The 50,336-nt window shown below is 65.1% G+C and carries 54 protein-coding genes, 3 tRNA genes and 1 pseudogene; 33 read left to right on the forward strand and 25 right to left on the reverse strand.

Annotated elements, in window-relative coordinates; all coding sequences use genetic code 11:
- Nucleotides 1–1,982 (forward strand): putative bifunctional diguanylate cyclase/phosphodiesterase (locus tag XF30_RS16425; protein WP_244608962.1); only part of this gene is annotated, 1,982 nt, incomplete at its 5' end.
- Here XF30_RS16425 and XF30_RS16430 read toward each other — a convergent pair.
- From XF30_RS16430 to thrS, 3 genes are all read right to left on the reverse strand, one after another.
- Nucleotides 1,968–3,236, reverse strand: a complete 1,269-nt coding sequence (locus XF30_RS16430; protein ID WP_109143310.1) for a serine hydrolase domain-containing protein — start codon at nt 3,234–3,236, stop codon at nt 1,968–1,970. The genes XF30_RS16425 and XF30_RS16430 overlap by 15 nt on opposite strands.
- A gap of 64 nt (nt 3,237–3,300) precedes the next feature.
- The gene (locus XF30_RS16435) at nt 3,301–3,864 is read right to left on the reverse strand and encodes a nitroreductase family protein (RefSeq protein ID WP_036010490.1); all 564 of its coding nucleotides are present in this window, start codon (nt 3,862–3,864) and stop codon (nt 3,301–3,303) included.
- 92 nt (nt 3,865–3,956) lie between these two features.
- The gene (gene thrS / locus XF30_RS16440) at nt 3,957–5,999 is read right to left on the reverse strand and encodes a threonine--tRNA ligase (RefSeq protein ID WP_050996028.1); all 2,043 of its coding nucleotides are present in this window, start codon (nt 5,997–5,999) and stop codon (nt 3,957–3,959) included.
- A gap of 187 nt (nt 6,000–6,186) precedes the next feature.
- Between thrS and XF30_RS16445 the strand changes: the two genes are divergently transcribed.
- Both XF30_RS16445 and XF30_RS16450 read left to right on the forward strand, forming a co-directional pair.
- Nucleotides 6,187–7,362 (forward strand): MFS transporter, encoded by a 1,176-nt coding sequence (locus tag XF30_RS16445; RefSeq protein WP_074448151.1) that lies wholly within the window; start codon nt 6,187–6,189, stop codon nt 7,360–7,362.
- 89 nt (nt 7,363–7,451) lie between these two features.
- On the forward strand, nt 7,452–7,817 hold the full coding sequence (locus tag XF30_RS16450) for a hypothetical protein (RefSeq protein ID WP_036027737.1): 366 nt from the start codon (nt 7,452–7,454) through the stop codon (nt 7,815–7,817).
- Nucleotides 7,818–7,838: 21 nt separating this feature from the next.
- Here the strand turns inward: XF30_RS16450 and XF30_RS16455 are convergent, their stop codons facing one another.
- Entirely contained in the window at nt 7,839–9,149 is a 1,311-nt protein-coding gene (locus XF30_RS16455; RefSeq protein WP_109143311.1) for an alpha/beta hydrolase, read from the reverse strand.
- Nucleotides 9,150–9,509: 360 nt separating this feature from the next.
- On the opposite strand from XF30_RS16455, the gene XF30_RS16460 reads away from it, so the two are divergent.
- Together XF30_RS16460 and XF30_RS16465 are read left to right on the forward strand one after the other, a co-directional pair.
- On the forward strand, nt 9,510–10,877 hold the full coding sequence (locus XF30_RS16460) for an APC family permease (RefSeq protein ID WP_109143312.1): 1,368 nt from the start codon (nt 9,510–9,512) through the stop codon (nt 10,875–10,877).
- Nucleotides 10,878–10,879: 2 nt separating this feature from the next.
- Nucleotides 10,880–12,094 carry a hypothetical protein gene (locus tag XF30_RS16465; protein ID WP_109143313.1) on the forward strand — a complete coding sequence of 405 codons (1,215 nt, stop codon included), beginning with the start codon at nt 10,880–10,882 and terminating at the stop codon, nt 12,092–12,094.
- On the opposite strand, the gene XF30_RS16470 is transcribed toward XF30_RS16465, so the two are convergent.
- Complete coding sequence (locus tag XF30_RS16470; RefSeq protein ID WP_109143314.1) at nt 12,095–12,301, reverse strand: hypothetical protein; 207 nt, start codon at nt 12,299–12,301, stop codon at nt 12,095–12,097. It lies immediately after the preceding gene.
- An 89-nt stretch (nt 12,302–12,390) separates the two neighbouring features.
- Nucleotides 12,391–12,729 carry a membrane protein insertion efficiency factor YidD gene (gene yidD / locus XF30_RS16475; RefSeq protein WP_109143315.1) on the reverse strand — a complete coding sequence of 113 codons (339 nt, stop codon included), beginning with the start codon at nt 12,727–12,729 and terminating at the stop codon, nt 12,391–12,393.
- Between the two features lie 255 nt (nt 12,730–12,984).
- Here yidD and XF30_RS16480 point away from each other — a divergent pair, with 255 nt between their 5' ends.
- The gene (locus tag XF30_RS16480; protein ID WP_036027720.1) at nt 12,985–13,881 is read left to right on the forward strand and encodes a COG3904 family protein; all 897 of its coding nucleotides are present in this window, start codon (nt 12,985–12,987) and stop codon (nt 13,879–13,881) included.
- A 107-nt stretch (nt 13,882–13,988) separates the two neighbouring features.
- On the opposite strand, the gene XF30_RS16485 is transcribed toward XF30_RS16480, so the two are convergent.
- The gene (locus XF30_RS16485) at nt 13,989–14,444 is read right to left on the reverse strand and encodes an iron-sulfur cluster assembly scaffold protein (protein ID WP_036044037.1); all 456 of its coding nucleotides are present in this window, start codon (nt 14,442–14,444) and stop codon (nt 13,989–13,991) included.
- A 251-nt stretch (nt 14,445–14,695) separates the two neighbouring features.
- Between XF30_RS16485 and folE the strand changes: the two genes are divergently transcribed.
- The 4 genes from folE (at nt 14,696) to XF30_RS16505 (ending at nt 18,573) form a co-directional block, all read left to right on the forward strand.
- On the forward strand, nt 14,696–15,388 hold the full coding sequence (folE, locus tag XF30_RS16490; protein ID WP_036027718.1) for a GTP cyclohydrolase I FolE: 693 nt from the start codon (nt 14,696–14,698) through the stop codon (nt 15,386–15,388).
- 27 nt (nt 15,389–15,415) lie between these two features.
- Nucleotides 15,416–15,838, forward strand: coding sequence for a phosphoribosyl-AMP cyclohydrolase (gene hisI, locus XF30_RS16495; protein ID WP_036010523.1), 423 nt, complete (start codon nt 15,416–15,418; stop codon nt 15,836–15,838).
- Nucleotides 15,839–16,052: 214 nt separating this feature from the next.
- Entirely contained in the window at nt 16,053–17,072 is a 1,020-nt protein-coding gene (locus XF30_RS16500) for a transglycosylase SLT domain-containing protein (protein WP_109143316.1), read from the forward strand.
- Nucleotides 17,073–17,397: 325 nt separating this feature from the next.
- Nucleotides 17,398–18,573, forward strand: a complete 1,176-nt coding sequence (locus XF30_RS16505; RefSeq protein WP_109143317.1) for a DUF2336 domain-containing protein — start codon at nt 17,398–17,400, stop codon at nt 18,571–18,573.
- A 140-nt stretch (nt 18,574–18,713) separates the two neighbouring features.
- Here the strand turns inward: XF30_RS16505 and XF30_RS16510 are convergent, their stop codons facing one another.
- The 3 genes from XF30_RS16510 to XF30_RS16520 all read right to left on the reverse strand — a co-directional run bounded on the left by XF30_RS16510 (nt 18,714) and on the right by XF30_RS16520 (nt 20,738).
- A complete protein-coding gene (locus XF30_RS16510) occupies nt 18,714–19,292 on the reverse strand; it encodes an Hpt domain-containing protein (RefSeq protein WP_036010531.1) in 579 nt (192 codons plus the stop codon).
- A gap of 28 nt (nt 19,293–19,320) precedes the next feature.
- A complete protein-coding gene (locus XF30_RS16515) occupies nt 19,321–19,866 on the reverse strand; it encodes a response regulator (RefSeq protein ID WP_011088265.1) in 546 nt (181 codons plus the stop codon).
- A gap of 92 nt (nt 19,867–19,958) precedes the next feature.
- The gene (locus tag XF30_RS16520) at nt 19,959–20,738 is read right to left on the reverse strand and encodes an NAD kinase (RefSeq protein WP_036010536.1); all 780 of its coding nucleotides are present in this window, start codon (nt 20,736–20,738) and stop codon (nt 19,959–19,961) included.
- 253 nt (nt 20,739–20,991) lie between these two features.
- Between XF30_RS16520 and XF30_RS16525 the strand changes: the two genes are divergently transcribed.
- Nucleotides 20,992–22,560, forward strand: coding sequence for a S10 family peptidase (locus tag XF30_RS16525; protein WP_109145737.1), 1,569 nt, complete (start codon nt 20,992–20,994; stop codon nt 22,558–22,560).
- Here the strand turns inward: XF30_RS16525 and XF30_RS16530 are convergent.
- Both XF30_RS16530 and XF30_RS16535 read right to left on the reverse strand, forming a co-directional pair.
- A complete protein-coding gene (locus XF30_RS16530) occupies nt 22,547–23,935 on the reverse strand; it encodes a serine hydrolase domain-containing protein (RefSeq protein ID WP_109143318.1) in 1,389 nt (462 codons plus the stop codon). The genes XF30_RS16525 and XF30_RS16530 overlap by 14 nt on opposite strands.
- Nucleotides 23,936–24,043: 108 nt before the next feature.
- Complete coding sequence (locus XF30_RS16535) at nt 24,044–24,586, reverse strand: tetratricopeptide repeat protein (protein WP_109143319.1); 543 nt, start codon at nt 24,584–24,586, stop codon at nt 24,044–24,046.
- A 248-nt stretch (nt 24,587–24,834) separates the two neighbouring features.
- Between XF30_RS16535 and XF30_RS16540 the strand changes: the two genes are divergently transcribed.
- From XF30_RS16540 to XF30_RS16555, 4 genes are all read left to right on the forward strand, one after another.
- Entirely contained in the window at nt 24,835–25,242 is a 408-nt protein-coding gene (locus tag XF30_RS16540; RefSeq protein ID WP_109143320.1) for a His-rich protein BRANT, read from the forward strand.
- A gap of 230 nt (nt 25,243–25,472) precedes the next feature.
- Entirely contained in the window at nt 25,473–25,868 is a 396-nt protein-coding gene (locus XF30_RS16545) for a hypothetical protein (protein WP_036010577.1), read from the forward strand.
- Nucleotides 25,869–26,129: 261 nt separating this feature from the next.
- Nucleotides 26,130–26,834, forward strand: coding sequence for an outer membrane protein (locus tag XF30_RS16550; protein ID WP_036010580.1), 705 nt, complete (start codon nt 26,130–26,132; stop codon nt 26,832–26,834).
- Between the two features lie 313 nt (nt 26,835–27,147).
- Entirely contained in the window at nt 27,148–27,390 is a 243-nt protein-coding gene (locus XF30_RS16555) for a DUF6719 family protein (RefSeq protein WP_036010549.1), read from the forward strand.
- 27 nt (nt 27,391–27,417) lie between these two features.
- Here the strand turns inward: XF30_RS16555 and XF30_RS16560 are convergent, their stop codons facing one another.
- A complete protein-coding gene (locus XF30_RS16560; RefSeq protein WP_036010552.1) occupies nt 27,418–27,672 on the reverse strand; it encodes a hypothetical protein in 255 nt (84 codons plus the stop codon).
- A 312-nt stretch (nt 27,673–27,984) separates the two neighbouring features.
- Nucleotides 27,985–28,353, reverse strand: coding sequence for a hypothetical protein (locus tag XF30_RS16565; protein WP_109145738.1), 369 nt, complete (start codon nt 28,351–28,353; stop codon nt 27,985–27,987).
- A 99-nt stretch (nt 28,354–28,452) separates the two neighbouring features.
- Here XF30_RS16565 and XF30_RS38525 point away from each other — a divergent pair, with 99 nt between their 5' ends.
- Nucleotides 28,453–28,617: a hypothetical protein gene (locus XF30_RS38525; RefSeq protein WP_167361680.1), complete on the forward strand. Its 165-nt coding sequence runs from the start codon at nt 28,453–28,455 to the stop codon at nt 28,615–28,617.
- Between the two features lie 43 nt (nt 28,618–28,660).
- Here XF30_RS38525 and XF30_RS16570 read toward each other — a convergent pair whose 3' ends face one another.
- Entirely contained in the window at nt 28,661–28,864 is a 204-nt protein-coding gene (locus XF30_RS16570) for a hypothetical protein (protein WP_192893169.1), read from the reverse strand.
- 312 nt (nt 28,865–29,176) lie between these two features.
- Between XF30_RS16570 and XF30_RS16580 the strand changes: the two genes are divergently transcribed.
- Nucleotides 29,177–29,896, forward strand: a complete 720-nt coding sequence (locus XF30_RS16580) for a class I SAM-dependent methyltransferase (RefSeq protein WP_109143323.1) — start codon at nt 29,177–29,179, stop codon at nt 29,894–29,896.
- Here the strand turns inward: XF30_RS16580 and XF30_RS16585 are convergent.
- Together XF30_RS16585 and XF30_RS16590 are read right to left on the reverse strand one after the other, a co-directional pair.
- Nucleotides 29,884–29,958: transfer RNA gene (locus XF30_RS16585), tRNA-Thr, on the reverse strand. The genes XF30_RS16580 and XF30_RS16585 overlap by 13 nt on opposite strands.
- A 171-nt stretch (nt 29,959–30,129) precedes the next feature.
- Nucleotides 30,130–30,624, reverse strand: coding sequence for a hypothetical protein (locus XF30_RS16590; RefSeq protein WP_109143324.1), 495 nt, complete (start codon nt 30,622–30,624; stop codon nt 30,130–30,132).
- Nucleotides 30,625–30,905: 281 nt separating this feature from the next.
- On the opposite strand from XF30_RS16590, the gene XF30_RS16595 reads away from it, so the two are divergent.
- Both XF30_RS16595 and XF30_RS16600 read left to right on the forward strand, forming a co-directional pair.
- Nucleotides 30,906–31,388 carry a hypothetical protein gene (locus XF30_RS16595; protein ID WP_109143325.1) on the forward strand — a complete coding sequence of 161 codons (483 nt, stop codon included), beginning with the start codon at nt 30,906–30,908 and terminating at the stop codon, nt 31,386–31,388.
- 41 nt (nt 31,389–31,429) lie between these two features.
- Nucleotides 31,430–31,936 carry a hypothetical protein gene (locus tag XF30_RS16600; RefSeq protein ID WP_109143326.1) on the forward strand — a complete coding sequence of 169 codons (507 nt, stop codon included), beginning with the start codon at nt 31,430–31,432 and terminating at the stop codon, nt 31,934–31,936.
- Nucleotides 31,937–32,198: 262 nt separating this feature from the next.
- Here XF30_RS16600 and rlmB read toward each other — a convergent pair whose 3' ends face one another.
- Nucleotides 32,199–33,029, reverse strand: coding sequence for a 23S rRNA (guanosine(2251)-2'-O)-methyltransferase RlmB (gene rlmB / locus XF30_RS16605; RefSeq protein ID WP_192893170.1), 831 nt, complete (start codon nt 33,027–33,029; stop codon nt 32,199–32,201).
- Nucleotides 33,030–33,236: 207 nt separating this feature from the next.
- Here rlmB and XF30_RS16610 point away from each other — a divergent pair.
- A tRNA-Tyr gene (locus tag XF30_RS16610) sits at nt 33,237–33,322 on the forward strand.
- Between the two features lie 123 nt (nt 33,323–33,445).
- On the opposite strand, the gene XF30_RS16615 is transcribed toward XF30_RS16610, so the two are convergent.
- From XF30_RS16615 to XF30_RS16625, 3 genes are all read right to left on the reverse strand, one after another.
- On the reverse strand, nt 33,446–34,477 hold the full coding sequence (locus XF30_RS16615) for an LLM class flavin-dependent oxidoreductase (RefSeq protein ID WP_109143328.1): 1,032 nt from the start codon (nt 34,475–34,477) through the stop codon (nt 33,446–33,448).
- A gap of 95 nt (nt 34,478–34,572) precedes the next feature.
- Nucleotides 34,573–35,553 carry an NADPH:quinone oxidoreductase family protein gene (locus XF30_RS16620; RefSeq protein WP_109143329.1) on the reverse strand — a complete coding sequence of 327 codons (981 nt, stop codon included), beginning with the start codon at nt 35,551–35,553 and terminating at the stop codon, nt 34,573–34,575.
- A 56-nt stretch (nt 35,554–35,609) separates the two neighbouring features.
- On the reverse strand, nt 35,610–37,667 hold the full coding sequence (locus XF30_RS16625) for an ATP-dependent helicase (RefSeq protein ID WP_109143330.1): 2,058 nt from the start codon (nt 37,665–37,667) through the stop codon (nt 35,610–35,612).
- A 122-nt stretch (nt 37,668–37,789) separates the two neighbouring features.
- On the opposite strand from XF30_RS16625, the gene XF30_RS16630 reads away from it, so the two are divergent.
- Nucleotides 37,790–38,383, forward strand: a complete 594-nt coding sequence (locus tag XF30_RS16630) for a TMEM175 family protein (RefSeq protein WP_109143331.1) — start codon at nt 37,790–37,792, stop codon at nt 38,381–38,383.
- On the opposite strand, the gene XF30_RS16635 is transcribed toward XF30_RS16630, so the two are convergent.
- Nucleotides 38,350–38,724, reverse strand: a complete 375-nt coding sequence (locus XF30_RS16635) for a YciI family protein (RefSeq protein ID WP_036027698.1) — start codon at nt 38,722–38,724, stop codon at nt 38,350–38,352. The two genes, XF30_RS16630 and XF30_RS16635, sit on opposite strands and share 34 nt — an antisense overlap.
- 211 nt (nt 38,725–38,935) lie before the next feature.
- Here XF30_RS16635 and XF30_RS16640 point away from each other — a divergent pair, with 211 nt between their 5' ends.
- Together XF30_RS16640 and XF30_RS40150 are read left to right on the forward strand one after the other, a co-directional pair.
- Nucleotides 38,936–39,121 (forward strand): hypothetical protein, encoded by a 186-nt coding sequence (locus tag XF30_RS16640; RefSeq protein ID WP_036010865.1) that lies wholly within the window; start codon nt 38,936–38,938, stop codon nt 39,119–39,121.
- A gap of 127 nt (nt 39,122–39,248) precedes the next feature.
- The gene (locus tag XF30_RS40150; protein WP_502696105.1) at nt 39,249–39,410 is read left to right on the forward strand and encodes a hypothetical protein; all 162 of its coding nucleotides are present in this window, start codon (nt 39,249–39,251) and stop codon (nt 39,408–39,410) included.
- A gap of 11 nt (nt 39,411–39,421) precedes the next feature.
- Here the strand turns inward: XF30_RS40150 and XF30_RS40155 are convergent, their stop codons facing one another.
- Nucleotides 39,422–39,643 carry a hypothetical protein gene (locus tag XF30_RS40155; protein ID WP_502696106.1) on the reverse strand — a complete coding sequence of 74 codons (222 nt, stop codon included), beginning with the start codon at nt 39,641–39,643 and terminating at the stop codon, nt 39,422–39,424.
- A 387-nt stretch (nt 39,644–40,030) separates the two neighbouring features.
- Here XF30_RS40155 and XF30_RS16655 point away from each other — a divergent pair.
- Both XF30_RS16655 and XF30_RS16660 read left to right on the forward strand, forming a co-directional pair.
- A pseudogene (locus XF30_RS16655) lies at nt 40,031–41,776 on the forward strand (PAS domain-containing hybrid sensor histidine kinase/response regulator); the annotation flags it as partial.
- 329 nt (nt 41,777–42,105) lie between these two features.
- Nucleotides 42,106–42,179, forward strand: a tRNA-Gly gene (locus XF30_RS16660).
- A 66-nt stretch (nt 42,180–42,245) separates the two neighbouring features.
- Here the strand turns inward: XF30_RS16660 and XF30_RS16665 are convergent.
- Both XF30_RS16665 and XF30_RS16670 read right to left on the reverse strand, forming a co-directional pair.
- Nucleotides 42,246–42,449, reverse strand: coding sequence for a hypothetical protein (locus XF30_RS16665; protein WP_109143332.1), 204 nt, complete (start codon nt 42,447–42,449; stop codon nt 42,246–42,248).
- A gap of 88 nt (nt 42,450–42,537) precedes the next feature.
- On the reverse strand, nt 42,538–43,401 hold the full coding sequence (locus tag XF30_RS16670) for a formate/nitrite transporter family protein (RefSeq protein WP_109143333.1): 864 nt from the start codon (nt 43,399–43,401) through the stop codon (nt 42,538–42,540).
- Nucleotides 43,402–43,565: 164 nt separating this feature from the next.
- On the opposite strand from XF30_RS16670, the gene XF30_RS16675 reads away from it, so the two are divergent.
- The 8 genes from XF30_RS16675 to XF30_RS16705 all read left to right on the forward strand — a co-directional run bounded on the left by XF30_RS16675 (nt 43,566) and on the right by XF30_RS16705 (nt 50,224).
- A complete protein-coding gene (locus tag XF30_RS16675; protein ID WP_036010873.1) occupies nt 43,566–44,018 on the forward strand; it encodes a DUF2231 domain-containing protein in 453 nt (150 codons plus the stop codon).
- Complete coding sequence (locus tag XF30_RS16680; protein WP_109143334.1) at nt 44,015–45,349, forward strand: PQQ-dependent sugar dehydrogenase; 1,335 nt, start codon at nt 44,015–44,017, stop codon at nt 45,347–45,349. The genes XF30_RS16675 and XF30_RS16680 overlap by 4 nt, the downstream gene beginning before the upstream one ends.
- A gap of 61 nt (nt 45,350–45,410) precedes the next feature.
- Entirely contained in the window at nt 45,411–45,626 is a 216-nt protein-coding gene (locus tag XF30_RS16685; RefSeq protein WP_036010879.1) for a hypothetical protein, read from the forward strand.
- Nucleotides 45,627–45,639: 13 nt separating this feature from the next.
- The gene (locus XF30_RS38530; RefSeq protein WP_192893171.1) at nt 45,640–45,810 is read left to right on the forward strand and encodes a hypothetical protein; all 171 of its coding nucleotides are present in this window, start codon (nt 45,640–45,642) and stop codon (nt 45,808–45,810) included.
- A 287-nt stretch (nt 45,811–46,097) separates the two neighbouring features.
- Nucleotides 46,098–46,925 carry a 3-oxoadipate:acetyl-CoA acetyltransferase gene (locus tag XF30_RS16690; RefSeq protein ID WP_036027676.1) on the forward strand — a complete coding sequence of 276 codons (828 nt, stop codon included), beginning with the start codon at nt 46,098–46,100 and terminating at the stop codon, nt 46,923–46,925.
- Between the two features lie 132 nt (nt 46,926–47,057).
- A complete protein-coding gene (locus tag XF30_RS16695; protein ID WP_192893172.1) occupies nt 47,058–48,260 on the forward strand; it encodes an MFS transporter in 1,203 nt (400 codons plus the stop codon).
- A gap of 180 nt (nt 48,261–48,440) precedes the next feature.
- Nucleotides 48,441–49,670: a CaiB/BaiF CoA transferase family protein gene (locus XF30_RS16700; protein ID WP_109143336.1), complete on the forward strand. Its 1,230-nt coding sequence runs from the start codon at nt 48,441–48,443 to the stop codon at nt 49,668–49,670.
- 338 nt (nt 49,671–50,008) lie between these two features.
- Nucleotides 50,009–50,224: a hypothetical protein gene (locus XF30_RS16705; protein ID WP_036010888.1), complete on the forward strand. Its 216-nt coding sequence runs from the start codon at nt 50,009–50,011 to the stop codon at nt 50,222–50,224.
- Nucleotides 50,225–50,336 lie beyond the last annotated feature (112 nt).

Genomic DNA, 50,336 nt, shown 5'->3' on the forward strand with positions numbered 1-50,336 from the left:
CGACCGACGACGCCGTGGTCTCGCTGGCGACGCTGCGCGATGCCGCCGGCAAGCCGTTCGACCTTCAGGTCGTGCACCACAACAAGAGCGCGGGTGAGCTGCTGAAGGTTGCAGGCGCAAGCCTGTTGTGGCGGCGGATCGGCGAAGGCGGCACGCTGCTGGCTTTCCCCGAGGTGATGGAATTCCTGCTCAAGGCCGTTTCGGGCAGCCGCTGCGAGCAGCTCGAGCTGGAGAGCGAGGGACGCTACCTCAGGCTCAGCGCCACGGCCTTTGCCGACGTGGTCTCGCTGACCATCTCCGATGTCACCGTCCTGAAGCGGCGCGATGCCTCGTTCCGCCTCCTGTTCGACAACAATCCAATGCCGATGTGGGTGTTCGACGCAGAGACCAAGGAGTTCCTCAGCGTCAACGACGCCGCGGTCCTGCATTACGGCTACAGCCGCGCGACCTTCCTGCGCATGAAGCTGCACGAGATATGGCCGGAGGACGAGTGGGACAGCCACGCCGCGGCGCTGGAGCGCCTCGGCGACGCCTACCACTCCTCGCGCAATTGGCGACACTTGCGCGCCGACGGCAGCGAGATCGAGGTGCTCACCTTCGGCCGTCGCGTCGCCTTCGACGAGCGCGACGGCTATCTGGTGGCGGTGGTCGACATCACCGAACGACGCAAGGCCGAAGCGCGCATCGCCTACATGGCGCATCATGACGGGCTCACCGACCTGCCGAACCGCGAGCACTTCCAGGAGCGCCTGAAGCAGGCGCTGGACCAGGCCGCGGGAAAACGGGTCGGCGTGCTCTACATCGACCTCGACCTGTTCAAGAACATCAACGATTCTTTCGGTCATCCGGTGGGCGATCGCCTGTTGAAGCAGGTCGCCGAGCGCCTGACCATAGCGGTCCGCGGCACCAATCTCGCCGCGCGGCTCGGCGGCGATGAGTTCGCCGTCATCTTGGCTGCCGACGTCTCGCCGAACGAGGCCAGCGCCTGTGCCTCCCTGCTGATCGACATGCTCAAGGCGCCTTACGACGTCGACGGACAGGAGATGGTGATCGGCGCCAGCGTTGGCATCGCGCTGTCGCCGGGCGATGGCACCACGCCGGAAGAGTTGATGCGCAATGCCGACATGGCGCTGTACCGGGCCAAGGCCGATGGCGGCGGCGTGCACCACTTCTTCGAGCGTGAGATGGACCTCCAGGCGCAGAGGCGCCGCGACATGGAGCTGGATCTGCGCCGGGCGTTCGCCAATGGCGAGTTCGAGCTGCACTATCAGCCGCTGGTGTCGATCGCCTCTGACCGCATCTCCGGCTTCGAGTCGCTGCTGCGCTGGCGTCATCCGGACAAGGGCATGATCTCGCCCGCGGAGTTCATCCCCGTCGCCGAAGACATCGGCCTGATCACCCAGCTCGGCGAATGGGTGCTGCGCGAAGCCTGTACCGAAGCGGTGAAATGGCCCGTCGACGTCAAGGTCGCCGTCAACCTGTCGCCGGCACAATTCCGCAGCCGCAACCTGGTCCAGGTCGTGATCTCGGCCCTAGCGCAGTCCGGCCTGTCGCCGAAGCGGCTCGAGCTCGAGATCACTGAGTCGATTTTCCTGGCCGAGACCGACGCCAATGTCGCCACCTTGCACCAGTTGCGCGAGCTCGGCGTCGGCATTTCCATGGACGATTTCGGCACCGGCTATTCCAGCCTGAGCTATCTCCGCAGCTTTCCGTTCGACAAGATCAAGATCGACCGCTCCTTCGTCAAGGATCTGGCTGAGCGGCCCGACTGCGGTGCGATCGTGCGCGCGATCTCGGGTTTGGGGCGCAGCCTCAACATCACCACGACCGCGGAGGGCGTGGAGACCGAGGATCAGCTCGACTGGCTGCGCGCCGAAGGCTGCAACGAGGTGCAGGGATTTCTGTTCAGCGCCGCGCGGCCGGCGGCCGAGCTCGGAAAGCTCCTCGCCGATTTCGGCCAGCGCACCTCACGGGCGGCGTAACGCGGGCGGATAGCAATCGTAGACCAGCGCCTTGAACGCGGGGGTGATGCGCCCGCGCTCGTTCTGGGTCTGCTGCATCATGACGTAGACCATGTCGAGCTTGGGATCGACGCCGAAATAGGTGCCGCTCCCCGAGTCCCATTTCAATTCGCCGAGCGAGCCCGGCGGCGGCGGTTTTGCATTGCCGGGATCGGTGCGCACCGCAAGGCCGTAGCCATAGCCGAAGCCGTCGCCCGGAAAATAGAAATAGTCACGTCCGACGCCGGAGCCCGGCCCGATCTGATCGGTCGTCATGGCCTTGAACGCGGCGGGGCTGAGATAGCGCCTGCCCTCGAGCTCGCCGCCGTTGAGCAGCATCTGCGAGAAGCGCTGATAGTCGGTGATGGTCGAGAGCAGGCCGCCGCCGCCCGACTGCCATTCTGGATGGTCCAGGCGGTCGCGCTCGCCGGCGAGCAGGATTGAGTCGCTCGGCAGCGGCCGCGCCATCCGCGCCAGCTCGTCCTCGGTCGCGAGCGTAAATTTGGTGCTGTTCATGCCGAGTGGATCGAAGATGCGGGCCTTCAGGAAGTCGTACAGCGTCTGGCCCGAGATGATCTCGATGACGCTGCCGAGGACGTCGGTGGAATGGCCGTAGCGCCACAGCGTTCCGGGCTGCCGCGCCAGCGGCAGCTTGGCGATGCGATCGGCGAATTCCCTGTTGTCGAAATGGCCCGCGAAAATGTTGGCCATCTTGTAGGCGTGCTCGACCCATTCGCTGCCGATGTAATCGTAGCTGATGCCCGAAGTATGCCGCAGCAGATCCTCGATGTTGACGGGGCGGTCCGGTGGGTCGAGGTCCAGCTCGACCGTGCCGCTGGGCAGGGTCACCTCGCGGCCCACCTTGGTCCCGGCGAACAGCGGGACGTATTTCGAGACGGGGTCGGTCAGCGCGAGCTTGCCCTCGTCGATCAGCATCATCGCGCCAAGGCACGTGATCGGCTTGGTCATGGAGTGGATGGCGAAGATCGTATCCGACGTCATCGCAAGGCCATTCCTGGTATCGCGCACGCCGAAGCACTTCAGGTAGACCGGCTTGCCGTGCTGCTGAACGAGGATCACCGCGCCCGGAAGCCGGCCGCTTGCCACCTCGTTGTCGAAGTACGCCGTGATGCGGTCGAGGCCGTCGGGCGAGGGGGCGGGGATGTCCGCGGCCCGGCTTCGCGCCATCGTGCCGGCGAGCATCGCGGCCCCGACCAGAAATTCACGGCGTCTCATCCGCACCTTCCTCCCTCGGCGGGATCAAAGCCGCAAGAGGCTCGATGCGTCAACACAACATCGATTAAAATCGCGTCACGATGTCCGAAAGTGACGGGCGCGGACGGTCTTCGTTCGGCTTGGTCGGCGTGCCGATATGAATGAAGCCGGCGAGCTTCTCATCCGGCTTGAGGCCGAGGCCGTCGAGCACGTCGCGGTCGAAAGAGAACCAGCCGGTCAGCCAGCAGGCGCCGTAGCCGAGTGCGGTGGCGGCGGTGACGATGTTCATGGCGCTGGCGCCCGCCGACAATTCCTGCTCGAACGCCGGCACCTTCGGATGCGGCTTGGTGAAGCTGACGATGCCGATCACCAGCGGTGCGTCCATTAGGCGCTTGCGCTCGGTCTCGACGTCGGCCGCCGGCGCCCCCGGATTCTTCCTGGCGAAGACCCGCGCGATCACCTCGCCGGCACGTAGCCGGGCCTCGCCCTCGAAGATGATGAAGCGCCAGGGCGCGAGCTTGCCGTGATCGGGCACGCGCGCCCCGATGGTGAGGATGGTCTCGAGCTCGGCCGCCGACGGGCCGGGCCCCGTCATCTCGCGCGGCTTGACCGAGCGGCGAGTCTTCAGGAGTTCGATGGCATCGGGCACTGCGATATCCTCTTCAAATGGTCGGCGGGCGTGCCATGCCGAGATAAGCATGCACGCCCGCAACCGGAAGCGAATTTAGATCGATTTCAGGATCAAGCGGCGCCGCGCATTCGCTTCACATCCGGCGGCGTCGCCTCGTCGACCAGGGCGGCGATCGCCTCGGCCGTGGTCATCACCTTCTGGCCGTCGCTGCCGAGCCGGCGGACCGAGACCGAATGCGTCTCAGCCTCTTTCTTGCCGACCACGAGCAGGGCCGGGATCTTGGCCAGCGAGTGCTCACGGACCTTGTAGTTGATCTTTTCGTTGCGCAGGTCGATCTCGGCCCGAAGCCCGGCGCGCCGCGCCTGCTCCAGCACCACCTTGGCGTATTCGTCGCCTTCCGAGGTGATGGTGGTGACAACCGCCTGCACCGGCGAGAGCCAGAGCGGGAAGTTGCCGGCATAGTGCTCGATCAGGATGCCGATATAGCGCTCCATCGAGCCGCAGATCGCGCGGTGCACCATCACCGGCGGTTTCTTGCCGCCGTCATGGTCGATGTAGAAGGCGCCGAACCGCTCCGGCAGGTTGAAGTCGACCTGCGTGGTGCCGCACTGCCAGTCGCGGCCGATGGCATCGCGCAGAACGTATTCGAACTTCGGCCCATAGAACGCGCCTTCGCCCGGATTGATCTCGGTCTTGATGTGATTGTTCTGCGACTGGATCTCGCGCAGCACCGTCGCCATTACGCGCTCGGCGTGATCCCACATCGCATCGGTGCCGACGCGTTTCTCCGGCCGGGTCGAGAGCTTCACCGTGAGGTCGCCGGTGAAGCCGAAATCGGCATAGGTCGACAGGATCAGATCGTTGATCTTCAGGCACTCCTCGGCGAGCTGATCCTCGGTGCAGAAGATGTGCGCGTCGTCCTGGGTGAAGCCGCGCACGCGCATCAGGCCGTGCATGGCGCCGGAGGGCTCGTAGCGATGCACCACGCCGAACTCGGCGAGGCGCAAGGGCAGGTCCCGATAGCTCTTCAGGCCGTGCTTGAAGATCTGGACGTGACCGGGGCAGTTCATCGGCTTGAGCGCAAACCAGCGCTTGTCCTCGGCCTCGTCGCCGGCCGATTGCGCCGCGAACATGTTCTCGCGATACCAGCCCCAATGGCCCGAGGTCTCCCACAACACCTTGTCGAGGATCTGCGGCGCGTTGACTTCGCTGTAATCGCCGGTCAGGCGACGGCGCATATAGGCGATCAGCTGCTGGAAGATGGTCCAGCCCTTCGGATGCCAGAACACGACGCCCGGACCTTCCTCCTGGAAGTGGAAGAGGTCGAGCTCGCGCCCGAGCTTGCGATGGTCGCGCTTCTCGGCTTCCTCGATCTGCTTCAGGTAAGCGTCGAGGTCCTCCTGCTTGGCGAAGGCTGTGCCGTAAATGCGCGTCAGCATCGGGTTGTTGGAATCGCCGCGCCAATAAGCGCCGGCCACCTTCATCAGCTTGAAGGCGCCTCCGACCTTGCCGGTCGAGGTCATGTGCGGGCCGCGGCAGAGGTCGAACCAGTCGCCCTGGTAGTAGATCTTGATCGGCTCGGTGCCGGGAATCGCGTCGACCAGCTCGACCTTGAAGGCCTCGCCCTTGTCGCGGAACACCTGCTTGGTCTTTTCGCGGTCCCAGACTTCCTTGGTGAAAGGCTTGTCGCGCGCGATGATCTCGCGCATCTTCTTCTCGATCGCGGCAAAGTCTTCCGGCGTGAACGGCTCGTTGCGGAAGAAGTCGTAATAGAAGCCGTTCTCGATCACAGGGCCGATCGTGACCTGGGTTCCCGGCCACAGCGTCTGCACCGCTTCGGCCAGCACGTGTGCGCAGTCGTGCCGGATCAATTCGAGCGCGCGCGGGTCGTCGCGATTGACGAATTCGATTCTAGCGTCGGCCTCGATCGGATCGTTGAGATCGGCAAGCGCGCCGTCGAGCGCCATGGCGACCGTGCGCTTGGCCAGCGACGGCGAGATGCCCTTGGCGATATCGAGGCCGGTGATGCCCTTGTCGAACTGGCGCTTGGCGCCGTCGGGGAAGGTGAGGGTGACTTTGGCGGCGGGGGTCACGGGCTTCAAATTGGAGAGGCTGTACTGGAAGCCGGACTCGGATTTGGGCTGGTCGGACATTGCTTTTCTCCTGGGGCTCACTCCTGCGAACGAGCGCAGGTAAGCGGGAACGAGCGATATATCAGGCGATTCGGCCTGCGCAATCCGGCATTTCCAAGAAAGTGGCGCGCAAATCCGGGGGCGGAGCCCGCAACTATTTGACGTTGTACCCTTTAACCGGTCGCAGGCCGCCGCTACATGCGTTTGCATGAAAAGCGCCCCAGCCGCCGGCCGTTTCGCGCCAACCGCCCTGATGCTCGGCAATCTCGTGACCGGCTGCTCGGTCTTGGCACCGGCGGGCATGCTGCCGGAATTGTCGGCGGGGCTCGGGATCAGCATCCACGCGGCCGGGCTCCTGATCACCTTCGGCGCGGTGACGCTGTGCGTCGGCTCGCCGCTGACGGCGTGGCTGACCAGCCGCATCGAACGGCGGATCCTGCTCGCCACGACGCTGGCGGTGCTCGCACTCGGCAATCTCGCCTCCGCGCTTGCGCCCGATTACACCAGCCTGCTGATCATTCGGCTCGCCATGCTCGCAGTCGGCTCGCTCTATACGCCGCAGGCGGCCGGCACGGCTGCGCTGATCGTGCCGGCGGAACGGCGCGGCAGCACCATTGCGTACCTCTTCCTCGGCTGGTCGCTCGCAGCCGCCGTCGGCCTGCCGCTCATCACCTTTATCGCCAGCCGCTACGGCTGGCGCGCGGCCTATGGCGGGGTCGGCGCGCTCAGCTGCGTCAGCTTGCTGCTGTTGCTGCTGCGTCTGCCGGCGGGCCTGCAGGGCGCACCGGTCGATCTGAAGACATGGGCCGCCGTCGGCCGAAGCAGGACGATCCTGCTGCTGCTCGCGATCACGATGCTGCAAATGTCGGGGCAGTTCGTCGTGTTCACCTATATGGGCCCGCTGCTCAACAAGCTCACTGGCGCCGGCCCCGATGCGATCGGCTTGGTCTTCGCGCTGTACGGGATCTGCGGCTTCCTCGGCGTCGTCGTCGCCACCCGCATCGTCGACACTGCGGGGCCCTATCGCACCTCGTTGCTGTTCACCTGCCTGCTGCTTGCCGGGATGAGCGGGTGGGCCCTCGGCGCCGGCTCGCTCGTCATGATGGCGGGCGCGGTGACGATCTGGGGCCTTGGCTTCGCCTCGACCAATTCGATGCAGCAGGTGCGGCTGGTCGCGGCTGCGCCGCCGCTGGCGTCGGCCACCGTCGCCCTCAACACATCCGTCCTCTATATCGGCCAGGCGGTCGGCTCCGCGGTCGGCGGCTTGCTGTTCGCCCGCGAGCTCCTGCACACGCTCGGCTTCGTCGCGGTCGGTTTCGTCGTGCTGGCACTGATCCTGGTGGTCGTGACCCGGCCCAGGCGGGCGGCTGCCGCCACCGCCTGAACGCAGCAGGTCGTGCGCGCAAGGCGCTTGGCAAACCTCGCGCGGGAGCGGTAGAAGGCCGGCGTGGGGATCAAAGAGAGTTGACTGAGATGAGGATGATTCTGGCGGTTGCCGCGGTGCTCTATTCAGCCTCCGCATTTGCGCAGACCGAGAAGCCACCCATGGTGGGGGACAAGCCGCTGGTGCAGGTCAAGCCGAAAGGCGCCAAGGAGGCTGTCGCCGCTCCAAAGGGCAAGCCGCAATCGATCGCGGTCCGCCTCCAGACCTGCCTCGAAATCGACGACGGCACCAAGGATCGCCTCAACTGCTACGACGCCGTGATCCCGCCGGCGCCGAAGCCGAAGCCGGCCAAGGCCAAGGGCTATGCCGACTGCCGCTTCGTCAAGGAAGAGGACGAGCGGCTGGCCTGCTTCAACGGCTTTGCCGAGAGCATTCCGAAGCTGCCCAGGAACTGATATTGGGAACTGATATCCCGGTTAGGGATTTGTGGAGGCGACGCGCGTCAGCGCGAGCGACGGCGTCGCCGCCATCTTCACCAGCACGTCCTTGAGCGGATCGCGCGTCCAAGCGCGCGTGACGTAGTCGCGATGGGTGATGCCCTCGCCGGTCTCCACGAACACCACGCTGCCGGGTCGTAGCGGCCCGTCCATGTCCTCGGCGACGCTGATGCCCTTCTGGCGGAGCATGCTCATCAGCTCGCGGTCGCGCCGCGCGGTGTGGCGGGTGTAGGCGCTGACGAAGAAGCCGGAACGGTGGCTCTCGATCCAGGACGCGAATTTGTCCATCTCGCCATAGACCGCATCGAGCAGCACCACGCCGCGCACGCGGTCGCTGATGCCGCCGACCTCGAGGCTCCACGCCGTCGGCAGGAAGCCGCCGCTATAGCCGACGATCACGATCGGCATGTTGGCGAAGGCGCGCGCGCTGTTGGGATCGCCGGTGAGGCGCGCAAGATGGTCGGCCGATTCCGCCATGAAGCGCTTGAAGCCGCCCGGCTGCCAGAATTTTCCGGCGCTGGAATCGGCGGCGTCGACCGCCATCTGCGGCGCGAGCAGGATCGCATTGGCGCCGGAATCGGTGACCTGTTTCGGCACCATCTGCCGGTCGCGGACGTCACGCTCGAGCGTTGCGCCATTGCCGTGGAAGAACACCACGATCACGCCCGGCTTGCGCAGGTCGAAATGCTCGGGCACGTGCACCAGCACGCGGCTGTCGCTGTAGGTCTCGTCCTGCCAGTAGACGCGGCCGGAATAGCTGCGGTGGCCGCGGCGGTCGCCCTTGGAGATGTTGAGGAAGGGCGCGTCGGAGGCGGGGTTGTTGCCGAAATAGGGAAAGGCCGACGACTTCATGCTGACGAGTGTCGTCAGATCCTCGCGGGCGGGGCGCTTGTACGGCACTTGCGGCTCGAGCGAGGCCACCTTGTAGGACGCCTGCTCCGGCTGAGACTGCACGGCGCGCTTGGGCGAGAAGTCCGACATCTGCCGCTGCAGGAAGCTCTCACTCGCCGAGGGAAAGCGCTCCCTGAACTGCGGGGCAGGGAAGCGGTCCTCGAACGTGTCGCCGCTTGCCAGGCGCGCGTTCGAGCTCTGCGAATTGGTCTTGGCGACCACCTGGACATTCGCCTGGGAGTTCGCCGCCGGATCCGGCGCCTTGCCGCATTGAACCAGCGTCAGCGACAACGGCACCATGACTGAGATTAGAGCGGCCCGGAGCGCACGATCATGCCGACCGGACATTGTCCGATCGGCACGATCATCAGCTCTCAGTTTAGGAGCGGCCCCGGCCATCCACCCATGACCCCAAAGTCACGACCCAAGTCTTACGTCCCAGGTCACACGTCCAAGTCACACGTCCATCGGCAAACTTGAAACAATTGAGCCGACTGGCGTTTAGGCGACGTTAAGCGTCCGGAGAAACTTCCCCACATCCGGAACGCTCGAAAGGACCATGCAATCGTGTCCTGATTGTGGGGGAGCGGAACGGACAATCCCGGGTGCATCCAGAGACATCGTCCAAAGAAGCGCCTAGGGGGTGGTCAGGTACCTACCTCCGTTGCCTCATTTAACCCTTGTTAACCCTGCTTGAATTGACTGGGCCAAAGTGCACCATGGGCCCATTAGGCGAAGCGCCTGAGATTAAGGACCCCGATGACGGCATCAGACGCGGGTACCCCGCCCTGGACGGACCGGCTGACCGGGAGGGGGGCCGGGGTCTCCGTTCCGGTCGCCACCGCCATCGTCGTCGCCGACATGATCGGGGTCGGCGTCTTCACCAGCCTCGGCTTCCAGGTCAAGGACATCCCGTCCGGCTTCTCGATCCTGCTGCTCTGGACGGTCGGCGGCGTCGTCGCGCTGTGCGGTGTGTTCGCGTACAGCGAGTTGGGCGCGATGTTTCCGCGCTCGAGCGGCGAGTACAATTTCCTCGGCCGTGCCTATCACCCGGCCTTCGGCTTCCTCGCCGGCTGGGTGTCGGCCACGGTCGGCTTCGCGGCGCCGGTCGCGCTCGCCGCGATGGCGTTCGGGGAATATGCCAAGTCGGTCGTACCCGATCTGCCGGCGATTCCGCTCGCCATCGGCGTGGTGTGGCTGGTTTCGCTGGTGCAACTGACCGGCGTCAGGCACTCATCCACGTTCCAGTTGATCTCGACCGTCCTCAAGGTCGTGCTGATCGTCGGCTTCCTGGTCGCCGGCTTCGTCATCGCCGTGCCGCAGCCGATCAGCTTCACGCCGCAGCCCGGCGATATCGCTCACATCGTCAGCGCGCCGTTCGCCATCGGGCTCGTCTTCGTGATGTATTCGTTCTCGGGCTGGAATGCCGCCACCTACATCATCGGCGAGATGAAGACGCCGCAACGGAACCTGCCGCGCGCGCTGCTCGCGGGCACGCTGATCGTGCTCGTGCTGTATGTCGCGCTGAACGCGGTATTTCTCCATTCGGCGCCGGTCAGCGCGCTCGCCGGCCAGCTCGACGTCGCCAGTGTCGCCGGCACGGCGATCTTCGGCACCCTCGGCGGTCGGATCGTCGGCGCCATGATTTGCTTCGGTCTGATCTCTTCGATCAGCGCGATGATGTGGATCGGCCCGCGCGTGATGATGACGATGGGGGAGGACATTCCCGCCTTGCGCGTTTTCTCCAAGCGGTCCGTGAGCGGCGCGCCGGCCTATGCCATCCTGTTCCAACTGGCCATCGCCAATCTTCTGTTGTTCACGCGCAGCTTCGAGGCGGTGCTCGATTTCATCCAGTTCGCGCTGTTGTTCTGCTCGTTCTTCACGGTCGCAGGCGTCATCAAGCTGCGGATCACCGATCCCGATCTGCCGCGGCCCTATCGCGCCTGGGGATACCCGTTCACGCCGCTCGTGTTTCTGCTCGTGACCGCGTTCATGATGTACTACCTTCTGACGGAGCGGCCGCTTCAGTCGCTGTCGGGAATGCTCGTCATGCTCTCCGGCCTTTTGATTTACGCTGTTTTCCGCAGGCGGCCCGTCGTCGCTGCCGCATCACCGCATCGCGAATAGACATGCTCCGCCCCCTGAGAATTGCGGCTGTTGCTTTCGTCCTCCTGGCTGCGGCCGTCTCGTCCGCGCGTGCCGCAGACGTCACCTTCGATGACACGGCACGCTTCCTTGCGGGCATGCAGCCTTCGGCGGACTCGCCGCTGGTGCCGCTCACCAGGGACCCGGCTTGGCAGCGTCACGCCAAATTCTTCGACGGCGCCTTCGCTCAGCTCGAGCAGCGTCAGCTCTCGAAGATCCGCAGCTGGGCCGACCTCAATCTGGCCGCGCCCCGACCGACCATGTTCTATTTGTTCAGCGGCCCCGATTTCCTCTACGCCAACGCCTTCCATTCCAAGGCCAGCACCTACGTGCTCGGCGCGCTGGAGCCCGTCGGCGCGGTGCCCGATTTGACGCGGCTGCCGCGCGGTTCGGTCGGAGCTGCGCTCTATAACGTCGAACGCTCGCTTGGCTCGATCCTGAGCTTCTCGTTCTTCATCACCAAGCAGATGAAGGTCGACCTGAGCGCCAACCAGGTCAACGGCACCTTGCCGATCCTCTATGTCTTCCTCGCCCGCTCCGGCAAGACCATCCGCAACGTCGAGATGATCGCGCTCGACGACAAGGGCGGGCTACATGTCGGCGGCGACAATCCCGGACGGAACGCGACGCGCGGCGTCCGCATCAGCTTTGCCGGCAGCGACGGGGAAGCGCGTACGCTGTATTATTTCGCAACCGACCTCTCAAATTCCGGCGCACGTGCCACGGGCTTCCTGAAATTCTGCGAGACGCTCGGGCCCGGCAACAGCCTGCTCAAGAGTGCGTCCTACCTGTTGCACTCCGGCAATTTCACCGTCGCACGCGACTGGTTGCTCGCCAACAGCGCCACCATCATCCAGGACGATTCCGGCATTCCGCTTGCGAACTACAATGCGCGGCAATGGCGGTTCTTCCCGTTCGGCCGCTATCTCGGCCCCATCGACGAATTCCCCGGCCGCTACCAGGAGCGCTACGCCGAACTGTTCACGCGCGCCCAGCCGATCGATTTCGGCGTCGGCTATCGCTGGCGCATGCGTGAATCGAATTTGCTGCTGGCGGTGAAGGTGCCGGGCAGCGAGACCGCACCGGCTGCAGAGACCACTTCGGCCGCCGAGCCGGCGCCAAAGCCGCCGCGCCCGAAGCGGCTACGACCGCCGGAGTCGATCCCTCCGTCACAGGGACGGTTCTACTGGTTCCGGTGACTACCAATGCACGCTCTGGCTCGGCACGATGAACGTCGTCGTGCTCGGCTGTGTTGCAAGGCTCCTCTCAAGATACCAGCCTGAGCCGAGGACGAGCGCAAGCAAAGCGATGATGGCGAGCAGGTCGATGGTTCTTGGATCGTGTGCCCTGTGATCGAGATTCGGACCGGGCCTGACGTGAAAATGCGGGCTGATTTTCCAGCGCATTGTTGTTTCCTCCCGTGGGGAGCATCAAGACAACGCGGGCGGAAAGTCTAAGGTTCCGGTCAGGGCGGCGCTGTTCAGAGCACCGCAGGTCAGGACGCGTTAACTCCGCGCCAGCGGCCATAGCGCCAGGGGAGATACCAGCGTGCCCCTTTGGGCGCCATGAGAGGCACGTTGTCGATGCCGGACGTGCCGAAGGGATGGCAACGGAGCAGGCGCGCGAGCGTCATCCAGCCGCCGGCCCACAGCCCGAACCGTTCGATTGCCTCATCGCCATAGACGGAGCAGGTCGGCAGGTGCCGGCAATTGTAACCGACCAGAGGTGACAGCGTGTGGCGATACAGCCAGATCAGTGCACGGCCGAATCTGCGCGGCAGCCGGAGCACACCATCGACGGAACTGGAACAATGCTCGCAAGCTGAATGCTTCATGTGCGTTGTGCTGCGATGTTGAGCGAAGCTTTGCCCGGTTCCGGTGCAGGGAACCATAAGTTGTTGTTTCCACGCCATATTTTGCGTGTTTTTTGGGAGCAGTGCAGCAAGTATCTGTGGACGATCTGTATTCGCCCGGATACCATTTTTATGACGGTCGTGTGTAGAAACATACGCCTGTATGATGGACTCAGGTAGCGCCACCGGGGATTGTTTGGGGACCTTGGGGCTTTGGGGCTTGGGGAAGGAACCAGATTGAGACTTCTGAACTCCCTTAAACTTCGCGGCTGGTTGCTGGTGGGAACCGCCGTCTGCGGAGTCGCGCTGGCTGGCGCTGTCGCAACATTCGGATCGTCGGCCCGCGCCGGCGCTGCCCTCGAAGAGCGCAAGCTGCCGATGAAGTTCAGCTGGGTCGCCTGCGAGCCGAACTGCCGCGGCTGGATCAGCGCGGTCGGCATCATCACCGCCGATACGCCCAAAGAATTCGAAGAGTTTTCGCGCGGCCGCCAGCTCGGCGGCGCCACCGTAGTGCTCGATTCCAGCGGCGGCTCCGTCAATGACGCGATCACGCTCGGCCGGCGCTTCCGCAATCTCGGGCTTTTGACCACGGTCGGCGTGAGCCTCCGCGGCGGGCCGTCGACACGGCCGGCCGTCGCGCCGGAAGCCTATTGCGAATCCATGTGCGCGTTCCTGCTGCTGGCCGGCAAGAAGCGTTACGTGCCGGAAGCCGCTCATGTCCGGGTTCACCAGATCTGGATGGGCGACCGCGCCGACGATGCCAAGGCGGCGAGTTATAGCGCGCAGGACCTGATGATCGTGGAGCGCGACATCGGCCGCCTCGCCAAATACACCTTCGATATGGGTGGCGCCGGGGATCTGTTGTCGCTTGCGCTCAGCGTTCCGCCTTGGGAGGACCTGCACGAGCTCGATGCCGGCGAGCTCAAGCTCACCAATCTGGTTACGACCGATCTCGTGGCTGACGTGCTCCCGCACGTGGATATCTCGGCGCCGGCAATGGCGGAGCTTGCACCGAAGACGCAGGCGAGGTTCGGCGCGGAACCGGAGCAGGCTTCCAAGTCGACCAAGACGGCGGAAGCCCTGGTGCCGACCGGTAGTGTTGCCACACCGGCTGCTGCGGCGGCGCCGAAGTAAGCTCTTAGATCTCGGCAGTCATTCGCGGGGCGCGCGTCAGCGCGAACCTTGGTGAGCAAGTGCGCACCTGGGGTGCGCAAGTACGCCCCGGAATGACGGAGAGGGGGTCAGCCTTGCGCTGCGGCCGGTTGCTTGGTTCTGGCCTCGATCTGGCCGATGGCATCAACCACGGCATCGAAGGTGAGAAGCGTCGAGGCATGGCGCGCCTTGTAGTCGCGGACCGGCTCAAGGAACTTGATCTCCTCCCATTTGCCTTGAGGAGGCGCACCATTCTCCTTCAGCATCTTGCGAACCGTTTCGCGTAACTCACGGAGTTCGCTCGCAGTCGAGCCGACCACGTGACTTGCCATGATGGATGAAGAGGCCTGGCCCAAAGCGCAGGCCTTCACGTCATGGGCGAAGTCGGTGACGGTATCCCCGTTCATCTTGAGATCGACCTTCACGGTCGAGCCGCACAGCTTGGAATGGGCGGTGGCGGAGGCATCGGGGTCCGCCAACCGTCCGAGCCGCGGAATATTCCCGGCCAGCTCGATGATCCGCTTGTTGTAAATGTCGTTCAGCATGTGATGGAGTCCAACGCGTCACACCCGCTTCCAAGCCGGATCGGCCTTGGCGGGCGCCGCCCACGGTCCTATATAGGGGCGGAACTGGTGGAAAAACAGTCCAGCGGAGCGGTGGCGGCGATCCAGATCTGCGCTGCCGGCTTGTGACCTTGGGACTTTTGCACCGAAACTGTTCTGTTCAGGCGTCCGGCGGCTTGGCCGCCCCGTCTGCCGGTGACACTCCGGCCGTTAGGCCGTCGAACGGAGAAGATATGGACGCTGCAATCAAATCCATCCGCCCGGGCAAGCCCTCCGACCGGCAGCCCGAAAACCGCCCGGCCGAGCTTGATCCTGCCGAATTCCTCGCGGCCGCCGTCCGCGCCGACCAGCCGCGTCCCGCGCGCGCCGAGGCGGAAGCGGCGGTGAAGACGCTGCTCGCCTATATCGGCGAGAACACCGAGCGCGAGGGCCTGCTCGACACGCCGCGCCGCGTCGTCGAGGCTTTCGACGAGCTCTATCAAGGCTACCACCAGTGCCCGGCCGAGGTGCTCGACCGCACCTTCGGCGAGACGGCGGGCTATGACGATTTCGTGCTGGTTCGCGACATCGAGTTCACCTCGCAATGCGAGCACCACATGATGCCGTTCTACGGCAAGGCGCACATCGCCTATACGCCGGTGGAGCGCGTCGTCGGCCTGTCCAAGCTGGCCCGCCTGACCGACATTTTCGCCCGCCGGCTCCAGACCCAGGAGCACCTGACCGCGCAGATCGCCGCCGCGATCGACGAGGTCCTCAAGCCTCGCGGCGTTGCCGTGCTGATCGAGGCCGAGCATACCTGCATGTCGGTGCGCGGCGTCGCCAAGCATGGCGCCTCTACTTTCACCAGCCGCTTCACCGGCATGTTCCGCGACAATCCGGCGGAGCAGGCCCGTTTCCTGTCCCTGGTGCGAGGCACGACGCGCTGACCTCGCGACAAACCGGCGAGAGTTGCTGTGTCCGCTCATTCCCATGAGATCGAGGAGGGCCTCGCCTTCCTGCCCAGATTTGATGCCGCTGGCCTCGTGACGGTCGTCGCCACCGACGTCGCCACCGGCGACGTGCTGATGGTCGCGCACATGAACGAGGAGGCGCTGCGCAAGACCATTGCGACCGGCGAAGCCTGGTATTTCAGCCGCTCGCGCAATGCCTTGTGGCGAAAAGGTGAGACGTCGGGTCAGACCCAGCGCGTGGTCGAGATGCGCACCGATTGCGATCAGGATGCGGTCTGGATCCGCATCGAGCAGATCGGCGCGGCCTGCCATACCGGCCGGCGGTCGTGCTTCTACCGCAAGGTCGAGGCCGAGGGTGGGGGAGCAAGATTGGTCTTCACTGAGGCTGACCGGCTGTTCGATCCAGACGCGGTCTACAAGAAATAGCTCGCTGTCATTCCGGGGCGCGCGGAGCGCGAACCCGCAATCCATCGCAAGGTATCACGCGCAGCTCAATGGATTCCGGGCTCATCGCTTCGCGATGCCCCGGAATGACGCGTAGCATCAATTAACCCCGCATTAACCATAGCTGTCCCACGGTGAGACGACGGGCGCCGAATTGCCGGCGTCGCTCAGCGCCGCGCGGGGCGGGCCCTCCACCATGTCGATCGACAGTTTCAGTGCCACGCAGACGGCCGGCCTTGATCCGTCGCGCGCGCGTGTCGCCGGTGCGATCAAGCAGGCCTCGAACGTCACAGGCGTCAGCTTCCAGTACATGCTGACCACGGCCAAGATGGAATCGGACTTCAATCCGACGGCCGCCGCCACCACCTCGTCCGCGCAGGGGCTCTACCAGTTCATCGACCAGACCTGGCTCGGCACGGTGAAGGAAGCGGGTGCCCAGCTCGGCTATGGCAGCTACGCCGACGCCATCACCAGGACGTCATCGGGGACCTACACCGTCGACGATCCCGTCAAGAAGCGGTCGATCATGAAGCTGCGCGACGATCCCGAAGCCGCTTCCGCCATGGCCGCGGCGCTGACGCAGTCGAACAGCTTCAAGCTCACCGGCCTGCTCGGGCGCAGGCCGAGCGACAGCGAACTCTACATGGCCCATTTCATGGGCGTCCGCGGCGCGGCGAAATTGATCGCCAATGCCGAGGACAATCCGCAAGCCGTCGGCGCGCGGCTGTTTCCCAACGCGGCGGCCGCGAACCGCCCGATCTTCTACGCCAAGGACGGCCGCGCCCGCAGCGTCTCCGAGGTCTATTCGGTCCTGGACAGCCGCTATGCCAGCGCGGCCAATTCAAAGGTAACCCGCAGCGCGATGGCGATGTATGGCGCCACGCCTTCGACCACGCAGGTCGCGAGTGCCAATGCAGTGGTGCCCACTGCGCCTGTCGTGGACAACGCCGCCTATCTCCAGACCTTCCCGAATGCCCGCACAGTGACGCCCGTCAGCGCGACGTCGTCGACACATGTCGCGGACAATCCGACGGGCACGCCGGTGTTTCGTTCGATTTATCAACCCGGCGATGCCACGCAGCCGGTCTCGACCACGGTGCAGAAACTATGGGGCAACAATGCCTCGCTCACCTCGGTCGCAGCGGCGACGCCGGACGTGCGGCCGCCGCAACCGCTCGATCTCTTCAGTGATCGCAGCGGCACGTTCTCGAGCTAGCTTCGCTCTTGCTCCGGACGCCGCGTTACGTCCGTGCACAAGATCGAGACTGTGTGCGCAGCTGCGTCAACACCGTCATTGCGAGCGCAGCGAAGCAATCCAGAATCTCTCCGCGGATACAGTCCTGGATTGCTTCGCTGCGCTCGCAATGACGGAGGATCAGCGAGAGCTCGTCGCGTGCGCCGCACGTGGCGGCTTTGTCCCTTAACAAATCATCAATGAAACCAGCCGGTTATGGTGAACGCTTTGTTAAGCGTCGTGGTTTATTTTGTGTTGCAGGTGACGAGCCGTCATCATTTTCGTTTGTTGTGTAGCCCGAAGCAGCATGATTGTTCGGCAGTTCATTCATTGGATCAGGACGGCGCCCGCAGGCGAGCGGGCCGAGGCAACACGGGCGCTTGCCCGGGCCTGGCTGATCTCGGACCTTTCTGCAGACGATCGCATCGCCGCCGAAGGCGCGCTTCTGATGCTGCTCGACGATGCCTCGCCGCTGGTGCGGCAGGCGATGGCCGAAGCCTTTGCCCGCAGCCTCGATGCGCCGGCCGCAATCGTGCGGGCGCTGTCGGCCGATCAGCCGACGGTCGCGCTGCCGGTGCTCGAACATTCCCCGCTCTTGATCGACGCCGATCTCGTCGACATCGTCGCGACCGGCGGCGAGGAGGTGCAATGCGCAGTCGCGCGCCGCATCGCATTGCCGGTGTCGGTGTGCGCCGCGATCGCCGAAGTCGGCTGCGCGGCTGCCGCGCTGGAGCTGATCGAGAATCCCCATGCCGAGCTCGCCCCGTTCTCCTGGGACCGGATCGTCGAGCGTCATGGCCATCTAGCCGCGATCCGCGAGGCGATGCTGGTGCTGGAGGATCTGCCGGCTGCAACGCGTGCTGCGCTGGTGGCAAAGCTCTCCGAGACGCTGGCGCAATTCGTCGTGGCGCGGAACTGGCTGAGCGCCGAGCGCGCGGACCGCATCACCATCGAGGCGCGCGATCGCTCCACCATGAACATCGCGGCGCGCTCGCGCGGCGATGACATGCAGGGCCTGGTCCGGCATTTGCGCATCACCGGCCAGCTGACCGCGGGCCTGATCCTGCGCGCACTACTGTCCGGCAATCTGGGCTTGTTCGATGCGGCACTCGCCGAGCTCGCCGATCTGCCGCTCGCGCGCGTCTCGGCGCTGCTGCACGAGCGCGGCGGCAACAGCGTGCACGCGCTGCTCCGTCGCGCCGGGCTTCCGGAGGCGACGTTTGCGGCGTTCCAGGTCGCGCTCGATGCCTGCCACGAGCAGGGCTTCGTCGACAGCGACGACGGCGCGGCGCGGCTGCGCCGGCGCATGGTCGAGCGCGTGCTCACCCATTGCGAGTCCGATCGCGGCGCCACCGAGCCGCTGATGGTCCTGCTGCGCCGCTTCGCCACTGAATCCGCGCGCGAAGAGGCACGGCTGTTCTGCGACGAGATTGTCGCGGATGATGTGGTCGATCCGCTCTATGACGATCTGATTGCGGCGTAGTTCGAAGCTCGCGACAAGGCGGGCCGGAAGAGAGACAGGCTCCGTCATTGCGAGCGCAGCGAAGCAATCGAGAATCCCTCCGCGGGGACAGTCTGGATTGCTTCGCTGCGCTCGCAATGACGAGAGGAGAGAGTTCGGCCTTATTCCGCCGGCGCGATGCTCGGCGCCAGGATCACCTCGAGATGCTCGGGGCGGTCGCGGTTGACGTAGGCAAGATAATCATCGGCGACCTTGCGCAGGCGGCGGCTGAGCTCGGCCGAGACGCTGATCCTGTCCAGCCTGGTGTTCTCGTGCACGATGGCGAGAATGGCGTTGATGTGGTGCGTGAACAGCTCGGCCGGCACCTTTTCCAGGTCAGGCGCGTGCTCGATGACGCGGCACAGGCTTTCGGCGATGCCTGCGGCTGAAGGAAAGCCGAATGTCGCCGCATCCCCCTTGATGTCATGCGCGGCGTGAAACAGCTCGTCGCGCAGTTTCTTCGTGAAGCCGTCGTTCTGCACGGCCGTCCAGGCGGCGTACAGTCGCTGGGCCTCGATCGCCATCCAGTCCTTGAACTCGCCGGAGAGGCTCGCGAGCGCCTGCTCGGCGCGGGCGACCGGGTCGTCGAGGTCTTTTTCTTCGACGCGGCGCAGGACCTTGCGCAGCGGATTGGGCTGCGTGATGACCTGGTGCGTGGCGAAGGCCTTGACCTCGATGTCCTTTGCGCTGTTCTTCGCCATGATGCCTGCCTCGTCTGAAGCGGTTGCGCTAGATGGTGGAGCGGGCCTTGTCGAGCAGCGAGGGCTGCTGCAGCACCTCGTGCTTTTCGCCGACGCGGCGCTCCGGGCCCATATAGGCGGAGTTGGTGTTGCGGCGCCGGTCGGGGCCGAAATAGGTCTTGGTCTTGATGAAGGGGCGGGGATTGGCGACGACGTTGAGAATACGCTGATAGAGCCCCTTGGCCGAGATCGGCTTGGCCAGAAATTCGGTGACGCCGGCATCGCGCGCGACCGTGACGCGACGTTTCTCCGAATGTCCGGTCAGCATGATGATCGGTGCGTAGGGATTGCCCTTGGATTCCGGCTGCCGGATCATCTGCGCGAGCTCGAGCCCGTCGAAGATCGGCATGGCCCAGTCGGTGATGACGATGTCGGGCACGTAATGGCTGTACATTTCGAGCGCCGTGGCGCCGTCCTCGGCCTCATAGACCTCGCGCGCGCCGAACGAATGCAGCAGCGTCCGCAGGATGCGGCGCATGTGCGGATTGTCGTCGCAGACGAGGAAGCGCAGCTTGTTGAAGTCGATACGGAACATGACGCCCGGGCCAAAAGCGGGTCAACCTTCGTTAACCATATCGTGCCGGGAGTTAACGAAGGGTTGCGGCCAGGGGTGGGCCGGCAGGACACTCAGTAGCCGAACTGCTCCCGCAGGATACGCTCTTCCAGGCTGTGGCCAGGGTCGAACAGCATCCGCATCGAGATGCTCTTGTCCGAAAGCACTTCGACGCGCCGGACCCTGCGCACCTCCTCGTGGTCGGCGACCGCTGCGACGGGGCGCTTGTCGTCTTCCAGCACCTCGATCACGACATAGGCGGTATTGGGCAGGAGGGCGCCGCGCCAGCGCCGCGGCCGGAAGGCGCTGATTGGCGTCAGCGCCAGCAGGGCGGCGTTGATTGGGAGGATGGGTCCCTGGGCGGAGAGGTTATAGGCCGTCGAGCCTGCCGGCGTCGCGACGATAATGCCATCGGCGATCAGCTCCGGCATGCGTTCGCGCTCGTCGATAAGTATCCGCAAGCGCGCCGCCTGGGAGGTCTGGCGGAACAGGTAGACCTCGTTGATGGCGTGGTGCAGGTGAACGCGGTCGTTGACGTCGGTCGCGCGCATCAAGAGCGGATTGATCTCGGATTCATGCGCCGTCTCGAGCCGTTGGCGGAGATCATGCGTCGAGTACTCGTTCATCAGGAAGCCGACCGTGCCGCGGTGCATGCCGTAGATCGGCTTTCCCGTACGCATATGGTGGTGCAGCGTCTGCAGCATCAGCCCATCGCCGCCGAGTGCGACGACCACGTCGGCCTCATCGGGATCGCAATTGCCATAGTCCCTGGTCAGCTGGCCAAAGGCGGCTTGCGCCTCGTTGCTCGGGCTGGCGACGAAGGCGATCCGGTCGTATCGCGCAGGCTTGGTCATGGCTTCTCGGCAGGGCCGCTGGGTCGAGGAAGGTTCCGCCGGGCTCGTCTATACGAGGTAGGCCCGTATTGTCGAGGATGACCGCCCACCAAAGCTAATGGGGACGGTCCAACCGGACTTAAGCACAGAACCAGGCAATTTGAACCCGGCCGGCCGCTTCAGGGCCCGCACCGCCAATGATTCCCCAAACCGTCGTAATTTGGCGCTACCTTTCTGACTCCCCGGCGGTCACGGCCGGACACGGAGGATGATCATGGTCACGACTTTGCCGGCGCTCCGCCGCGCGGGCCTGGTGTTGGCGGTGTCGGCTTTCGCGTTTGCCGGCCTTGCACACGCAGATGATGCGCCGCAGCCGCGCTCCGAGGCGGCCGCGCCGGCCGGACAGAAGGGTGGGCGCGGCGGTGCCGCGCAAGGCGCGCCGCAGACGTCGTCGTCCGCGGCCGAGCCGCACCGTCTGCCGCCGGATTCGACCACGAAGCAGACGCTCGATCTGCCCGGCCGGACCCTCAACTTCACGGCCACCGCCGGGTCGATCCGCGTGTTCGATGGCAAAGGCGAGCCGTTGGCCGACATCGCCTATACGTCCTACCAGCTCGACGGTGCCGAGCGCGCCACGCGTCCGGTGACGTTCCTGTTCAACGGCGGGCCCGGTGCGTCCTCGGCCTGGCTTCAGTTCGGCGCGGCCGGGCCGTGGCGGTTGCCGCTCGATGGCGAGGCCCTGTCGCCGTCGGCCTCGCCCGAGGTGAAGCCGAACGCGGAGACCTGGCTCGACTTCACCGATCTCGTCTTCATCGACCCCGTCAGCACCGGCTACAGCCGCTTCGTGGCGAGCGGCGAGGATGCCCGCAAATCGTTCTACTCCGTCGATGGCGACGCCAACTCGATCGCGCTCGTGATCCGCCGCTGGCTCGAAAAGCACGAGCGGCTGACTTCGCCGAAATACGTCGCCGGCGAAAGCTATGGCGGCATTCGCGGCCCCAAGGTCTTGCGCCAGTTGCAGCTCCAGCACGGCGTCGGCGTCAGGGGCTTGATCCTGGTCTCGCCGCTCCTGGATTTCCGCGAGTTCACCGGCACGAGCCTCCTGCAATATGTCGCGACCTTGCCGAGCTATGTCGCGGTGGCGCGCGAAGCCAAACGTCCGGTCAAGCGCGCCGACCTCGCCGACGTCGAGGCTTACGCGCGCGGCGAATTCCTGACCGATCTCGTCAGGGGCGAGGCGGACAAGGAGGCAACGACGCGTCTGGCCGACAAGGTCGCCGAACTCACCGGCATCGACCAGGCGGTGAGCCGCCGCCTCGCCGGCCGCTTCGACGTCGGTGAATTCCGCCGCGAATTCGACCGCAAGAACGGCAAGGTGACCGGACGCTACGATGCCTCGGTGCGCGGCTTCGATCCCTATCCGGATTCGAGCAGCTCGCGCTTCGGCGATCCCTCCGGCGATGCGCTCCAGGCACCGCTGACGAGCGCCGCGGTCGACGTGCTCTCGCGCAAGCTCAACTGGCGGCCCGGCGGCTCATATGAAGTCCTGAACGGCGCCGTCGAAGGTCAATGGGATTTCGGCCGCGGCATCAACCCGCCGCAATCGGTTTCCGAACTGCGCCAGATCCTCGCCACCGATGCGAAGCTGAACGTGCTGGTCACGCACGGCCTGTTCGATCTCGCCACGCCCTATTTCGCAACGAGGCGGGTGCTCGACCAGTTGCCGGCCTTCGTGACGCAGCGCGTGAAGTTCGTGGTCTATCCCGGCGGCCACATGTTCTATTCGCGCGACGGATCGCGGCAGGCGTTCCGAAGCGAGGTCGAGGCGCTCATTCGGGAGTAGGCCGGCGCTTGCGCGGCGGATACCGGCGCGCGATCTCGCGTGCGACGACTTTTTTTGGCTTCACGTTCGCGCCGGCAATCCAGATGTCGCTGACCTTGCCGCGCTTGTCACGGACCCGGCGCACCGGCTCGCCGTGGCTGGAATAGCCGGCAGCCCAGGCGAGCTTGCCGGTGTCGCGGCCGGTCACTTCGATTTCGGCGGCATCCATGAACGGGTTGTTGAACTGCGGGTTGGCGACGAGCACGCGGTTGCCGGCGGGGACCAGATCGGTCGCGCCCCAGATCGTCCACCAGCGCCCGGTCCAGTCGCGCACGCGCCGGTCGGGCGCGCCGCGGGTCTGGAAGACGCGCAGGATCTGCATCGCGCCGTCCATCCAGAACGGCGCCGCGCCGTCGATCGAGTTGCTGAGGATGCTGATTGCAAGCTCGCAAGCGGGAATGGAGCAGGTCCGCGAGATATAGCCCTGGAAACCGCCGCCATGGCCGAACCAGTCCCAGCCGTCGGTCTTGCCGGCATTGACCCCCAAGCCGTAATAGGCCTCGACGCTCTGCGGGATGCGCCAATGATTTCGTGTCATCTCACGGCGGCTCGCGACCGACAGCACGCTCTTCTTCGCGTTGGGCGCCAGCTGCGCGAAGAAGCGTGCGGTGTCGGCGGAGGTGGCGACGAAGCCTGCGGCAGATGCCATTGCATGTGCGGGATTGTCGCCGGGGATCACGCAGCGCTCGCCAAACGGCACTCTTCGCGTGTGGCCGCGCGCGAAGGCTGCGCCCTTGGGAAGCGGTGCGTCCGGCTCGGTCTCGCGCAGGCCGGCCGGCGCAATGATCTCGCGCTTGATCCAGACGGAGTAGGGCTCCTTCGCAACAGCCTCGATCACGAGGCCGAGCAGGCCAAAGCCGTGATTAGAATATTTGAAGCGTGTGCCGGGGTCGATCGCGGTCGGCAGCTTCAATTCTGCAAGCAGCTCCTTGGCATCGAGATAGGGACGGCTGTCGATGAACTGGCCGGAATCGGCGCCGTCGCGCGTCAGCCCCGCGCTGTGCGACAGCACTTGCGCGATCGTGGTCTCGGCGACGCGCCGATCGAGGCCGCCGACATATCGGCCGACATGGTCGTCGAGCCGGAGCTTGCCCTGCTCGCGCAGCTTCATGATGCCGGCCGAGGTGAAGCTCTTGGAGTGCGAGGCGATGCGGAAGCGATGGCGCGGGGTGAGCTTCTCGCCGGTGTCGAGATTGGCGAGGCCGAACGCATGCTCAGCGACGACCTCGCCGCGATGAGCGAAAGCCACGATGACGCCCGGCTGCTGGATCGTCGTCAGCTGGTATTCGATCCAGGAGCCGATGTAGTCGATCGCGGATCGCAGCCACGTATCCATTGCGCTACCGGTTTGCGAGGGAGGTCGGTGCGAAAGCTAGCCGAGAAAGCAGAACGGGCACAACCTGAAAGGTTGTGCCCGTTCGCGCCGTTCGAAGATGCGATGCCTTCAGTAGACGAGCGTCGCGCCGGTCGGCTTGTCGAGCGCTTCGGCCAGCGAGCGATATTCCGAGCTGCCGGTGCCGGCGAGCGAGGCGATCTTGTCGAGGTGGTATTGCGCCTGCTCGCGGTTGCCCTGCTCGAGCTGCCAGAGGCCGTAATATTGCCAGGTGCGGACGTGATTCGGATCGTCCTTCAGCGCCAGCTCATAATAGACCTTCGAAGACTGGTAGTCGCCGAGCTTGCGATAGGAGTAGCCGATCAGGTTGGCGACGTCCGCGACGTCGTTGCGCTTGAGCGACTTCAGCTGGTCGATCGCGCCCCTGTAATCGTGCTTGTCGTAGATCGCGGCGTAGGCGGTGCGGTAGGCCGCGAGGAATTTGGGGTCGCTGACGGAAGAGCTCTTCTTCTTGCCCTTCTTGGTCGAGGTGTCCGATTTCGGCGGCGACGACGGGTCGTCGCCGGCGGCGGCATACGCGCTGGGCAGCACCGGCGCGGCCGCCAGTGTCATAGCGACGAGTCCCGGCACAACGAGCATTGAGAGTTTGCGCATCTAAGTTCTCCGGTATGGAACGTGGCGATCCTACACGATTGCCCGAAGACCGGAACACCTCTCGGGCAAAAACATTCCCGCGTCGCACGATCTATTCGCCCGGCCGTGGATTACAAACGTGTCATCGAGATGAACGGAAGCCTGCAAGGGGCTTCAGATTGGGTTCAGTGCACCCCGCTTATGTTCCTTCCCACGATCGATGGGGGCGAGAGGGCGCCGCCTGATGATCCTTCCAAGAGGAGACCACCATGTTGAAGACCATTTCTGCAGCCTTGCTCGCAACCTCCGTGATCGCAGCCCCGGCGTTCGCCGCCGAGGCCGGCAAGACCACCACAGCCGCGCCGGTGATCAAGGCCGACCAGAGCCAGACCAAGGCGGCGACCACTGCCGCAAAACCGGAAGCCGGCGTCAAGGCCGACGCCAAGACCGACGCCAAGACGGACGTGAAGACGACGGACGCGAAGGCTTCCGATGTCAAGACGGACGCCAAGGTGGATGGCAAGTCGAAGGCAATGGACGCCAATGCCGCGGTCACCACCGACCAGCACAAGAGCGTGAGCAAGCATCGCCATCACGACAAGCAGGTCACGGCCAAGGAGTCGCAGAAGGCGCAGCCGGATGTGACCAAGCCCGCGACGTCTGACAAGCGCAACTGACGACTGATCGCGCGCGGCGGCATCCCTGGCATTGCCCGCCGCCGCGCGCGGACGTCAGGCCTGGCCCGTTGCCACGCCTCGGGCGGAAGCCCGAGATGTCGGCGGCTGGCCGGTGCGCTGTTTGCGCCGCTGCAAGCGAATTCCCTTCATCCCGGCTTGGGGCTAGAACGTCTCCTGATCTGTTCGAGCGGAGAGCGGGGCCTGTGGGGCGATTGGCGAGATGTGCGGTGATCCTGGCGTTGCCGCTGGCGCTTGCGGCATGTTTCGGCAGCGACAGTGACCGTCCGACTTTCATGGGCGGGACCCAGGCCGGCGGGCCGCAGCCGTTTCCCGACAATTTCCGGAACGACACGGTGGCGTTGATGCGGGCCTACCTCAACAATCCGGTCGGCGTGCGCAATGCCGCCATGGCCGAGCCGGTGCAGCGCGAGGTCGGCGGCCGGCAGTTCTATGTGAGCTGCCTGCACTTCACCCCGCGCGAGACGGATGGGAGCTACAAGGGCATGCGCGAGCGGGCCGTGATCTTCGTCAACGGCCGGGCGGACCGCGTGGTCGACCAGACCAGCGATCTCTGCGCCGGTGCGGTTTACGCACCGTTTCCGGAACTGGAAAAGATGACGCGGTAGCGCAAAGGCAGCCTTTATCGCCCGGTGTTAGACAGAAGGAGCCGGAGCCGCTGGATCACATTTCGGCGAGCTTTGAACGGGGTGGTTTCGTCTTGCGACAAATCGTGGCGGCGGCCTTGCGCAGCCGAATTGACGGAACAAATTCGTGTTGTTGCCACGCCGTCACAGTCACGAACGATCAACGTTCCGGCATGGCCGCGAAGCAACCCAATTCACGCCACGTTGTTTCCCGAGTGTCGTAATGAAAGAACGGGGATGATCATGAAGTCGATCTTGCTGGGTGCAGCAGCTCTGCTGGCGCTGGTTGCGCCGGCCGCAGCGGCCGACATGCAGCCGCGCGCCTATACCAAGGCTCCGGTCACGCCGCCGCAGGTGATCTATAACTGGACCGGTTTCTATATCGGTGGCCATCTCGGCGGCGCGTTTGCCGGCGACAACAGCTTCCAGTCGAGCGACGCGCGTTTCCTGGGCGGCGTGCAGGGCGGCTTCGACTACCAGTTCGCGCCCAACTGGGTGGTGGGTATCGAGGCCCAGTATTCCTGGCTGCCGACCAACAACAATGGCGCCATCTTCCCGCTGGGCACGCAGGTGACATCCAACACCGACCAGATCGGGTCGGTGACCGGTCGCATCGGTTACACCTGGGGACCGACGCTGCTTTACGCCAAGGGCGGTTATGCCTGGCGGAATAACGGCCTTGGCGTGAACATCGCCGGGGTGCCGCAGGCCTTCACCACCACCGGCAACAACAAGGACGGCTATACGGTCGGCGCCGGCCTCGAATACATGTTCGCGCCGAATTGGTCGGCCAAGGCCGAGTATCAATATTACAATTTCGGCAGCACGACCTTCACCTCCGGCCCGGCTGACATCGTCGGCGTTCGTGGCCGGGAGGACGAGCATACCGTCAAGGCCGGGGTGAACTATCGCTTCGGCTGGGGCGGCCCGGCCGCCTCGCGGTACTGACGGTCAGCGCCGACCCAAGATCTGAAGATCGAAGACCTAAAGATCCAAGACCTGAAGATCCAAGACCTGAAGATCCAAGACCTGACAAAGGCCGGCTCCGCCGGCCTTTCGTTTGCCGGCCTGCCGCCTCCGGCGCCTGCTTTCTTTGCATTCCGTGAACCATTTGGCGCGTCATTTGCTTGCAAACGATGCTGGCGCGCCTTCTCACGCGCGTCATGGGGCTGGCGTAAAGCAAAAATAATTTTTGCGGTTTACGGAACTCGCGCTCCGGAACGCGTTATATGACAATTACCGGGCAGGTGGGACGACGGACATGCGTATCTTGGTGTCGGCAGTGGTGCTCTCGTTCTTCGGCTGCCTGCCGTGCTCTGCACAGACAATCCTCAGATCCGAGCCTCTGATGTTGGCACCGTACGAAGTTGCCTTCGTCAAGGACGCTTCATGTCCGTCGGGCAAGGTCATGAAGGTCACCGGCGCCATCCGCGGGCTGCACCGCCGCAAGGCCTGCGTGACTATGCCGGGCGAGCAAGCCTCGCTTGTGGCGGCCACCCCCTGAGCTTTCGCTCCGGCTCCGTGCCGGAACTCAGGAATTCAGCTCGAGCTCCATTCTGGACTGCCGATCGGCCTCCGCCTTGTTCTTGGCGGGGTCCTCGCCTTGAGCCGCCTGGCACGGCTCGATCTTGTAATCATTGTCGAGCACCCGGCGCGGTCCCGGCCGCTCGTCGTCCGCCGTCACGTCCACGACGAGACCACTCCGCTCGGCGAGCTTCCAGACGTCGGCCTCGCTCGGATAGGACTTGCTGATTTGGGCGTCATTGCAGAAGAGGGCGTAGGGCATGCATCCCGACTCCAGGAATGCCCGTTAACGAGCTTACGGGGGGAGGGTTCCGGCCACCCGCCCGATCACGCGCCCGTGATCGTCGTGGACGGCCCTTGAGTCCTTAACGAGTCCTGAATCCCGGAAAAAAGAATCCCTGGGACTCTTCGGCCGGAATCAGCGGATGTTTTCGGCCATGACGAGCGACCTGAACACATCCTGCGGGCACATGCTCCTGCCGCTCACGCTGGCGCTGTTCGGCGCCTGCGCGGCCAATCTCTGGCTGGTCTGGTCGTGGTTGTAGGGTCCTGGCTGTAGGGCCCTGGCCGGGCCTTATTCGGCCGGCGGACTGGAGGCGTCGCGGATGGCTGCACGCAATTTGGTCAGGGTCGCCGCACAATATTCCTCACGTTCGCGCTCGAAGCGCTCCTGGTGCTTGCGGAAATTGGCGATGCGGGCCTGCATCTCGGCACGGAATTCGCCGCTCGTCCGCGTCGGCAGAGGCGCGGGCCGCGGCGGAAAGGGGGCTTGCGGCGGTTCGATCTCGACGGTGACCGCCTCCACGGTGACGATCTCCATCGCGACGGCCGGGCCAGATGCGGGCGCCTCCGGCTGAAGGACGTCATCCTTCCTGCCGGTCACCGATTGGACGAAAGCCAGCGTCTGCGCGATCAGTGCGTCGCGCTCCCTGATCCATTTCATGATCCACCTCAGCCGCGCGTATTCCAGCAAAGCGGCTGCTTCGAATCAAGGCTGTTTGCAAGGGTTGCATATTTTTCCCGGTAGCCCGACACTGGGCAGATGGATGCATCGAAAGAAAGACCGAACGAGGCGGAGGGCCTGAGGCTCATCCGCGCGTTCCTGACGCTGCCGCCCGACAAGCGGGCGGAGGTGATCGCGTTTGTCGAGGAATTGGCGCGTGTCCACGGCCGGCCCGAGGAGGGCGCCAAGGCCTCGCCGAGGTGAGCAAGGCCTCGCCGGGGTAACCAAGGCCTCGCCGAGGTGAGCGCTACCGCTCGCGCGGATTGACGTTGGGCTCGAAGGGCGCGCCGACCACCCGAACCGGGATCTGAGCTGGCGTGCGCGGAGTGGGCTCGATCACGGCCCTATCGGCGACCAGCTTATCGGGCGTCCGTCCCGGCGCCGGCTCGAACAGCGCCAACGTCCCGGCCACGGCGCTACAGCACAGCGTCACCGTCGCCAGCAGAATCATGTTTCGGTTTTCTTCCCGGATCCGCATGCGCTGACAACGGCTGGCGCCGGAGCCGGTTCCGGGCCGGCGATTTTCGATGCGAAAACGGGAGCTCGCCTAGGGCGCCAGCACCAAGCCGAGCGCGAGCACGAACAGCATGGCCGTCATGACGACGGCCGTCACCGCGCCGGCGACGATCTTGGCCTTCTCTTTTGGGCGTGGTGGAGCGCATGGTCTCGACGAGACGAATGACGTGCGTAGGTTCGCTGCCAGGCAATTTCGAACAGTTCGGCCGGATTGTATAGTGTACCCGCGCCGCAAAAGGCTCGCCCAATGACCGCCGATCGTCCCCCCGTGCTTGCGCACGAACGCTTCGTTGCCGACCGTGACAATTTCTCAGGGCTGGATCTCGCCGCACGGTTCGCGCGGATCGAGCGCACCAACCTCTGGGGCGCAACCACTTCGGTGTCCGGCCTCGGCTCCGAGGATGTCGCCACAGCCGCGATCCAGCAGGCGCTGCCTCCATTGCTGCTACGGCTCGGCGTGCGCTCGCTGCTCGATGCGCCCTGCGGCGATGCAGGTTGGATCGGCCGGCTCAAGCTCGATGTCGATTACACCGGCATCGACATCGTACCGTCGCTGATCGATGCAAACCGCCGGCGTGTCGCAGCTGACGGTTCGTCCGGTCGGTTTCTCGTTGCTGACATCACGCGCGATGAGCTGCCGCAGGCCGACGTCATTCTCTGCCGGGATTGCCTGGTGCATTTGAGCTTTGCGAACATCTATCGCGCGCTCGCGCAATTTCGGATGAGCGGCGCGCGCTTCCTGCTCGTCACGACCTTTCCGGAGTGGGACGACAATCACGATTGCGAGGATGGCGACTGGCGCGCGCTCAACATGGAGAAAGCGCCGTTCGGCTGGCCGGCACCGCAGGCAGTGATCGACGAGCGTTGCGAGGAGGGCGGTGGCGGCTGGCGCGACAAGAGCCTCGGGCTCTGGCGGCTGGATGAGCTGCCGGAGAATAGCTTCGCGTCAGAAGCTGGTGCCGGCTGAGGGGATTGAACCCCCGACCTTCGGTTTACAAAACCGCTGCTCTACCGCTGAGCTAAGCCGGCGATGCCTCAAGAGGCAGGGCAGAGCTCGGCTCGCGCCGGGCCCCGTCTACCCGTGCGCGCCGCAATACCAGACTTGATCGGAAAGTGCCAGAACCGGGAGGTCGTCGTCGCAGGACGTGAATCGGGCGGCCGCGCGGGCCGCCCGATGTGTCGCGTTCGGCTCAAGCCGGCTTACTGGCAGAGCTGCCGGCGGCCGTCTGCGCCCTTGAAGTACGTGCCGGGCGTACAGACGAAGCCGTTGCGCTGGGCATAGGTGCGCCTGTCCCAGCTACGACTGTCCCAGCCGCGGTCCCACGAATTGTCATAGGCGTAGGAATTGTCCCAACCTCGGAATGGGGCGGTGGCAATCGCGCCGGCGGTGCCGATCGCGGCGCCCGCGACGCCGGCCGCCGTCCCGACAGCGCCCGCCGCAACGTCGGTCGGCCAGAAGCCAGTGGGGCTTCTGTTCCAGTCGTTATTCCAGTCGCGGTTGGTCTGGCGATAGGCCGCGCGGCGGTGGCGGTAGCCGCTCTCGGTGGTGGCCTGTCCCGGTCCGAAGGTCTGGCAATTGGCGTTCGGGAATTGCGCCGAGCAGCGGCCCTGATTGGTGACGACGGTCTGCGCCATGGCAGAGCCTGCCAGCATGGTCGCTGCGATCGCCGTGGCCCCGAGAAGCTTGATGGTCATGGTTGTTCGCTCCCATTTTGTTGACAGGAGCTAAACGCTGACGGCGCAGGACGTTCCGATGCAACCTTGGGATTTTTCGGATGCGAGCCGTCAAACCGATGTGAGCAGTACGCTGTTCCAGCCGCGCGGTTCCGCGCCGTTAACGCTTCACTAGCTCGCCGTGCAACATTTGAGCGGCGCGCAATCCTTGCACGTTAGGCTTACCGGAATTTGGTGAGCAGGCCTTAACTCTCTCTGCGTCGCGATCGGTTAGGTTGCGCCCGGATAACCGGGGTCTCCTCATGCGTGCCGTGGCGCTCGCCGCCTTTCTGATCGGACTGCCTGCAACCGCGTTTGCAGCCGGCTTCGAGATCGTCGTTCCCGGCCGTCCCGGCGTGCCAGTAATCATCAACAACATCGATGCGTCCTACGCCGTCGTCGAGGGCACCTGGGGCCTCGGCAAGGGCCAGCAGGTGCAGCCCACGATCTATGGCGGACGCTATATCGCCGAGCGGCAGCCCGACAACGTCGGCCATTATTATCCGACGCTGGGCCTGCGGCCAGGCTACGGCCGGCTCGAGGTCGAGCCGCCGGCGAACCGCAAATTGCCCAAGCCCGCCGAGAGCTACCACCAGAGCTGGGGTGCCTCGTCCGCGCCGCTGCCGGCGCAGATGGATCCGCCCGTCGATCCGCCGCCGGTGATCTACGCGCCCGAGATCAACGACCGTCCTCGGCCCCCGCGGCCGCGGCCGCGCACAGAGATACCCGGCAGGCCGCCGGGTTGAGAAACGTGAAAACCAAAAACGGAAATCAACAGGAGAGAGTAATGCGTCAAATGATTTCGGGACTGGTCGCGGCAACTGCCGTGATGTTCGCCGCCACCGTGCCGGCCGCGGCCTGCGGCTTCAGCACATGCGCGCCCGTTGCGCCGGTCTATGCCGGCTGCAACACCGGATGCGGCGGATATGGTTATGGCTACGGCTACGGCGCCTATGAGCGTCTCGCCGAGCCGACCACGCAGTATTATTACGTCAACCAGGGTCCGACCTATACCGGTCCGGGCGCCTTCGCGCCGTACCCGACCTATCGCGAGGACGCGGTCGTCGCGCCCGCCAATTACGGCTATGGCTATGGCTATCGTGCCGCTGCGGTTGCGCCGCCGGCCGCTTATCCCTATCGCCGCCCGTACTTCCGTCCCTATCGCTACGGCTACGGTCCCCGCTACGGCTATCTGCCGCGCGTTCACTACGGCCATGCTCACCGCTACGGCTACGCCCACCGCCATGCGCCGCGCTATTATGGCGGTCACCGCGTGCTGCGCCGCTATTACTGATCTCTGATCGGTTGAGATTTGCGAAGCGCCCGTTCGCGTGATGCGGACGGGCGTTTTGCTTTCTCTTCAAAACAACCCCATGCACAGTAGCCGGGAACAGTGAAATCAAGGACTTGAAGCGCAATGTGCCCGAGATGAGCGAGCATCGCTCATTAGCTCATTGTTCGAACCCCAAATTTCGGAAAAACAGAGACTTAGATTGATCCGTCGGGCAAAACAGGCGTAGTCTAGCATCGTCCGGATATGCGCGGCGCCTAAAGCGCTAGCGCTTCATCAGCCCCAGCCGGCTCGCGCCGACATAGAGCGAGAGTACGGCCGCATTCGAGACGTTGAGGCTCTTGATCTCGCCGGGCATGTCGAGCCGCGCCACGACGCTGCAGGTCTCGCGCGTCAATTGCCGCAAGCCTTTGCCTTCGGCGCCGAGCACCAGCGCGAGCGGCTCGCGCAGTGTGACGTTCGAGAGGTCCTCGGTACCTTCGCTGTCGAGACCGACGGTCTGGAAGCCGCGCTCGTTCAACGCCGTTAAGGCGCGGGCGAGATTTTGCACCGTGACGACAGGCACAAGCTCCAGCGCGCCGGAGGCGGCCTTGGCGAGCACGCCCGTCGCCTCGGGGCTGTGACGCGCGGTGGTCACGATCGCCTTCACCGCGAAGGCCGCTGCAGAGCGCAGAATGGCGCCGACATTGTGCGGATCGGTGATCTGGTCGAGCACCAGCACCATGCCTTCCTGCTTGAGCGTCTCGATGTCCGGCGAGGGCAGGGGATCGGCCTCGGCGAGCAGGCCCTGATGCACGGCGTCGGGCGAGAGCAGGCGGTCGATCTCCTGGGGACGGACGATCTCGGGCGCGATGCGGGTCGCGATGTTTTCGTCCGCCAGCCGCCGCGCGGCGTTCTCGGTTAGCGTCAGCTTGCGGATCCGCCGCTGCGGGTTGGCGAGGGCCATGGTGACGGTGTGCCAGCCATAGAGAATGACGGGCTCGTCGGGGTGCGAATCGCGTTCGCGCCAAGCCGGCCGGCCGGTCGATTTCCCTGGTTTGTTGAAGGGCTTAGCCCCCCTGCGGGGGCCCCTCGGGGCGAATTTTTTGTCCTTCATGGGCTCGCTTGTGTCACGGGGACCCCAATATGGCAATTTGAGTGGCTTCGAGGGCGATTTTAGCTGCTTGCCTCGGTTGACTTTGCCCCACCGCTTCGCCCATAAACGCGCCCGGTCGCGCCCCGATACGGGTTGCCGCGGCCTTCACGTTCCATGGCCGTCTTCGGTCCGCCGGCAAGGTCCGGCCCGATTGTGCTGCCGTCGAGCGGGGGAGTGTCCCGAGTGGCAAAGGGAGCTGACTGTAAATCAGCCGCCTCATGGCTTCGCAGGTTCGAGTCCTGCCTCCCCCACCAGCCTTCGCTCGCTTCGCGAGCTACGGCTCGGCAAGCCAGCACAAGTGCTCGTGGCGCGAAGTGAGCGAAGGCTGTCACGCCGTAGCCCGCAGGGCGTAGGCGGACTGACTCATCTCGAGCCCGCTACCCCATCATCTCCCGCACCATCGGCACCACCTTCCGCCCGTAGAGCTCGATGCTCCGCATCAGCTTCTCGTGCGGCAATGGCCCCGCCGAATACTTCAACTGAAACCGCGAAAGCCCGAGCGCCTTTGCGGTCTTCGCGATCTTGCGCGCCACCGTTTCCGGCGAGCCGACATAGAGCGAGCCGTGCTCGGCCTCATGGACGAACTCGTCGCGTCCCATCGGGGGCCAGCCGCGCTCCTTGCCGATGCGGTCGCGCATCGCCTTGTAATCGGGCCACAGCTCCTCGCGTGCCTGCGCGTCGGTCTCGGCGACGAAGCCCGGCGAATGCACGCCGATCGGCTGGGCCGGGCGACCGAACTCCCTGAAGGCCCGATGATAGAGCTCGACATAGGGCGCAAAGCGCGCGGGATCGCCGCCGATGATCGCCAGCATCAAGGGCAGATCGTAATGCGCGGCGCGCACCACCGATTGCGGACTGCCGCCGACGCCGATCCAGGTTTTCAGCTTGCCGTTCTCGACCGGCGGATAGACCAGTTGATCTTTCAGCGGCGGGCGCAGCTTGCCTTGCCAGGTGACCGGCTGCTGCGACAAGAGCGCGGCGAACAGATCGAGCTTCTCCTCGAACAGCTCTTCATATTTGCGCAGGTCGAAGCCGAACAGCGGGAAGGATTCGGTGAACGAGCCGCGGCCGAGGATCACCTCGGCGCGTCCGTTCGAGACCGCATCCAGCGTGGCAAAGCGCTGGAACACGCGGATGGGATCGTCCGAAGACAGCACCGTCACGGCCGAGCCGAGATGGATGCGCCTGGTGCGCGATGCGATCGCCGCGAGCACGGTCTCCGGCGAGGAGATCGCGAAATCGGCGCGGTGATGCTCGCCGAGACCGATGAAATCGAGACCGAGCTCGTCCGCCAGCACCGCTTCGTCGACCACGTTGCGGATCACCTGCGCATGCGGAATCATGTCGCCGGACGCATCTCTTGTGACGTCGCCAAAGGTATCCAGTCCGAATTCGAGCGGTGGGGTCATCGATCAGGTCTCTGTGGGAGGATCGGCCACATCTAAGGGACCGCAGCCCGGTCACAAGCGCACGTGCGGAAATGCTCGGTTTCCGTTTGTGGATCTTATCGCCCGATGCGCACCACCATCTTGCCGAGCGCAGCGCGCGTCTGCATCGTCTTGAATGCCGCGCGGAAATCCTCGAAGGCGAAGACTTGGCCGACCACGGGCTTCAACTGGCCATCGGCAAGCCAGTCCGTCAATTGTGACATCAGGCGCTTCTGCACATCGGGCTCGCGCGTTGGAATCTGCGCAAGATCGACACCGAGTAAGGCGCCGCCTTTCAGCAGCGGCAGATTGAACGGCAGCGCGGGAATGGCGCCGGCGGCAAAGCCGACCACGAGATGGCGTCCGCGCCAGGCGATGGATCGAAATGCCTGCACCGAGATTTCGCCGCCAACGGGATCGAAGATCACGTCCGCGCCACGTCCTGCCGTCAACTCCTTGAGCGTGTCGCGCCAGCCGGCCTGCGTATAGTCGATCACCGCATCGGCGCCATGCGCCTGCGCAAACTCGCGCTTCTCTGGTGTTGATGCAGCCGCGATGACGCGAGCGCCGAGCAGCTTTCCAATCTGGACGGCCGCAATCCCAGTGCCGCCGGCGGCACCCAGCACGAGAAGCTGCTCGCCTGCGGCCAGCGAAGCGCGCGCGCCCAGCGCATAAAGGGCCGTCAGGTAATTGGCGCGAAACGAGGCGGCGACCTCGGCTGCGACGCCATCCGGCAGGGGATGGACCGCTTCAGGCCTAACGACGATCTCTTCGGCCAGTGCGCCCGATCGCGTCATGCCCATCACGCGCATGCCGGGTTGGTAACCGCCCGGTGCGCCGGGCGCGTCCGTCACCACCCCCGCGAACTCCGTCCCGGGAATGAAGGGCAGGGGGTCCTTGGTCTGGTAGCGTCCCTCGATCTTCAGCCCGTCGACGAAGCCAATCCCGGCAGCTTCCACCCGGATGCGCAGCTGTCCCGCCTCCATGGACGGCGGCGGTACGTCCTTCAGCTCGATCTGATCGATGGGGGCGTATTGCTCGACGACAACGGCTTTCATGTCGGACCTCTGTTGTTCCAGTTATCCTGACAGGTCTCGACACTAGCCTCTTGTGTCTACCGCCACATCCCCCGCATCCTTGCCCCGATGTCGATCTTCGGCCCCTGCGCCGCGCTGCGCGCGGCACCGCTTGCTGCCTTCGGCCAGGCGGTGCGCTCGAACAGGTAGACCAATTGCTCCGGGATGAACCGGGTGCGCGAGGCGTAGACGTGGCGGTCGCCCCTGGCGGCCTGACCGTGCACGAAGAAGCGCTGCGGCACGACGAGATGCAGATCGTCCTTGGCGCGCGTCATCGCGACATAGAGCAGGCGGCGCTCCTCCTCGATCTCGGCGCTGGTGCCGGCGCCGAGATCGGACGGCATGCAGCCGTCGACGACGTTGAGCACGAACACCGATTTCCACTCCTGGCCCTTGGCGGAGTGGATGGTGGAGAGGATCAGGTAGTCCTCGTCGCGCAGGGGTGGCCCTGATTTGTCGCTGGTCGCATCCGGCGGATCGAGCGTGAGCTCGGTCAGGAATTTCTCGCGAGAGGCATAGCCGCTCGCGATCTGCTCGAGTTGCATCAGATCGGCGCGGCGCGTCTCGGCATCCTCGTGCATGCGGTCGAGATGCGGCTCGTACCAGAGCCGCACCCGTTCGAGGTCGACGGGCCATTCCGAATAGCGCAAGTTTTCGACCGTGCGGACGAAACAGGTCCAGTCCTCGCCGGTGCGCGCCGGCCCCGGCAGCCGGCCGAGCGCGGCAAGCGGGTCGGTGCTCTCCGCCATCTGGTCCAGCACGCGCTGTGCGGTCGCAGGCCCGATGCCCGGCAGCAGGTGCAGGATGCGAAAGCCGGCGACGCGGTCGCGCGGATTCTCGGCGAAGCGCAACACGGCCAGCACGTCCTTGACATGCGCGGCATCCAGGAATTTCAGGCCGCCGAACTTGACGAAGGGGATGTTGCGGCGGGTCAGCTCGATCTCCAGCGGACCCGAATGCGAGGAGGTGCGGAACAGCACCGCCTGGTGCTTGAGCAGCGCGCCTTGCTCGCGGTTCGCCAGCACCGCCTCGACGATGTAGCGCGCCTGGTCGGCCTCGTCGTGCACGGTGACGAGCTGCGGCTTCTGACCTGAGGTGCGGTCGGTCCAGAGGTTCTTGGTGAAGCGCTCGCGGGCGAGGCCGATCACGCCGTTCGCCGCCGACAGCACCGCCTGCGTCGAGCGGTAATTGCGGTCGAGCGTGATCATCTCCGCGCGCGGCGAGAAGCTCTGCGGAAAGTCCAGGATGTTGCGCACGGTGGCGGCGCGAAACGAATAGATCGACTGCGCGTCGTCGCCGACCACGGTGAGGCCGCGGCCGTCGGGCTTGAGCGCCAAGAGGATCGAGGATTGCAGACGGTTGGTGTCCTGATATTCGTCGACCAGCACGTGGTCGAAGCGGCCGCCGATCTCCTGAGCGATCAGCGCATCGCCCATCATCTGCGACCAATACAGCAGCAGATCGTCGTAATCGAGCACGTGCTGGGCCTGCTTGGCCTCGACATAGGCGGCGAACAGACCCTTCAGCTCGGCGGCCCAGCCCGCGCACCAGGGAAAATGCTGGGCGAGCACCTTCTCGATCTCCATCTCGGCATTGACGCAGCGGGAATAGATCGACAGGCAGGTGCCCTTGGCCGGAAAGCGGCTCTCGGTCTTCGACAGGCCGCGCTCGTGCCGGACCAGGTTCATCAGGTCGGCAGAATCCTCGCGGTCATGGATGGTGAAGGCGGGATCGACCCCGATCCGCTCGGCATATTCGCGCAACAGCCGCGCGCCGATGCCGTGGAAGGTGCCGGCCCAGGTCAGCGCATCGCGCATGATTGCGGCGTTGTTCTCGCCCAGCACCTTGCGCGCGATGCGCTCGACCCGGCCGGCCATCTCCGCCGCCGCGCGTCGGGAGAACGTCATCAGCAGGATGCGGCGGGGATCGGCGCCTGCGACGATCAGATGCGCGACGCGGTGGGCGAGCGTGTTGGTCTTGCCGGAGCCGGCACCGGCGATGACGAGCAGGGGGCCGCCCACGATTGCGCCGTCGGCCACGCCATGCTCGACGGCGCGGCGCTGCTCCGCATTGAGCGTGTCCAGATATGTCGCCACGAATCGCCCCGGTGAAAGGATGAGACTCGGCGATCCCGGCGCGAATCGCAATGCGGCTGGACGGAACTGGAATTAGGATTTAGGGGGAAGACAGCCCTTTGGTTCCAGCACCCCATGGCGAGATGACCGAGCTCAAACCCGAACAATTCGAGATGCGGCGGCTGGAGTCGCTCAGCAACACCATTTTCGGCGTCGCCATGACGCTGCTGGCTTACGATTTGCCGAAGGCGGCAGTGTTCAGTGGCGCGCGCGACTGGAACGATCTCGCCCGGGTGTATTCCGGCAAGCTTGCCGGCTTCGCGCTCAGCTTCATCATCGCCGGGGTGTTCTGGATCAGCCATCACCGCCGGCTGGCACGTCAGCCCGTCGGCAGCCGTGGCATGGTGGTCCTCAACCTTTTCTTCCTGCTCTCGATCGTGCTGCTGCCGGTCACCAACGGGCTCTACACCAACTACGCCATGAGCAGCGCGGTGGCGGTGCTCTACGGCCTGCACCTGACCACGATCGGCGGCCTCAATGCCTTGCTGTGGTGGACCATCCTGCGCGGCTGGAGCCGCGAGATCATGGCTTCGCTGTTTCCGGTCGCCGTGTTCATCCCGGGCACCATCGTTGCGGCGTTTGCGCCGCATATCGCGCCCTACGTCTGGTGTTTTGCCTTTGGCGGCCTCCTGATCCAGCGCTTCTATGTCGCGCCGAACCCATCGGCCGGCACGTAAAGCTTGACCGGGCGGATCTCGTACACCGCCGTCGGATTGACCGCGCGCAGCTTCCGCGCCGCTTCGATCGCTTCCTCCTCGGTGGCGCATTGCATCAAGTGGAAGCCGAGAAGCTGCTCCTTGGTCTCGGCAAACGGCCCGTCCAGCACCATTCCCGCGCCGGGACCCCGCAAGGTGCGGGCCTTCCGGGTCTCATCCAGCCGGGCCGCCGGACCAAACTGCCCGCTGGCCCGCAGCGGCGCCTGAACCTCGATTACCTTGGCGACGACCGCGGCATCCTGCTCCGGCGTCCAGGACAGGACCTCGTCTTCCACGTGATAGGCCAGGATGGCGTACAGCATCGTCACCTCGTTCTTTTCTGCTTTTGTTTCTGCGCAAGTCCTGAGGACGTGGCACGGCAGCCCGTGCCGACACTTCCGAAGCAAAATATTGCGTGGCCCGCAAGCGGCGAAACCGTCCTGAAACCCGATTGCGCCCTTGCCCATGTGAACGCCGCCGGAACTGATCGCGACTGATGGACCATAAACAACAAGTTCTTTGCTGGAGGCGGCAATGTCGGGTCATACCATCAAGATCATCTGCGACGCGCGGCGGGCAGGGCAGTCGGAGCCGGCCGATCTGCACGACCAGGCCGGCCATCACCGCTATTACGGCAGCTCGGCTGAGAACGGCGGTGAGCGGATCGTCGAGAGCCGGCGCGGCAAACTGCGGCGCGCGTTCAACTTCTTCGGCTTCTGAAGCCTTGCGGCGAGGCGGGCGTTCGAGATGGACGTTCCGCAGATATCGATCGCGGCGATGCCGTTCCTGCTCGCGCTGATGATCCGGACCTCCAAGGCCATCGTCCCGTGCCTTCTGACCAGAGGTTATGTTTGAGCATGATCTTTTCGGAAAACCGCTACACACTTTTCCGGATCATGCTCTGGTCACGGTGCTGCTCGGCGAGGAACCGCACCGCGCGGTCGTGGCCTGGTGCGTCGGCATGCTGATCGCCGCCGTCGCGCTGCGCGAGCGGCTTCGCGCCGGCTGACGCCGCATTCGTCATTGCCCGCTCAAGACCTGCTTGACCAGCGCCTCGCGCAGCGAGGCCAGCTCGCCGCTCGCCTGCATCTGGGCGATGACCTTGCCGACCTCAGGCACCAGATCGCAATGACGTTCATGCAGGTAGTGGTTGCAGGCGATGCGCGCCAGCCGGATCGTGTCCTGCGCCAACGCAGGGTCAGTGGCGAGCAGCGACAGGCAGGCGACGGCTAGCCGCCACATCAGGCGTCTCCCGTGATCTACCGCAAGTTGGCGCCTGCACACCCGGTCGCAACGATCATTGCGCGCTCGTCCCGCGAGCCATACCGGACTTTCACCGATGACATTTTAGCACGAGCAGTGATAATTTGCCCAGCAGTGCCGCTGCGGGGGCGGAAGACGTGACTTGCCGACTTCGAGCTCGCGGGCCGACGGGACGTCGCTTGCATCGGGTGACGAGACGGGCGCGTCTCAGCCCATGGATTGCTCGAGACTGCAACCGCTCGACCGCAGCAGCGAGCCGCCATTTCGGGAACATGGTGCATGGCCAACGCAGCTGACGAGGACGCCAAGCGCAGCCACGCCATCGCGCCGACGGCGGCGAAGCCTGGTCTGACCGACATCGAGACGCTTGCGGCCATCGCCGAGTACGTCAGCAAATACAGCCTGACCCGGCCCCCACCGCCGTTACGCCTGGAGCGCCGGCCGCCCTCCGATGCCGACGAGCTGGACAAGGTGATCGAGGCTTTCAACGCGATGTGCGCGAACCTCCAGCAGGCCTATGGCGAGCTGCGCGAGGCCAACGCCAATCTCGAGCGCGATTTGACCATCCGCCGGCGCGCCGAAGCGGAGGCGCGGGCGAGCGAAGAGCGTTTCCGCGACTATGCCGAAACCGCGTCCGACTGGTTCTGGGAAACCGGGCCGGACCACTGCTTCACCTATCTCTCTGACCGGGTGATTGCCTTCGGCATGGATCCCAAAGTGCGGATCGGCACGCGTCGCATCGATACTGCGCTCGATCGGGATACCGAGGCCGAGAAATGGCGCGCGCATCTGGCGACGCTGGACCGTCACGAGCCGTTCCGCAAATTCGAGTATCGCGGACGCGACACGCGCGGGCGGATGCATCATTTCAGCGTCAACGGCAAGCCGGTTTTCGACGACGATGGACGCTTCCTCGGCTACCGCGGCTCCGCGACCGACCTCACCGCGCAGCACGAGATCGAGGAGCGGCTGCGTCAGTCCCAGAAGATGGACGCGATCGGCCAGCTCACAGGCGGCGTGGCGCACGATTTCAACAACGTGCTCACGGTTATCACCGGTACGATCGAGATCATCCAGGAGGGGCTTGCGGACAAGCCCGAGCTGGCCGCGATCGCGCAATTGATCGATGATGCGGCCGCGCGCGGAGCGGAGATCACCTCGCAACTCCTGACCTTCGCGCGCCGCCAGCCGCTGGAGCCGCGCGAGATCGACGTCAACGCGCTCGTGGTCGAGACCGCGAAGCTGCTGAGGCCGATGCTCGGCGAGCAAATCGAGATCGAGACGCGGCTCGCCGACGAGGCCTGGTCCGCGATGGTGGATCCGTCGCAGCTGTCCTCCGCGATCGTCAACCTCGCCGTCAATGCGCGCGACGCGATGCCGGGCGGCGGCAAGCTCACCCTCGAAACCGCGAACCGCGAGCTCGACGGCACGGGGACCGCTGGTGAGGGCGTGCGCGGCGCCTTCGTGATGGTTGCAGTCGGCGACACCGGTCACGGCATTCCGGCCGATATCCGCGAGCGTGTTTTCGAGCCGTTCTTCACGACCAAGGGGGTCGGCCGCGGCACCGGTCTGGGGCTGAGCATGGTCTACGGCTTTGCCCGCCAGAGCGGCGGCACTGTTGCGATCGAAAGCGAGGAGGGGCGCGGCACCGTGATGCGGCTGTTCCTGCCGCGGGCAAAGGGCGAGGCGGTGGCCAGGACGGCGCCGGTTCAAGCGCCCGCCACGGCGCGCGGGCGGGAGACGATACTCGTGGTGGAGGACGATCCGCTGGTCCAGGGCTATGTCATCGCGCAACTCGGCGGCCTCGGCTACCGCACGCTCGCTGCGAGCGACGGCGCGTCCGCGCTGACGCTGGTCGACCAGGGTGCCCGATTCGATCTGCTGTTCACGGACATCATCATGCCCGGCGGCATGAACGGGCATGAATTGGCCGAAGCCGTCAGGCTCCGCCGGCCGGGCGTGAGGGTGCTCTACACCTCCGGCTATACCGACAACACCATCGTCCACGACGGACATCTCGATCCCGGCGTGGCGCTGCTGTTCAAGCCATACCGCAAGGCGGAGCTGTCGCAGAAGATTCGCGAGGTGCTTGCCGGCGAGCCGCCCGCCTGAGCCGCGGCGACAGACGAAAAAGGCGCGGCGGGGAAGCCCCGTCGCGCCCGATTTCTTGCTCGCTGGTCCAGGGCTGAGAGCGCCCCGATGCCAAGCCCTACTCGAAGCTTAGCGGGCGATCCCAGCGAGGTGACAGCGCTTGAGATAAGACACTGGATCACCTCCTTTCGTTGGTTTCGGAAGTCTTCAATATAGGCGGCGATCCCGCCGCTGTTAAGGGGCGGCGGGTCCGCAGGAACCCGGGTGGTTCGCAAGGCCGCCGAAGACGCCGGAAAGCGACCTCCTGGGCAGTTGAGACCGCAGCCCGGCCGTGTTAGGGAGCCCCCAACGCGGGTGTAGCTCAATGGTAGAGCAGCAGCCTTCCAAGCTGAATACGAGGGTTCGATTCCCTTCACCCGCTCCAGAACCTGTTGGACGCGATATCCCAGCAGGGCATTTCCTCGATAGCCCCCCGTGGCTTGACGGCCGATCAGCTATTCCTCGTCCCGTCGCTCCGATCCTTCCGTGCGCGATCGAGCGCGCCGCCTTGAGGCTGTCCGCTGACCTTCACGCCGGGGAGATGATCGACCTTGTTCTTGTCGGCCTCGTCGCCGCGCTGAAGTTCGCGATCAATGATGTCGCGTGATCCTTCGGCCGGTTCCTTGTCGAATGGGCTCTTGCTCTCGATGCTCATGAATGATCCTGCTTGACCGCGTTGATTGCTAGGGCAAACCCAGCTCTGCGCTATCGTTCCTGTCCAAAGCAGCCGCTTCGTGCAGGCTCTATCCCCTGTGGTTATCGATTTCGGCGGCGACCTGTCCGTAGTTCAGCAGCGCAACCAGGGTCGTTCCGCCGATAATATTGCCGAGTAGCGTGGGTATGAAGAAGTCGGAGGCATATTGGCTGAACGAGGCCAGGCCGCTCTGCACCAGAAAGGCGCACTCGATCGAACCCGCGACGATGTGCAAGAACTGGCCGAGTGCGACCACATAGGTCATCACTACGATGATGTGTGCGCGCGAGCCTTTGGCAGCCGGAAGAAGCCAGGCCATCGAGGCGATCAGCCAGCCGGCGAAGATGGCCCTGACGAAGGTGCTTGAGAACGTCCCCTCGATCGTCGGTCGGCTGAGATCGATGAAGGCGTCCACGATGCGAGGTTCGAAGATGCTGGTGCGAGCGAGCACGGAGGCGGCCGCCCAGGTCCCTGCGATATTCGAGGCGAGAACCAGGATCCAGAGCTTGAGCACGCTTGCGAAGGTGCCGAGATCCCTGTTGTGCAACAGCGGCAGGATCGGTGTCAGCGTGTTCTCGGTGAAGAGCTGTTGTCGTCCCAGCACGACGACCAGGAAGCCGACGGTGTAGCCGAGCGGAGCAACCAGGCGGCGGGTCGCCTCATCCGAGATCAGCGCATGCAACTCGCCCTGAACGATCAGCGACAGGCTTATCGAAAGGCCGGCGGCAAAACCGGACAGCACGATGGCCCACCATCGCCGCTCCAGCTCCTGCTCGCCTTCGGCGCGGATCGTCTCATGAATCAGCGCGGCGCTTGGCCTGCTCTGGGATTCGATCTGCCTGGTCTGGCGCCGCGACACGCCGTCGAGCTTGGATGCTGGGTTGAATGAGGCGCCGTCGCCAGACTGATCCACGCTGCGGTCTCCGAAAGGCTGATCCAGTCAAGACTTCCGGATGTCCCATTCAGTTCCCCTTGCGCGGTGCAGCCTCGCTCCAGGCGCGGTGCAGCACGCGGAGGAACCTTCGTCATGAGCAGGAGTTCGCCGTGGGGGCAAGGGTGAAAGTCACGAGGCCAACCGTGCAAGACGACGTGCGCGTGCGTTCCACCGCGCAGATCGCGGGTCATCCGATTCATCCGATGCTGGTGCCGATCCCGATTACGTGTTTCGTCGGGGCGCTGCTGACCGACATCGCCTATGTCGCCAGTGCCGAGATCATGTGGGCGAATTTTTCGGCCTGGCTGCTGCTCGCCGGAATCGTCTTCGGCGTGCTGGCGGCGATCGCGGGCCTGATCGACTTCCTCGGCAATCGGCTGGTGCGGGCGCAGGCGCCGGCCTGGCCGCATCTGATCGGCAATGCCGTGGTGCTGATCCTTTCGATCGTCAATCTGATGATCCACATGCGCGATGGCTGGACTTCCGTGTGGCCGAGCGGGCTCGCCTTGTCCGCGCTCACAGTGCTGATCCTGCCGATCACGGGGTGGCTCGGCTGGGCTCTCGTCTATCGCCACGGCGTGGGAGTTGCACGATGAGGTCTGCGATGATCCGCGCGCTGTTGTGCGCGTCGCTGCTGGGGCTGGCCGGCTGCAATGACGGCAGCGGCGATCCCAACGCGCAGGTCGGCGCCAATCCGGCACTTCCCGAAATCCAGCAATATCTGCTGCCGCCGGTCCACATTGCCCGCATCGTCGGCTGGAAGAAGGACGAGACGCCGACGGTCGCGCAGGGCCTGCAGGCCAAGGCCTTCGCCACCGGCCTGCAGCACCCGCGCTCGCTCTACGTTCTCCCCAATGGCGACGTGCTGGTGGTGGAATCCAAGGCGCCGAAAGGCGCTCCGATCAAGCGGCCCAAGGAACTCGTGATGGGCGTCATCCAGTCCTGGGCGACCTCCGGCGGCGACAGCGGCGCGAGCAACCGCATCACGCTGCTGCGCGACAGCAACGGGGATGGCGTGCCGGAGACGCAAAGCGTCTTCCTCGACCATCTCAACTCGCCGTTCGGCGTCGCGCTGGTCGGCAACGATCTCTATGTCGCCAACACCGACGCCATCGTCAGATATCCCTACACCGAAGGGGACACGAAGATCACCGCGCCGGGCACGGTGCTGACGCCGCTGCCGGGCGGTCCGATCAACCATCACTGGACCAAGAGCCTGGTCGCCAGCCCCGACGGCTCGAAGCTTTACGCCGGCGTCGGCTCCAACAGCAACGCCGCCGAGAGGGGCATGGAGGCCGAGCACAATCGCGCCGCCATCCTCGAGGTCGATCGCGCCAGCGGCCGCTGGCGCGTGTTCGCAAGCGGCCTGCGTAATCCCAACGGCCTCAGCTTCGAGCCGCAGACCGGTGCACTCTGGGCGGTGGTCAACGAGCGCGACGAGCTCGGTCCTGATCTCGTGCCTGATTACATGACCTCGGTGAAGAGCGGCGGCTTCTATGGCTGGCCCTACAGCTATTTCGGCCAGCACGTCGATCCCCGCGTCAAGCCGGAGCGGCCGGATCTCGTCGCCAGGGCGATCGTGCCTGACTACGCGCTGAGCTCGCATGTCGCCCCGCTCGGGCTCGCCTTCAACACCGGCACCAGCCTGCCGGCCGCCTATCGCGGCGGCGCCTTCGTTGGCGAGCACGGCAGTTGGAACAGGCAGGTGCTGAGCGGCTACAAGGTCGTGTTCGTGCCGTTCACGGACGGCAAGCCGAGCGGCCCGCCGCAGGACGTCGTCACCGGGTTCCTCAACAGCGGCAATAAGGCGCGCGGCCGCCCCGTGGGTGTCGCCATCGACAAGACCGGCGCGCTTCTGGTTGCGGACGACAGCGGCAACACGGTCTGGCGAGTGAGCGCGACCGATCCGCAGCTGACGCAACGTTAAGCGCGCAGGCGCGTTGTCGTGCAGACCTTTTTTCTGAAATCTAGAGCCAGGAGTTTGGACAATGGGCCTTGCGCAATATGCCATCGTGCCGGTGCGGGACGAATGGGGCGTGCTGCACGACGGCGACGTCAAGAACACCTACGCCACCAAGGAAGCCGCGTTCGAGTCCGCAGTCGCCGCCGCATCCCTCGCGCTGCGTGAGGGACATGAAGTTCAGGTCAGCGTGCCCGGCCGCGAGGCGGGAGGCAACGCGCTCGGCGTCCGGGACAACGCTTGAGAAGGAAGACGCGATGGCCAAGCCCCGTGAGCCCAACGGCGTCGAGCCATCCCGCTCCGAGGACGACATCCAGCGCGACCAGCTCGGCCCGCGCGGCGTGCCGGGCGCGCCCGATCCGGCCAAGATGACGCCGCAGCGCGAGAAGAAGACGCCGAAGCACGTGGATCCCGGCCACACCGCGTGAGGGGGCTCCGCTGCGGCCAACCGACCAGGCGATCAATCGCACGCGGCGGGCGGCACTCCTCCGTCATTTCCGTAGCGGCCTTTGAATCGAGGTAGTCGCCTCGAGGTCATCGCGCGCGCCGCCGCCAGCCGCACGGCTACAGCAGGCCGGGCGACCGCACTTCCGACCTGATTCGGACGAAAAGGCCCTGTCGCTGCGATCGACGAATGTTGCGGCGACAGGGTTTCACTTGTAGCAAGACTGGCCGAACGTTATGCGCGCGAGCGCAAAGATCATGAGGTCGCTGGATGAACCCCGCTGTCATTGCCGTCGCCATCACCGGCTCCGTTCCGCGCAAGAAGGACAATCCGGCGGTGCCGATCCTGCCCTCGGAGCAGATCGAATCGACGCACCAGGCCTTCGAGGCGGGCGCCACGCTTGCGCATATCCACGTCCGCAACGACGACGAGACGCCGTCCTCCGATCCCGAGCGTTTTGCCCAGGTGCAGGAGGGGATCAAAAAGCATTGTCCTGATATGATCGTCCAGTTCTCGACCGGCGGGCGTGGCCGTGATCCCTCGGCGCGCGGATCGGCGCTCTACCTCAAGCCCGACATGGCCTCGCTCTCCACGGGATCGGTGAACTTTCCGACCATCGTCTACGAGAACAGCGCCGCGCTGGTCGAGACGCTCGCCACTAGCATGAAGACGAACGGCATCCGGCCGGAAATCGAGATCTTCGATCTGTCGCATCTGCATGGCGCCCGCCGCCTGATCGATGCGGGCCTCATCGACGCGCGTCCGCACGTGCAGTTCGTCATGGGCGTCAAGAACGCGATGCCGGCGGACGAGCATGTGCTCGACATTCTCCTGGGCGAGCTCAGGCGGCTGATCCCGAAGGCAACCTGGACCGCAGCCGGAATCGGCCGCCATCAGGCCGAGGTCATGGGGTGGGCGCTCGCCCGAGGGGCGGACGCGGTCCGCACCGGGCTCGAGGACAATATCCGCATCGACAAGACGCGCCTTGCTGCCAGCAACGCCGAGCTCGTGACCCTGGCCTGCGAGGCGGTCGCGCGCCACGGCCGGCGCGTTGCGACCGCGACTGAGGCGCGATCGCTGCTCGCCATGGCAGGGTAGGGCGACTTCCTCGTCCTCACATGCTCCCGGCTGCCGCCTGCCATTCGGCGGCCGGCGTTCCCGTGCGCCGTTTCTCCGAGTAGACAGGTGCTACAGGCGCAATCTGCGCCTGCCGGGCAGGCGACGTTTGGAATGCAGTTCTTGAAATATGACGGCAGGCTCATCGGGGTCCTGCTGATGCTTGCCACCACGCAGCTGGTCGGATGGGGCACGATCGGGCTTCCCGCCATCGTCGGGCGCGATCTCGCCGCCGATCTCGGCATGAGCCTGCCTGCGGTGTTCGCCGGCACGTCCGTTCTCTACGTCTCGATGGGGCTGTGCGGTCCGTTGCTCGCCAAGTCGTTTGCGCGGCATGGCGCGCGGACGGTGATGATGGTCGGCACGATCGTCACGGCGCCAGGCTTCGTGCTGCTGTCGCTGGCGCGCGAGCCGATGCTCTATTTCGCCGCGTGGATCGTGCTTGGGATCGCCGGCAGCGCCACGCTGTCGACCGGCGCCTATATCATGCTGAACGAGATCGCGGGGCGGCAGGCCAAGAACGCGATCGGCGCGCTGATGCTGGTGACGGGCCTGTCCAGCAGCATCTTCTGGCCGACGACCTCGTTCCTGAGCGGTCACCTCGGCTGGCGGGGGACATGTCTGGTCTATGCGGCGATGATGCTCCTCGTCAGCCTTCCGCTCTATGCGTTCTACGCGCCGCGCCGACAGATCGCAAGGGACGAAGGCGCCGCGCCGGCCACGCGGTCGCCGCCGCCCGCGATTGCGCGGAGCACGTTCGGTCTCGTCGTCGCCGCGATCACGCTGAACGCCTTCGTCAATTTCGGCGTCAGTGCGATCCTGATCGAGCTGTTGCGGGCAGAGGGGCTGGCGCCGGCTCAGGCGCTTTTGTTCGGCTCCATGCTGGGCGTGATCCAGGTCAGCGCTCGCGGACTGGATTTCCTCGGCGGCGGACGATGGGACGGCATCACGACGGGGCTCGTCGCCGGCAGCGCCTTGCCGGTGGCCATGCTGCTGCTGATGACGGGCGAGGGTGCCACCTGGGCGGTGGCGGTCTTCATCCTGCTCTATGGCGCCGGCAGCGGCGCGATGGCGGTGGCGCGGGCGACCATCCCGCTGGTGTTCTACGACCAGGCCGAGTTCGCCAAAGCGATGTCGATGATCGCGCTGCCGCTCAACTTGGCCTCCGCGATATCGCCGCCGCTCCTCGTCGGCCTGCTCACGGCGTTCGGCAGCCGCGGCGCGCTCGGCCTCACGCTGGTGTTCTCCTGCGCGACGGTGCTGATCCTCGTTCTGCTCGCTCGGCGCCGGCCGCGGCTGCCGGTTGTTGTGACCTGAGCCGATCACGCAATCTTCGCCGCGCGGAAAGTTGCTGACGGCGACGACCTCCGGTCCGGCCGGAGATAGCCGTATGCCGCCAGTGCAGTGCTCAGGGCGCGAAAATGGTGGTATCGGCAGGGAGCGCGGCCTCGCGATCCCGCCGCCGCGCCAAGATCCAGTTCTCCGGAGGAAATCGACATGTCTGCCCTGCCGCTCTCAGGCATCAAGATCCTTGATCTCACCCGCGTGCTGGCCGGGCCGCTGTCGGCCCAGATGCTGGGCGATCTCGGCGCCGAGGTGATCAAGATCGAGCGGCCCGGCACCGGCGACGACGCGCGCGCCTTCGGCCCGCCTTACCTGACCGACCCCGAGGGCAAGGCCAACAACAACAATTCGTTCTACCTCTGCGCCAATCGCAACAAGAAGTCGGTCACCGTCAACATCGCCAAGCCCGAAGGGCAGGCGATCGTCCGCGAGCTCGCCAAGGATGCCGACGTCTTCATGGAGAATTACAAGGTCGGCGACCTCAAGCGTTACGGCCTCGACTACGAGACCATCAAGGCGATCAATCCCGGCATCATCTATTGCTCGGTGACCGGCTTCGGCCAGACCGGCCCCTATGCGCCGCGCGCCGGCTACGACGCCATCCTGCAGGCGATGGGCGGCCTGATGAGCGTCACCGGCCATATCGACGGCGAGCCGGGCGAGGGCCCGATGAAGGTCGGCCCGTCGATCGTCGACTACATGACCGGCATGAACGCCTCGATCGGCATTCTCTCGGCGCTCTACCATCGCGACGCCAATGGCGGGCAGGGACAGCACATCGACGTCTGCCTATTCGATACGGTGATCGCATCGCTGTCGCACTGGCTGCAAATCTATCTCGTCAACGGCAAGATCCCGCCGCGCCGCGGCACCTGGGGCAATGGCGGCATGCCGGCCGGCGTGTTCCGCTGCACCGACGGCGAGCTGATGGTCGTGGTCGGCAATGACGGCCAGTTTCAGCGCACCTGCGCCGTGCTCGGCGCGCCCGAGCTCGCAAGCGATCCGCGCTTCGTCAAGAACAACGACCGCGTCGTGCACGGCAAGGAGATCATGGCGATCTTCGCCGGCCTGTTCCTGAAGCAAAAGGTAGCCTACTGGCTGGAGAAGCTGGAGGAGGCGGGGGTGCCCTCGGGGCCGATCAACAATTTCGAGCAGGTGTTCTCCGACCCGCACGTCCAGTCGCGCGGCATGCGCGTGAAGGTCAACCATCCCTTCGAGCCCGATCTGTCGCTGGTCCGCAACGCGCTGACGCTCTCGGAGACCCCGATCAAGGACTACCGCGCCCCGCCGCTGCTCGGGGAGCACACCCAGGAGGTGCTCGGCGGCAAGCTCGGCTATGATGCCGGCAAGATCGAGCAGCTGAAGGCGCAGGGCATCATCTAGATTCGACGAAGCGGCGCCGGCTTTCCCTCTCCCCTTGTGGGAGAGGGTGGCTCGCCGCAAAGCGGCGAGACGGGTGAGGGGTTCTCTCCGCGTGCAAAGCTGCAGTCGAGTTCGTCGAGAGAACCCCTCATCCGGCGCTTCGCGCCACCTTCTCCCACAAGGGGAGAAGGGAAGAGGGCCGCGCTTGCGGAAACGGCGAGAAAAATCGGGGCGCCATGCCGGGGCTTGCGTGAAGCTTGCCCGCAATCCCAAGTAATCCCGGTCCGTAGTCGCACAGGCTTCCGCTTTGCCTCCGACTCTGATTCGATCTCTCCACTTGAGTTCGGGGAGGGAAGTGAATGTCCTACACGATCGGGTTCCAGGCCAAGGACCAGAAGGCCATTCTGGCGACCGAGGCGGCCACCGCCAATCAGGCCGTCGCCATCATTGCCGCGCTGCGGCAGAGCGCCGACGAGATCAAGTTCATCCGCTCGCCGCAGGAAGGCGAGATGGGCATCGAGATGCTGCTGCTGCTCGCCAAGGAAGAGGCCGAGGAGATGCCGCAGCGGGCGTAGTCCCGCCCACCAATCATTCTTCGACCAGATCGACTGCATCGCCTGTTGTGAGGTGAATGGCGCTGACTTCACCTCTCCCCGCTTGCGGGGAGAGGTCGGATCGCCTCGGCGA

It is taken from the genome of Bradyrhizobium sp. SUTN9-2, from assembly GCF_003122645.1.
GTDB classification, from domain to species: domain Bacteria; phylum Pseudomonadota; class Alphaproteobacteria; order Rhizobiales; family Xanthobacteraceae; genus Bradyrhizobium; species Bradyrhizobium yuanmingense.

What these genes read in the sequence shown, in the direction of transcription:
- XF30_RS16600 (WP_109143326.1), top strand. Translation starts at nt 31,430, where the DNA reads ATGCGTCAAATGATTTCGGGACTGGTCGCGGCAACTGCCGTGATGTTC.
- folE (WP_036027718.1), top strand. Translation starts at nt 14,696, where the DNA reads ATGGACGCTGCAATCAAATCCATCCGCCCGGGCAAGCCCTCCGACCGG.
- XF30_RS16580 (WP_109143323.1), top strand. Translation starts at nt 29,177, where the DNA reads ATGACCGCCGATCGTCCCCCCGTGCTTGCGCACGAACGCTTCGTTGCC.
- XF30_RS16485 (WP_036044037.1), bottom strand. Translation starts at nt 14,444, where the DNA reads ATGCTGAACGACATTTACAACAAGCGGATCATCGAGCTGGCCGGGAAT.
- XF30_RS16530 (WP_109143318.1), bottom strand. Translation starts at nt 23,935, where the DNA reads ATGGATACGTGGCTGCGATCCGCGATCGACTACATCGGCTCCTGGATC.
- XF30_RS16700 (WP_109143336.1), top strand. Translation starts at nt 48,441, where the DNA reads ATGTCTGCCCTGCCGCTCTCAGGCATCAAGATCCTTGATCTCACCCGC.
- XF30_RS16470 (WP_109143314.1), bottom strand. Translation starts at nt 12,301, where the DNA reads ATGCGCTGGAAAATCAGCCCGCATTTTCACGTCAGGCCCGGTCCGAAT.
- XF30_RS16705 (WP_036010888.1), top strand. Translation starts at nt 50,009, where the DNA reads ATGTCCTACACGATCGGGTTCCAGGCCAAGGACCAGAAGGCCATTCTG.
- XF30_RS16520 (WP_036010536.1), bottom strand. Translation starts at nt 20,738, where the DNA reads ATGACCAAGCCTGCGCGATACGACCGGATCGCCTTCGTCGCCAGCCCG.
- XF30_RS16460 (WP_109143312.1), top strand. Translation starts at nt 9,510, where the DNA reads ATGACGGCATCAGACGCGGGTACCCCGCCCTGGACGGACCGGCTGACC.
- XF30_RS16680 (WP_109143334.1), top strand. Translation starts at nt 44,015, where the DNA reads ATGAGGTCTGCGATGATCCGCGCGCTGTTGTGCGCGTCGCTGCTGGGG.
- XF30_RS38530 (WP_192893171.1), top strand. Translation starts at nt 45,640, where the DNA reads ATGGCCAAGCCCCGTGAGCCCAACGGCGTCGAGCCATCCCGCTCCGAG.
- XF30_RS40150 (WP_502696105.1), top strand. Translation starts at nt 39,249, where the DNA reads ATGTTTGAGCATGATCTTTTCGGAAAACCGCTACACACTTTTCCGGAT.
- yidD (WP_109143315.1), bottom strand. Translation starts at nt 12,729, where the DNA reads ATGAAGCATTCAGCTTGCGAGCATTGTTCCAGTTCCGTCGATGGTGTG.
- XF30_RS16685 (WP_036010879.1), top strand. Translation starts at nt 45,411, where the DNA reads ATGGGCCTTGCGCAATATGCCATCGTGCCGGTGCGGGACGAATGGGGC.
- XF30_RS16555 (WP_036010549.1), top strand. Translation starts at nt 27,148, where the DNA reads ATGCGTATCTTGGTGTCGGCAGTGGTGCTCTCGTTCTTCGGCTGCCTG.
- XF30_RS16515 (WP_011088265.1), bottom strand. Translation starts at nt 19,866, where the DNA reads ATGTTCCGTATCGACTTCAACAAGCTGCGCTTCCTCGTCTGCGACGAC.
- XF30_RS16595 (WP_109143325.1), top strand. Translation starts at nt 30,906, where the DNA reads ATGCGTGCCGTGGCGCTCGCCGCCTTTCTGATCGGACTGCCTGCAACC.
- XF30_RS16590 (WP_109143324.1), bottom strand. Translation starts at nt 30,624, where the DNA reads ATGACCATCAAGCTTCTCGGGGCCACGGCGATCGCAGCGACCATGCTG.
- XF30_RS16465 (WP_109143313.1), top strand. Translation starts at nt 10,880, where the DNA reads ATGCTCCGCCCCCTGAGAATTGCGGCTGTTGCTTTCGTCCTCCTGGCT.
- XF30_RS16665 (WP_109143332.1), bottom strand. Translation starts at nt 42,449, where the DNA reads ATGAGCATCGAGAGCAAGAGCCCATTCGACAAGGAACCGGCCGAAGGA.
- XF30_RS16535 (WP_109143319.1), bottom strand. Translation starts at nt 24,586, where the DNA reads ATGCGCAAACTCTCAATGCTCGTTGTGCCGGGACTCGTCGCTATGACA.
- XF30_RS16630 (WP_109143331.1), top strand. Translation starts at nt 37,790, where the DNA reads ATGACCGAGCTCAAACCCGAACAATTCGAGATGCGGCGGCTGGAGTCG.
- XF30_RS16565 (WP_109145738.1), bottom strand. Translation starts at nt 28,353, where the DNA reads ATGAAATGGATCAGGGAGCGCGACGCACTGATCGCGCAGACGCTGGCT.
- XF30_RS16620 (WP_109143329.1), bottom strand. Translation starts at nt 35,553, where the DNA reads ATGAAAGCCGTTGTCGTCGAGCAATACGCCCCCATCGATCAGATCGAG.
- XF30_RS16640 (WP_036010865.1), top strand. Translation starts at nt 38,936, where the DNA reads ATGTCGGGTCATACCATCAAGATCATCTGCGACGCGCGGCGGGCAGGG.
- XF30_RS38525 (WP_167361680.1), top strand. Translation starts at nt 28,453, where the DNA reads ATGGATGCATCGAAAGAAAGACCGAACGAGGCGGAGGGCCTGAGGCTC.
- XF30_RS16570 (WP_192893169.1), bottom strand. Translation starts at nt 28,864, where the DNA reads ATGATTCTGCTGGCGACGGTGACGCTGTGCTGTAGCGCCGTGGCCGGG.
- XF30_RS16540 (WP_109143320.1), top strand. Translation starts at nt 24,835, where the DNA reads ATGTTGAAGACCATTTCTGCAGCCTTGCTCGCAACCTCCGTGATCGCA.
- XF30_RS40155 (WP_502696106.1), bottom strand. Translation starts at nt 39,643, where the DNA reads ATGTGGCGGCTAGCCGTCGCCTGCCTGTCGCTGCTCGCCACTGACCCT.
- XF30_RS16560 (WP_036010552.1), bottom strand. Translation starts at nt 27,672, where the DNA reads ATGCCCTACGCCCTCTTCTGCAATGACGCCCAAATCAGCAAGTCCTAT.
- thrS (WP_050996028.1), bottom strand. Translation starts at nt 5,999, where the DNA reads ATGTCCGACCAGCCCAAATCCGAGTCCGGCTTCCAGTACAGCCTCTCC.
- XF30_RS16690 (WP_036027676.1), top strand. Translation starts at nt 46,098, where the DNA reads ATGAACCCCGCTGTCATTGCCGTCGCCATCACCGGCTCCGTTCCGCGC.
- XF30_RS16525 (WP_109145737.1), top strand. Translation starts at nt 20,992, where the DNA reads ATGGTCACGACTTTGCCGGCGCTCCGCCGCGCGGGCCTGGTGTTGGCG.
- XF30_RS16505 (WP_109143317.1), top strand. Translation starts at nt 17,398, where the DNA reads ATGATTGTTCGGCAGTTCATTCATTGGATCAGGACGGCGCCCGCAGGC.
- rlmB (WP_192893170.1), bottom strand. Translation starts at nt 33,029, where the DNA reads ATGAAGGACAAAAAATTCGCCCCGAGGGGCCCCCGCAGGGGGGCTAAG.
- XF30_RS16510 (WP_036010531.1), bottom strand. Translation starts at nt 19,292, where the DNA reads ATGGCGAAGAACAGCGCAAAGGACATCGAGGTCAAGGCCTTCGCCACG.
- XF30_RS16455 (WP_109143311.1), bottom strand. Translation starts at nt 9,149, where the DNA reads ATGGCCGGGGCCGCTCCTAAACTGAGAGCTGATGATCGTGCCGATCGG.
- XF30_RS16695 (WP_192893172.1), top strand. Translation starts at nt 47,058, where the DNA reads ATGCAGTTCTTGAAATATGACGGCAGGCTCATCGGGGTCCTGCTGATG.
- XF30_RS16430 (WP_109143310.1), bottom strand. Translation starts at nt 3,236, where the DNA reads ATGAGACGCCGTGAATTTCTGGTCGGGGCCGCGATGCTCGCCGGCACG.
- XF30_RS16500 (WP_109143316.1), top strand. Translation starts at nt 16,053, where the DNA reads ATGTCGATCGACAGTTTCAGTGCCACGCAGACGGCCGGCCTTGATCCG.
- XF30_RS16615 (WP_109143328.1), bottom strand. Translation starts at nt 34,477, where the DNA reads ATGACCCCACCGCTCGAATTCGGACTGGATACCTTTGGCGACGTCACA.
- XF30_RS16450 (WP_036027737.1), top strand. Translation starts at nt 7,452, where the DNA reads ATGAGGATGATTCTGGCGGTTGCCGCGGTGCTCTATTCAGCCTCCGCA.
- XF30_RS16445 (WP_074448151.1), top strand. Translation starts at nt 6,187, where the DNA reads ATGAAAAGCGCCCCAGCCGCCGGCCGTTTCGCGCCAACCGCCCTGATG.
- XF30_RS16635 (WP_036027698.1), bottom strand. Translation starts at nt 38,724, where the DNA reads ATGCTGTACGCCATCCTGGCCTATCACGTGGAAGACGAGGTCCTGTCC.
- XF30_RS16550 (WP_036010580.1), top strand. Translation starts at nt 26,130, where the DNA reads ATGAAGTCGATCTTGCTGGGTGCAGCAGCTCTGCTGGCGCTGGTTGCG.